Here is a 57,671-nt window from a genome sequence, read left to right on the forward strand (position 1 = left end):
TGACGAGTATTTATGACGAGTATTTAGTCTTCGTCGTTATACGCAGGCCCCGCATAGTTGTCAAAGCGCGACCACTGCCCATTAAACGTCAACCGCACCGTACCAATTGGCCCGTTACGCTGCTTACCTAAAATAATCTCCGCAACCCCTTTAAGCTCGCTGTTATCGTGGTAAACCTCGTCGCGGTAGATGAACATGATTAAGTCCGCATCCTGCTCAATAGACCCCGACTCACGTAAGTCGGAGTTAACGGGGCGTTTATCCGCACGTTGCTCAAGGCTACGGTTCAACTGTGATAATGCCACCACAGGCACATTAAGCTCTTTCGCTAAGGCTTTTAGCGAGCGAGAAATCTCGGCAATTTCAAGAGTACGGTTATCAGAAAGCGAAGGAACACGCATTAACTGAAGGTAGTCAATCATGATCAGGCTTAAACCACCATGTTCACGGTAAATACGCCTCGCACGGGAGCGTACCTCTGTAGGCGTCAAGCCAGATGAGTCATCAATGTACATGTTGCGCTTTTCCATCAAAATCCCCATCGTGCTGGAAATACGCGCCCAATCCTCATCGTCCAATTGGCCGGTACGAATACGCGTTTGGTCAACGCGAGAAAGTGACGCAAGCATACGCATCATGATCTGGTTACCTGGCATCTCCAAGCTGAAAATAAGCACTGGCTTTTCTTCTGTCATCGCCGCATTTTCACACAAGTTCATCGCAAAGGTAGTTTTACCCATCGATGGACGCGCTGCCACGATAATTAAATCTGAACCTTGTAACCCTGCAGTTTTCTTATCAAGGTCTTGATAACCTGTAGAAACCCCCGTTACCCCATCATGAGGTTGCTGGTAAAGCTGCTCAATTTTTTCGACGGTTTCGGACAAAATAGCTTCAATGCCTTTTGGCCCTTCATCTTTGTTCGCTCGGGATTCTGCGATTTGGAAAACTTTGCTTTCCGCTAAATCCAACAAATCTTCACTGCTACGCCCTTGTGGGTCGTAACCCGCATCTGCAATTTCATTGGCAACAGAAATCATGTCACGCACAACAGCACGTTCGCGAACGATGTCTGCATAAGCATTAATGTTCGCCGCACTTGGCGTATTTTTGGATAATTCAGCTAAGTAGGCAAAGCCCCCTACGCTATCAAGCTCACCTTCTTGCTCTAAGGATTCGGACAGGGTAATTAAGTCGATAGGCTTGCCCCGCTCTAGCAATAATTGCATCTGCGAGAAAATCGTGCGGTGAGGGCGGCTAAAAAAATCAGCGTGTGTGACCCGTTCAGAGACAGTATCCCAACGTTCGTTATCCAACATCAAACCGCCTAAAACAGATTGCTCCGCCTCAAGAGAGTGCGGTGGAAGTTTCAAACCTTCCATTTGGTGATCCCGAGGGGCATCTGTTTTAAAATTCGATGAGGGTTTTTTAGCCATACATTTGCATCCAAGTCTATAATTAACGAACAGCTTCTAGTATACGCCAATCTGATTTTTGTTGTGGCTTTCTTTACGCCCTCAGGCAAGAGAATTGCCTGCTAACGTTTTCAACAAAAAGCACAAACCAATAATTCTTCTGATTGAAACATGGCGTTATAGTAAAACGATTGATATTGTAAACAAAACTAAATGGTTCTTATTGGAGATTGTCATGGCAAAACGTATCGAGTTCGCGCAACATGGCGGCGCTGACGTTCTAAACTTTGTAGATTATTCCCCAACCGCACCTGCTGATAACGAAATTCAAATCGAAAACCGCGCAATCGGCATTAATTTTATCGACACCTACGTTCGCAGTGGCCTTTACCCTGTCGCTAAACTGCCAAGTGGTCTCGGAACTGAAGCCGCTGGTGTCGTCGTTAAAACAGGTGCCCACGTCATAGGTTTCAAACCTGGAGACCGCGTGGTGTACGCCCAAGGCCCGCTGGGTGCCTACAGCGAAGTGCACAATGTACCTGAACACGCTGTTGCTCATTTACCTGATGGCATTACCTTTGAACAAGCCGCAGCGAGTTCACTCAAAGGAATGACGGTATATTATTTATTCCATCAAACGTATCAACTTAAGCGTGATGAAGTGTTTTTATTCCATGCTGCCGCAGGTGGCGTAGGCCTAATTGCCTGCCAATGGGCAAAAGCACTGGGTGCCAAAATGATTGGTACCGTGGGCTCTGCGGATAAAGCACTGCGTGCAAAAGACGCGGGTGCATGGGAGGTGATTAACTACCAAACCGAAGACATCGCTGCACGCGTTAAAGCGATCACTCAGGGTGAAAAAGTCAGTGTGGCTTATGACTCTGTGGGGCAATCCACATGGCTTGCTTCTTTAGATTCACTGAAACGCCGCGGCTTGATGGTCAGCTTTGGTAATGCATCAGGCCCTGTAACTGGGGTGAATTTAGGGATTTTAAACCAAAAAGGAGGGTTATATGTCACACGTCCTTCTTTAGGGGTTTATGTCACTAACCGTGCTGAATTAGACCAAGCTAGCAATGCGTTATTTGAGATGATTTTAAGTGGAAAAGTGAATGTGGATGTTCCGCAATCGCAAATTTTTGCACTAAAAGATGCCCAAAAAGCGCATACTACGATTGAGTCGAGAAAAACCCAAGGGTCGAGTTTATTAATTCCGTAATAAGCCACCCAACATGCAAAAAGCGCCACTTGGCGCTTTTTTGGTGTTTACTCGCCAGTTATTCACCGCGAGTCACAAATTCCAGTGCTTGCTCGACAACCGCTAAGTCCGCCCCTTTCTTGTGGGCATTTTCACTTAAATGACGGCGCCACTGGCGTGCCCCGGGGATCCCTTGGAAAATCCCTAACATATGGCGAGTCATATGGCCCAAATAAGCGCCCTTCGACAACTCTTTTTCGATGTAAGGGTACATGGCTCTCACCGCATCAACACCATTTGTCACGGAAAAATGTTCACCAAACAGTTGGTTATCTACCGCCGTTAAAATTGATGGGTTCTGGTATGCTTCACGCCCCACCATAACACCATCTAAATGTTGCAGATGCTGTTTAGCTTCTTCCAACGTTTTGATGCCCCCATTAATTGCCATGGTCAAATGCGGAAAATCACGCTTTAACTGGTATACTCGCGGGTAATCTAAAGGTGGAATTTCACGGTTTTCTTTCGGGCTCAACCCTGACAACCATGCCTTACGTGCATGAATAATAAACATTTCACAGCCGCCCTTGGTAGAGACTGTTTCGATAAAATCACACAAAAATTCGTAGCTATCTTGCTCATCAATACCAATTCGAGTTTTGACCGTAACTGGGATGGATACCACGTCTTGCATCGCTTTTATACAATCCGCCACCAACTGCGCATCCCCCATCAGACAAGCTCCAAAACGGCCATTTTGTACACGGTCAGATGGGCAACCCACATTTAAGTTTATTTCATCATAACCGCGTTCTTCGGCCAATTTAGCACATTGGGCTAACGCTGCAGGGTCGCTACCACCTAGTTGCAACGAAACAGGGTGCTCTTCTTCACTAAACGCAAGGTAATTTCCTTTTCCGTAGATGATCGCCCCAGTTGTCACCATTTCAGTGTACAGCAAGGTATTTTTACTTAACAAACGATGGAAATAGCGACAATGACGATCAGTCCAATCGAGCATAGGCGCAACAGAAAAGCGGTTTAAATTTTGATAGCCTTGTTTTGGTGTATTTTGATGCATTATTTACTTGCTTTATAAAATCAATGGAATAGCTCAAAAATAAAGAGCTAAGAAAAAATAATGAGCGAGTATACCATAGCGGTCACTTTGTGTGATGGCTAACTATCGTTTTTGATGAGCAAAAAACCCTCAATACCGTTTTGGCACTGAGGGCTGATAAATTTATCATCAGGTTAAAATAAAGGCTATTTTTTCCCTGAAAGCAATGCATAGCTGGTCATCAGATTACGATAATCTGGGATATGGTTTGAGAATAGCGTTCCTAAACCTTCCACGTCATTACGCCAATCACGGTGTAATTCACAAGCAGCACCAAACCAGCTCATCAGTTGAGCACCTGCTTTTGACATTCTATCCCACGCGGCGTCACGTGTAATGGGGTTAAATGTACCTGAGGCATCAGTGATAACAAAAACTTCATAGCCTTCTTCCAGTGCAGATAGTGCAGGAAATGCCACGCACACTTCTGTCACAACACCCGCAATAATTAGCTGTTTTTTACCTGTGGCTTTGACAGCTTTTACGAACTCTTCGTTATCCCACGCGTTAATTTGGCCAGGGCGGGCAATAAAAGGGGCATTAGGAAAGGTTTCTTTTAATTCAGGGACTAACGGGCCATTAGGGCCATCTTCAAAAGATGTCGTCAAAATAGTTGGTAAGTTAAAATACTTTGCCAGATCGGCAAGTGCTAACACGCTATTCTTGAATTTATCTGGATCTTGGTCACGAACTAACGATAACAAACCCGTTTGATGATCAACAAGTAATACAGCTGCATTATCTTTATCTAGGCGGTTATATTTAAAACTCATCTCAACGACTCCTCAATTATCAGATAAAAAGTGGCATTGAATCTACTTACAGCCTCATAAACACCACTTTTCATCAAAAATATTTCAATAAGAGAAACTCACACAATTCATTATTTAGTTTCTGCGCTCATTGTGACAAAGTTACCCATACGCGCACTGGTAATTGTGTAGCTGTCTGCACCCGCTGCTTTGGCTTTAGCGGCAATCATCGCTTCGGTTGAAGCCAGTGTATCGCCTGTTGCAGTGATTGTTGCTGCTGATGCACCAAATGCGACCATAGATAATACTGAAGCTGCCATCAAAGTTTTTAATATGTTCATAATCTAATTCCTTCACTGTGTATACGATGAGACAACCCTTGTTGTCTGCGATGAAGGTATCATAGCGGTAATGACATTTAGGTTAAATCTAATAATATCGCTCGACTCATTCAAATTAATTGAATGTTTTGATTTATCTGAAACCCGCCTATGCAATAAAACCGAGAAACATAATCAAACGGCCTTGTGATATTCTTTCCCACTCGTTGGCTTACTTCCGGTGCAACCTTTATTAGGAACTGTATATGGCGCTCAATAACCGAACACTCCCTAAGTTTAAATACCATCCAAACCCAATTGAAACAGAAGCATTTCTGACAGATAAAACAGTAAACTGTGATTGCTGTCAGCAACCTACTGATATTTACTATGAAAGCCCGTTTTATTCTATTGATGATATTGAAGCACTTTGCCCATGGTGTATTGCTGATGGCTCTGCGAGTGCAAAATTTGACGGGGAATTTCAAGACGCGGCCAGTGTTGAAGGTATTGATTGTGAATATGATGACGACGGCGAGTTTTTACAAACCATAAACCCCTATCCGACTGAAAAGTTTGATGAGCTGATTAAACGAACACCGGGGTATCGTGGATGGCAGCAAGAAATTTGGCTCGCACACTGCCAAGAATCCTGTGAATTTATAGGCTATGTTTGTTGGGATGACATCAAAGATAGGCTGGATGAATTTGTTTCCCTTGAAAATGATATCGCTGAATATGGTTTTTCAATCTCAGAACTGGAAAATATTCTCCACCAAGATAGCGATGCCCAAGGTTACTTATTCCGTTGTTTACATTGCAAAAAGCTGCGTTTGCATTTTGATTTTAGCTAATTCACCACGATTAAACCGCGTGAGGATACTTATCTTCACGCGCTCATCTTCAACTATTCATCAATTCAATAATGTGTTCGGCCAATTCTGGTGTGGCGGTTGATAGCAAGCTCCCCGCAAACATGGCTTGCTGCCGTTTGCCATCTAGCGCACACACCTCACCGCCAGCCTCTCGGATACACGGAATCAGTGCCGCGCTATCCCATGGTTTCATGATGGTATCAATCGCAGCGTGAATACGCCCACTGGCCACCATGGCATGTTGATAAGCATCATTAGCAAAAATAAAGTCCCTCGCTTGGCTGACGACGGCATCAAGATGATAAATATGAGCCCCTTCTCGCGGGTTATAATTACTACTGTGAATACCAGATGCGCTTACCACTGCTTCTGATAATAATTTAGGCGATTGACTACCCAATTTCAGTTGCCTTGGTGCCTGCCCTGCGGTTTGCGTCCAGCAGCCTTCCCCTTGCGAAGCCCAGTAGAGAGTAGATATGGCAGGAAAGCTGATCACACTGAGTAATGGTTCCCCATTTTCCACATAAGCGATTAAGGTACTAAATAATGGCACACCATAAATAAAGGCACGGGTGCCATCGACCGGGTCAATCACCCAACCCGAGCTAAATTTTTGCTCACCGGCAAAGCCAAACTCTTCACCTAAAACAGCAATATTCGGGGTACGCTGGGCAAAAAGCGCTCTGATAGTTTCTTCAACGCGGATATCCGTTTCCGTGACCACAGAACGATCGGGTTTATAATCAAATTTGCCCGAACCTTGAAATGCCTCTACTGTCATGGTTTTGACTAAGTTAGCGGCTTCGAGTGCAATATCTAACATGCGCTGGCTCCTGACTGAAAAAACTGAGTATAACGGGTAGGTTATGGAAAAAAGAGGGCTAAAGTGCCTTATCAACCAACAGATAAAGCACCGAGTTAACCATTAAACTTGTTGCAGAGAAACGTTACCAAATGTCATGAAGATCAGCGTATGCCCCGCAATGCCACGGTATACCCCTTGCTGGTTGTTAAGCTCACAGGCCAGCGCGGTTAATTGCCATGCGTCATATTCTTCGATTTGGCTGACCCGCGCTGTTAATAATGCGTTGTCTTTGCGTTCACCATAGGCTTTCACCGCAATCGCATCTTGTGTTAATGCGCTGTCAATAGAACTGTTTGCCCAGCCCCACATCCAACTCCCTTGGCTTTGGTCATAGGTACCAACAATTTGTACCGGTGCGGTTGCCACTATATTGTCTGGCGCATGAAAAATAATGGTGCCTTCGTCTTGATTGACTGACCAGTCTGCCTCATCTAACTTCCACGTATCGCAATGGAATTGGTTTTTAGCTTGTAAGGCATTCATACTGCGTTCAATTAATGCCTCATAAGGCATTTGTTCCAAGTTATTACTCATTTATTACCCAATATTTTTCAATGCGTTGATAATCAGCTGCCAAAATTTATGGTGGTCTAGCTTCACGGCGACCTGTGTGTGGCAATCCGCTGGAGCAGGATGGCGGAAATCAGCAACGGTCATGCCAAGTGTGAGTGAACCAGTAAGTTCGATATCCACAGGGACTTTTTGCGTGGTCATTACTGAAGGGTCAATCACATAAGCGACTGCACAAGGGTCATGAACAGGTGGGGCATCAAAGTTTTGAGCTTGCTTATACATCTTGCCGAAAAAATCCAGTAGTTCAACGACAAATTGCGAACAATCGGTACCAATCGCAGCAATTTCGTTTACGATTTCAGGTGTTGCCAATGCTTGATGGGTCAAGTCTAGCCCAACCATCGTTAATGGCCATTTTTCATTAAAGACAATATGTGCCGCTTCAGGATCAATTTTGATATTAAACTCCGCCACCGCACTCCAATTACCGACATGGTAGCCACCTCCCATCAAAACCACCTCTTTCACCCGCTCAACAATACGTGGCTCAAGACGAGCAGCAAGGGCAATGTTTGTCAGCGCACCTGTCGGAACTAATGTGACGGTTTTCGGTGGTTGGGACATGATGGTGTCAATAATCAATAAAACAGCATGTCTTTCATCAAGCTGTAAAGTTGGCGTGGGTAATACAGGCCCATCAAGCCCTGAATCGCCGTGAATATCAGGTGCAACCTCAATGCCACGAACTAATGGGCGAATCGAACCCGCAGCAAATGGAATACCCGTGATCTTCGCCATTTCAGCGATTGCCAGTGCATTACGAGTCACTTTTTCAAGGGTTTGGTTACCTGCAACGGTTGTTACAGCCAATAAATCGATATCTGGGTTACCGTAAGCCAGTAATAATGCGATAGCATCATCATGACCAGGGTCACAATCAAGAATGATTTTTTTGCTCATACCTTACCTTATAAATTTGGAGTCAGAGATGGCTCTGACTCCAATGTAACGACCCGATAAGGCAAAATCTACGCTTAAAGTCTGAATACGAAGGAAATTATTTTAAAACATGCGCATAGACACGTTTTTTCTCGCCTTCATTTTTCGAAATATACACGCCTTGCAGCTCTGGTGCGAAGCCTGGTAACGCATTAATCCCCGCTTCAAGAGCTTTGAAATAACGCAGCACAGGGCCTGACCACACCTCCCCAGGCACAACACATAAGACGCCAGGTGGATATGGCAAAGCGCCCTCTACCGCAATGCGCCCTTCGAGTTCATCCAATGGCAATAGCTCACAATTGCCACGAATAAATTCTAAATGCGCTTGTTGTGGGTTCATTTTGACTTCAGGGAAATGCGCCTTGCGGAACATCTCTTTTTGCAACTGCTTGATATTGTCATTAACGCTCAATTGATGCATTTCTTGGCATAAACGACGCAATGTATAACCTTGATAATGCTCTTGGTAGCGCTGGTATACTGATGGAAGTACATCTTCTAATAACGCATCTTCATCCAATAATTGTTCAAAGCGTACTAAATGAGATACTAACAGTGCGAGTTTTTCCGTCGTTTCTGCAGGGGTTAATAAAAATAAAATCGAGTTTAAGTCACATTTTTCAGGGATCACACCGTGTTCACGTAAAAAATGCGCCAAAATAGTTGCAGGTACGCCAAACGACTCATATTCCCCACTTTCGACATCAATACCTGGCGTCGTTAGCATCAGCTTACAAGGGTCTACAAAGTATTGGGCCGCCGCATAGCCGTCAAAGGCATGCCAACGCTCTTGTGGTATAAAATTAAAGAACCGTTGCTCAGAGGCAATCTGTTCGGTGGGGTATTCATGCCATAACTTGCCATCTACGGTTTCAGGAACAAAAGGCTTAAAATAGCGGCAGTGCTGAAGGATCGATTTTCGCACTTCAACCCCCATTTTAACGCAGTCCATCCACATCATTTCACCCGCTGCACCTTGGTGAATGCGTGCATTAACATCTAACGAGGCAAATAAGGGATAAAATGGGCTAGTAGAGGCGTGCATCATAAAGGCATTATTCAGTTTCTTATGGGAAACAAAACGTTCTTGTCCTTTGATATGGTTATCTTTTTTATGAATTTGTGACGCTTGTGAAAACCCCGCCAGTTGCTTGTGCACTGACTGAGTGACCATAATGCCTGGGTCGCTTTCATTTAATTCAAGCAACAAAGGGGAACACTGGCGCATCATCGGGATGAACTGTTCATAACCCACCCACGCCGAGTCGAATAAAATATAGTCACATAAGTGGCCTATTTTATCGACCACTTGCCTTGCGTTATACACGGTGCCGTCGTAAGTACCGAGTTGGATCACCGCCAAGCGAAAAGGGCGCGTTTGTTGCGTTTTTTCAGGCATCACATCTTGGATTAACTCACGTAAATAACGCTCTTCAAAGCAATGGGCATCAATACCACCAATAAAGCCAAACGGGTTACGCGCCGTCTCTAAATAAACGGGGGTAGCACCCGCTTGAATTAATGCACCGTGGTGGTTGGATTTATGGTTGTTGCGATCGAATAACACCAAATCACCAGGTGTTAATAATGCATTTAGCACCACTTTATTGGAGGATGACGTGCCATTTAACACAAAATAGGTTTTATCCGCATTGAAGACTTTAGCGGCAAATTTTTGGGCTTCCTTGGCTGCCCCTTCATGGATCAGCAAATCCCCCATTGCCACATCCGCATTACATAAATCGGTACGAAACAGGTTTTCACCATAAAATTGGTAAAATTGCTCCCCCGTAGGGTGGCGACGGAAAAATTGCCCGCCTTGGTGCCCCGGACAGGCAAAAGTGACATTATGACCCGCAGCATAATCCATCATTCGGGCAAAAAATGGCGGTAATAACTGCTCAAGATACTGGTTTGCAGCATCAAGTAATTGGCGGCTATTTTCTTCGCGCTCCGATGGCGTTGGTGGTAATAATGCCGTGATGTATGGCGGTAAACTCTCATTTGTTGGTAGCTGTTTATCACTGATGATAAACAGCGGAATACTCAATTTACTCTGAGCTATCCTTTCCCACAGCCCTTGGTCAGCATCTTGTTCAGATAGCACTACCGCAGCAATATTGTTTAACTGTGCATCGCGAACATCTACCCACTGAAATTGGTTAGTGAAATAGATTGCAACCCCCTGGCTACATGCCACATTGATTTTGTTCATAGCAGTCTGGCTCTTAGTTAGCTGAGGAAAAGAGGCGGTCAATATACTTGATAGATCAGGGAATTGAAATGATTTGCACTGCGGTAAAAAAGCGGGAAATGAGTGGAGTCGAATGTTTTTTATAAGTCACTGGTTAATAGCATAAAAATATTCATGCTACTCGACACCTTAACCAAAATATAAAATCAGATAAATTAAAATTTATAGATAAAATGACCAACTAATAGCAGAAATCTATGAAATCAGTCGGTCAATTTATCCTGTATGGGACGTTAGTGGTTTTTTTCCACATACAATGTTTGTGATGGGAAGGCGAAGTCTGCACCGTGGCGCTTAACAATCTCAATGATCTTTAAATAGACGTCCTGTTGCGCCGCTAACCACTCTGCCCAAACCGTGGTTTTGGTAAAGCAGTACACCATAATATTTAACGACGAATCCGCAAACGCATCAAAATACACCAGCAGCGTTTGGCTGGTATCAATGTTTTCATCTTGCTGTAGCATTGTGCGAATATCGTCGACGATCGCACCAATTTTATCGGAATCTTCGTAACGTAAGCCGATTTCCGTTTTGATCCGCCGGTTGGTCATGCGCCCAGGGTTTTCCACACTAATGGACGAAAATACCGAGTTGGGGATATACAATGGCCGATGGTCAAAGGTGATGATCTTGGTGATCCGCCAACCAATTTCCACTACCGTACCTTCAATATTTCTATCGGGTGAACTCACCCAATCCCCAATATTAAATGGGCGGTCAAAATACAGCATCAACCCTGAGAAAAAATTACTCAGGATATCCTTACCCGCCATACCGATGGCAATACCACCGATGCCACCAAAGGCCATCAGCCCTGATAGGCTCATACCAAAGTGTTCACCAAACAACAGTACCATAACGACAAATACCGTGGTTTTAAACACCCGGGCCACAATACGAGCCGAAGTTGGATCACTGCCCTTTTTGATTTGTGTCTTCTCTAACCGATTGGCAAGTTGAAACAATTTTCGCATTAAAATCAAAGCAATTAATGCGATCGTGATAAAATTGACCAGCGGTGTGGAAATAAAATTCAAATCAAAATCAGCCGCGGCCATATCCACATATTGTGCCGCCACGATCACAATGCCACAAAGCACAATGGTTTGAATAACATGGATCAGGATGCTTTTATGTTTATGTTTGTGTTTACGCCGCTTATGAAAAACCTCAAAAGCTAAATAGACGGCAAGACACACCGCAATCAATGTCATCCCAATGGCGTACTTTTCAAGTAATGCTTCTATCATTTCTAACCGCCCTAAAATTTACCTGATAGATATTATTTTTATGTGTTTTACTGTGTATGATGTTAAGTTATCTTGTTATTAAGATAACAATTATAAATATAATTTTCCCACTAATTATCAATTACCTTTTAGATTATCCAATCATGAATAACAACTCATTTTCCCCTAATGATAAAGAAATACAAAATGTTCATGCCCTTGGCCCATACCAAAAGTACCGCTATTTTGTCGGTAAGGTCGCTGACTGGGAACAAGTATGGACAGTAAGTGATGGGCAAAACTTCGTCACCCTCAGGGATCAGGAAAACGGGATTGCTGTTGCGTTGTGGCCGGCTAAAGCTTATGTCGAGCTATGTTTAGTGCATCAGTGGGCGCATTTTACGCCAATGCAACTGACCCTTGAGCAACTCATGACAGAGCTCCTTCCTGATATGCATGAGGCGAATATTAAAGCTGCCATCATGATGAAACCCAATGGGGCCAATGCACCATATTATGATGCTTATGATGCCTCAATGTTACTTGCTGATTTAGCAGAAGAGTGCCAGCAGTACGAATGAGGCAGTTAACCACTGCCTCTGGTGTCGTCAAAAAATCACGATTTTTCCACGCCGGTGGTAACCGTAAACTGGCGCGTTTCCCCTGCCGCTAACCAAATTAAGGTTTGGTTATTTTTTGCGGCTAAAAAGCCTTCTGGGCGGCAAGTGGCGGGTAATACAAACGCCCCCACTTTTTGGTCGCCATTATATAAAATCCAACGCGTCGCATAATTCAATTCGCTGGACTTAAATTGCGTAACAAAGGTATCTCCTGCGGGTGAAGTCATTCTAAACTCAGGGTTTTCTGTATATTGGCTCAGGTTATCCATAAAGAACACAATTTCAGGGTCACACATTTGTGGCTGATTAAGCTGATTTAGCTTTACGGCTCCCGATTTCAATGCCTCGTTAAATTCAAGCCATTTTTCCGTTGGGTGAACATGCCCAGGTATCGATTCACGTAGTTTAATTGCGTTATCAGGCACGTTTTGTGTCAATGTTGCATTATCCACATAGGCATAATTCATATGGCACATATATTGAAGTGGCATAGGAACCGATGCTAAATTGGTGACTGACATTTGAATATCAAACAGTGCGCTATTTGCCTTTAACTCTACAGAAGGTGTTGCGCGGTAATGGTGGCCAAACCCCATCACATACTCATATTCGCCGCAAATTTTTAAACCGTTTTCGGTCAATTCTAGCCATGCGCTGTCCATCGGTGCGCAAGGCATTTCGCCATGCAATGGGTGGTTATCCTCTGGTGAAGGGCAGCCATTACTGATTAATCCTGAGTGAAAAGCAAAACAACCATAGGTTTCAATGACTGTAGGAACCGATTTAGGCGCTGAAAACATATTTTCCATTTTCAGATTTTGGCCACAAAATTCGGCATCCCAAACCATTTGCCCTAAAAAAGGTAAAATCGTTAGATAACCTTGTTGATTTTCAATACGTAAACCTTCCACGCCAGTGTGATAACGAAATGCAGTGGCGGTGAATTGGTCATTTTTAAGAATAAGCGTCGGGTTTTCCGTAAATACGCTTTTGTGAAGAGGAATTTGTGTATTCATTTTCATACTCACGGTTAATAAAGGAAATTGGGTAGCTTTCACTACCCAAACTAGAGATTATTTGTCTTCTTGCTTCGCTTTAAAGCGGCGTTCTCCAACAAAATAAATACCGACATACACAAAGCACAGCATTGAAACTAAGAAAGAGAGTTGTAGGGAATGTAATACGTCGGCCACGTAACCTTGAACGGCAGGCACCACAGCAGCACCGACAATTGCCATCACAATCACCGCCCCTGCCATTTCAGTGTGTTCGTTATCTACTGTATCCAATGTGCCTGCATAAATTGTTGCCCAGCAAGGCCCAAACAGAATACTCACCATCACGGCGGCATAGACCGCGGTGAAGCTAGGAATAAATGCAACATAAATTAAGAACAGTGCACCAATCACCGAGTAAATAATCAGGACTTTTTCGGCATTAAAGCGAGTCATTAAGATATTGGCGATAAACTTACCAATAAAGAAACACGCAAAGCTGTACACCATGAAATTCGAGGCATCACGTTCGTTAATATCGCCCATTTCCAGCGCTAAACGGATAGTGAATGACCAAACCGCAACTTGCATACCCACATATAAAAACTGGGCAATGATCCCTTTTCTAAAGCGGCTATTTTTTGCTAAATATCTTAAGGTTTCTAATGCGGTTGGGCGTTTATGATCTTGGGTTTCTGCCACTTTACATTTCGGGAACTTAGTAATGAGGAAGAGGATCATCACCACCACCAATACCATAATCATATAACGGTAAGGTTCGAGGGTGTTTTCCAACATCGCTAAGCGAAATTCATGAATTTGTTCTGCATTCATGCCTGCCATCTGGCTTTGTAAGCTATCCCCTTCGGAGAAGACTAAATATTTACCCAGTAAGATCCCGCCCGCAGCACCAATTGGGTAGAATGTTTGGCTGATATTTAAGCGTAATGTGGCGTATTGTTTAGGGCCAATCATTGAGCTGTAAGTGTTCGCTGCAGTTTCAAGGAAGCTTAAACCAATCGCAATGGCGAAGATTGCCGCCAAGAACATAGTATAAGTTGCCATATGGGACGCAGGGAAAAACATACTGCAACCTGCGATATAGAGAATTAACCCCACCATAATCGCATATTTATAACTGGTTTTTTTGATCACTAAAGAGGCTGGGATCGCAATTAAAAAGTACCCGCCATAGAATGCACTTTGTACTAAAGCTGATGCGAAGTTACTGAGTTCAAAGACACTTTTGAACTGGGTAATTAAAATATCATTTAATGCTGCGGCGCATCCCCACAAAGGGAATAAGCACGATAGTAGGATAAATTGGAATAGAGGAGTCCGACTCAGGTACCCATCAGGTAACTGAGTGATGTTCTTAATGTTCATAGTAACCCTTATATTTTTATAATTTATACCCTAGGAGTTCCTATTCCGCTCTAATGGCGAATTAATACGTCAAAGGGTATACAGCTACGTTGAGTTTTATTATTTAGCTATGCGTTTGAGGTGTTGATTTGCACAAATTCATTGAATTGCTCAACACTTGGATAAGAAGATTGAGTCCCTTTCCCTGTCACACTAAATGCAGAAAACATCACTGCTTTTTTCAGTGCTTCTTCAATATTCCCCGTGTGTACATAATAATGAGAGAAACAACCAATAAAGGCATCTCCCGCACCACTTGTATCGATGGCATTCACTTTGATTGCCGGTATGTATAACTCGCTATCGCGGGTCATCCACAAAGCGCCTTTTTCCCCTAAGGTCACAATGAGGTTTTTTAACCCTTTATCCAGCAGAGATTGTGCTGCTCGGCGGACGTTATCCATCGTGTCGACTGGCATATTGGTTAAAATTTCTAATTCCGTTTCATTCGGCACAAAGAAATCACAACGACAAGCAAAATCCAGATCAAGCGAGCGCTGTGCAGGAGCTGGGTTAAGCAGGACAGGGATCCCATGTGTGTTACCAAATGAAATCGCGTGATAAACTGTTTCTAACTGCACTTCTAATTGCAGAACGATCAACTTACATTTCTTCAGATCTTCCGCTGCACGGTCGATATCTTCAGGTGATAAGAACTTGTTGGCGCCTTTGACGATCAGAATACTGTTTGATGAGTTTTGATTAACAAAAATCGGCGCAACACCGCTTGATGTACAAGGCACTTTTTCAACATAACGGGTGTTAATACCGTAAGATTCAAGGTTACGAATGGTATTATCTGCGAAAATGTCATCTCCAACTTTGGTTAACATAATCACTTTTGAATTTAATTTAGCAGCGGCAACCGCCTGATTCGCACCTTTACCACCACAACCTATTTTGAACGCGGGCGCTTCTAACGTTTCGCCTTCTTTTGGCATTTGATCAATGTAAGTGATCAAATCAACCATGTTTGAACCAATAACTGCTATATCCATGATGCCCCTCGTGTTAAATAAATCACATAATGATATGATAGTAACATTATCATGTTGCAAAAATATCATTTGTGATTAGGATCTCGAATAACGAATGATCAAGTGTTACATCTACCACATTTCCTCATTCTTTGTTGTCTATCCCACATTTATATAGGAAAGTTGAAAATGCAAGACTTAGCAAAATATATTGATCACACTTTACTTGCTGCTAACGCAACTGTCAGCGATATCACAAAATTGTGTGCAGAAGCGGCTGAACACCACTTTGCTTCCGTATGTGTAAATACAGGCTATGTTCCTTTAGCCAATGAACTTTTAAAAAACAGCGATGTAAAAGTTTGCTGTGTGGTAGGCTTCCCATTAGGTGCTTGCTTAACAGAAGCAAAAGCTTTTGAAGCAGCTGAAGCTGTGCGCCGCGGTGCGGATGAAGTGGATATGGTGATTAATGTTGGCATGTTAAAAAGTGGCGATTTAGACTTTGTCCGTAAAGATATTGAAGCCGTATTTGCTGCCTGCGGTAATGCAACATTAAAAGTCATTTTAGAAAATTGCCTGTTAACTGATGAAGAAATTACACAAGTTTGTGAAATTTGCCGCACAATTAACGTCGGTTTTGTGAAAACTTCAACAGGTTTCAGTACAATGGGGGCGACTGAGCACCATGTTGCGTTAATGCGTAAAGTCGTTGGCAGCGAAATCGGTGTCAAAGCCTCTGGTGGCGTGCGTGACCGTGAAACTGCGATTAAAATGATTGAAGCGGGCGCAAACCGAGTTGGTGCGAGTGCCAGTGTTGCGATTGTCACAGGAACGGCAACAAAGCCGAGTGACTACTAAGTGATGGGGCGCGGTTTAACCGCGCCAATTTTGTATATCATAAAAGGATTGTAGGGTGATAGAAACTAAACAAAAAGAACGCCTTCGCCGCTTAAGTGAATGTTTGAAACGTTCAGGACGCATTCATCTTAAAGAAGCCGCTAGGATACTCGAAGTCTCTGAAATGACCATCCGCCGAGACCTTAACGCTGATGCAGAAGGCCCTATTCCGATGTCACTGCTTGGTGGCTACATTGTTTCTGTTACCCAACCTGTAAATTTAGTTGCCCAGGAGCAGCAAGCCGATGTTTTCACGCCAGATCAAACCGAAGAACTCTATATTCCTAATCTCGCGGCGAGTATGGTCACAGAAGATGACGTTATTTTCTTCGATAATGGCATTGAGATGGCGACCTTGATTTCCCTTATCCCAGAAGAAATCAGTTTCACGGGAATTTGTTATTCCCATAACGTTTTTCTCGCCCTTAGCCAGAAAAAAAACGCCACCGCCTTATTATGCGGTGGTGAATACCGCCCTAAAAGCGACTCGTTTTACAACCCTTCTCTCCCTTCCTTGCTTGACTCCATTAACCCCAAAAAGGCCTTTATTTCTGCCGCAGGCGTCCACAGCACATATGGCGTAACCTGTTATAATATTGACGATTTACCAATGAAGAAAAAAGCGATGGAAAAATCCATCCGTAAAATTTTATTGGCACCTTATAACTTGTTTGATGAAGTGGCGACCGCCAATATGGGGGAATTATCACAATTTGATGTGATAGTCACAAACAGGCAGCTTTCCGATGAGTATGAGACTTACTGTCGTAATGGATTTGTGAAAGTAATTTACTGAGTCAAAAATAGGTGGCGGGCTTATCATTGCCCGCTAAATCAAATCTTCACCGTCAAATAATCTTCGGCAATTTGAGTCTCCGCGAATTCAGCTTGGCACTCCATTAATAACCTTGGAATATCTTCGCTCATATAACGCCCACTCAAGTGAGTGGCAATAAAACGCTTTACCCCTGCTTCACGGGCTAATTGTGCCGCTTGCACTGTTGTTGAGTGCCCACGCTCATTCGCTTTTTCTGTAAAAGCTGCTTCCAACGTGGTTTCATGCACCATCACATCCGCATTTCTAGCAAGTTCAAACGCCTGTGGCGTCGGTTGTGTATCTCCAAAAATAGCGATAACTTTACCAGGGATAGGTTCACCAAGGTAATCTGCACCATTAACCACACGACCATCTTCAAGGGTTATGGTCTCACCCGCTTTAAGCGCTTGCATCCATGGGCCACGGGGAATGTTATCACTCGCCAATTTGTTCGCATCTAACGGCCCACTTTTGGCGTGTTCTTCAATACGATAACCATAACATTCTACACGGTGATCAAGAGAGTAAGCCGTCACAATCAACTCGCCATCATCAAATAACTGCCCCGCATCAATTTCAATAATTTCAATTGGATAAGTCATATAAGACACACTAAGAGACAACACCGTTTCAATATATTGCTTGAGCCCTTTTGGCCCATACAGTGTCAATGGCTCCGTTGCCCCGCCCATTGAACGGCTGCACAAAAGCCCTGGTAAGCCAAAAATATGGTCGCCGTGCAAATGGGTAATAAATATTTTCTCAATTTTTGGTGCTTTAAATGGGCTATTAAGGATACGGTGCTGTGTCCCTTCGCCACAGTCAAACAGCCAATAACTTTTTCGAATGCCGACCAAATTTAATATCATACTGGTGACATTGCGTTCTTTTGTCGGCACCCCTGCACTGGTTCCTAAAAATGTAAGTTCCATACTTCCTCTATCTATTTATTTGTTCTTATTAAAGTAAGATTTTTTCCAAACAATAAAATATCAGCTTGTTCTAATTATTATTCGATATGCTCGCGGATGTTAATCAACGTCACCAATTCCAAACATTTCCAGCGTACAAAATTCCTTTCCGTATTAATCCAATTAATTCCCAAGCGTTTCCAGTCGCTCATATTCCAAAATAATAGTAATGAATATCCAGACTAGGAATAGATTTAATGTTTTGCTCTAAAAATAAATTTCCCACCCTTTGTGCCTTATTGATGGCGGTCGGGCCATTAGCTATGGTACCAATATTACCCAGCTATGCAAAAATGCTAACACCAGATGAGCTTCCAATTTTAGGCAGCCCTAACCAAATGGCAGAAAATAACGATGGCGAGCGCAATTTAGCTCAATACAGTAAAACTGCAGCAACATTGATCGACTCACAAAAAAGTGGCCATGAAATCTCACAAATGGCGCAAAGTTATTTCAGTAATCAAGCCGCTAATGCCGCGATAGAAGAGATTACCCGTTGGCTGTCAAAGGCTGGTAATGTGAAAGTTGGCCTGAATTTCGATCAACAATTATCCCTTAAAAACAGCCATTTTGATTGGCTGATCCCTTGGTACCAGCAAACTAATATGTTGTTGTTTACCCAGCATAGTATTCACAATACAGATGGGCGATTACAAAGCAACAATGGGGTTGGTCTACGTCATTTCAATGATAAGAGCACTGTGGGTATCAATGCATTCTTTGACCATGACCTTTCACATTACCATTCCAGATTAGGCCTTGGCGCTGAATACTGGCAAAATTACTTAAAGCTAAGTGCGAATACTTATTTCCCTGTTTCTTCATGGCGTAGCTCATCTGAGCTACCCCAATCTTATAATGCACGCCCTGCTCGTGGGTGGGATTTACAAGCACAAGGTTGGCTACCCGCTTACCCTCAACTCGGTGGAAGCCTTAAGTTTGAACAGTATGTCGGTCATAATGTGGCTTTAATGGGGAAAAATAAACTGCAAAAAGATCCCATGGCAGCCACTCTCGGCGTAAGTTGGACTCCTTTTACTCTTGTCACCTTTAGTGCAGATCACAAAATAAGCAGTGGATTACAAGATACCAGTGCCAAAGTACAATTTACTTGGGCATTTGATAAGAATTTCATTGAGCAAATAGACCCATCTAAAGTCGGTGAATCACGGCATGTTTCGAATAATCGCTTTGACTTCGTCAATCGCAATAACAATATTGTTCTTGATTATCAAAAGAAAACTGAAATTCAATTGAAACTCGTAGCAAAAGTTCAAGGGGAGGCAGGACAAGAGTTACCACTCGTACAATCAATAACAACTCAATATCCACTTAAAAAGATTGTCTGGAATGCACCTGAACTACTCGCTGCGGGCGGTGTTATTCATGCTTCTGGCCAAAATACTACCGTAAAGTTACCGCCTTATAAAACCGCATCAACCCCTTCAGAAAGTAAAAAATTGAATCGTTATCATTTAAGTGCTATTGCCTATGATATTAACGGAAATGCCTCATCAACAAGTAACACTCTGATTGAAGTCACTAATATCAGTACCGTAACAACTAGCCAGGCGCGTATTCATAGTTTCACTATCGACCAAACAGGCGCTCTCTCCGATGGGAAGTCAGCGAATATGGTCTCAGCTTATATTACCGATGCTAAGGGCAACCCTATAGCAGGTGAAACCGTCAATTTTACCGCTACTTTAGGGGATATTGCGGCTCAAGGTATTACTAATAAAGCGGGGATCATTAAAATGCCTTTGACGAGTATGAAAAGCGGAACAAGTGAAGTTACCGCAACTATCAATGGCCAAAAAGAAACCATTGCCGTTTATTTTATCAGTGGAACTTTGAAAAAAATTGAGATCCTGAATACTCAGTCAACCTATGCAGGGAAAGAGATAACGATGTCACTCAAATTAACCGATGTGAATGGCAATCCAGTATCTGGTGCGGATGGGATCATAATGGTCAACATTGGCAATAAACAAATTCCCGTCAAGATCGAAGAAAGTTTAGTTAATCTAGGTGAGTATTATGGGTTACTTTCAGGACAAATGGCTGGTGATTACACCATTTCCGTTTCTTTAAATGGAAAAACATCACCTAAACATACGTTAACTGTGAATCCACCACTAACTATCAATGCGATTAATTCTGATGGTAGCGGTCCTAAAGGCCAGTTAGGTGTCGTCGAAAACATTGAACTATCAACATCGTCCACTCATCATGTCACCGTTGGTGGTGATGTACTCATTACGGTCACTCTCAGCGATGCCTTTGGAAACACACTTGAAGGTGTAAACCCAAACAATATCGACCTTGGCCACCATAACGCCAATATATTAGACTGGAATGAAGAAAGCGATGGAGATTATTCTACCTACTTAACACTATTACCATCTGGTGACACTAACATTATTGCTTCAATCAATGGGCATTCAAGCCCTAAGCTTACCGTGTCAGTAACACCTTAGCGTCTTAGACACTCCCCCCTCTACTTTAGAGCGGGGAGTAAAAAAACTTTATTAATCAAAAGATAGCAACGCACATTTCGAACGATTCCACAACACGAATACCCTTTTCCGTTTAAATCCAATCAATTCACAAGCACAGACCACTATTTGCCCTGAAAATAACAGTATTAATATTGATATCAGGATATATGTTCGATGAATTCCCCTTCGTCAAAATTGAACTCAAAACTACCGAGCAGTTTAATACTCTCTACGGTAATTTGGTTCACGGCTATTGGGCTAATAGTGCCAAGTTATGCCCAAATCGCCTATTTAGACGATTTACCTACGCTAGGTAGCAATGCCTTTCAATTTGAGGGAACCCAACCAGGAGATAGCACTGAACGTTTTTTAGCAGAATATGGGCAAAATGCAGCAAACTTTGTATCTGAAGAAAAAAAACAAAAAAAACTTGCAGATATGGCACAAGATTACGCTCGCCATAAAGCCGCAAATATCGCTACTGATGAAATAACACATTGGTTATCTAAAGCAGGTAATACTAGGCTAAATATTAACCTTAATGAAAAGTTATCAATTAAAACCTCTCAATTAGATTGGCTAGTACCTTGGTATGACCAACATGACTTTTTACTATTTTCTCAGCACAGTATTCATCGTACTGATGGTCGTCTGCAAAGTAATAATGGTATTGGATTACGTCATTTTCATCAAAATAGCATGGTCGGGATAAATGCTTTCTTTGACCATGATTTATCCCATTACCATTCGCGCTTAGGACTTGGTTTGGAGTATGCTCAAGATTACGCTAGGGTGAGTACGAATAGCTATTTAGGGCTATCGACTTGGCGTAGTGCATCCGAATTAGCCTATGATTATTATGCACGCCCAGCCAACGGCTGGGATATTCAACTTGAAGGTTGGCTACCCGCTTATTCTAATTTAGGTGCTAACCTAAAACTTGAACAATATTACGGTGATGACGTAGCTTTATTTGGTACAAATGAACGCCAGAAAAACCCAATGGCTGCTACCGTCGGTGTCAACTGGTCTCCATTCCCCCTCCTTGCTCTAAATGTAGAACATAGAATAGGTAATAATGGAGCAAATGAAACAGGTGCAAAAATTGCGTTCAACTGGTTGTTAGGGAGAAGCTTAGAGCAGCACCTTGATACTTCAGTAATAGAGGCTAATCGTCATATTCCCAACAATCGCTATGACTTTGTTAATCGTAATAACAATATTGTGTTGGAGTACCAGAAGAAAACCTTAATTTCGTTATCATTACCGAAAGTTATTCAGGGCGTGACAGGAGAAGAACGCTCTATTATCCGCAACTTAACCACTAAATATCCTCTAGAAAAAATAGTTGTAGATGCCCCTGAATTAATAGCGGCTGGGGGAAGACTCCACCTTAATGGAATAGATAGTTCAGTAAAATTGCCGTCTTACAAAATTACCAACAACGCATTAAAAAACCAACAGCTCAACCTCTATCGCTTAACCGTGACGGTTTATGACACGAAAGGCAATGTTTCACCACAAGTGGAAACGTTAATTGAAGTAACTGGCACAGGCGCGCTCACTATCACTCATGAAAATACCAAGAAAAGAAATAATGGTATCGCTGATGGTAAGGACGCAAATACATTCGCCATCGTAATTAAAGATCCTCTTGGTCACCCTGTCCCCAATGCGAAAGTCAACTTCGTATTGCCTGCAAATCTTAGATCTATTGACCAAAAAAATACGGGATATTATTCATTACTTAATCATTTTATGTGGAAAGCCAAAGCTAAAAAAGCGGTTTCTGAGCAAAAATATAACATTATCGCCAATGATAAAGGCGAGGCATCTATACAATTTACTACTTTTATATCAGGAAGTTATGTAGTAAAAGCAAACACTGAGTATGGCCCAGAAATTAATGAAATGTATCACTTTAAACCCGATATTAGTCAGTCATTTATTAGTAGTATTGATATCATTCGAAACAATGTAGCGGCAGATGGGATCAGTAAAAACAAAATCAAACTGCGTATTATAAATAATAGCCGACAAAGCATTGCTGGTGCACTTGTTCACTTTGAAGCCTCAAATGGCATTATCTCACCAGCTAACCTGACTGATGAGTATGGAAATACGGAATTAGAGATCAGCAGCTTAGTTGAAGGTTCTATAGATATCATTGCTACCTTGAATGGCGATAGTAGAACAATACAAGTGAATTTTCTAAAGTATGCACCTACCTCATATATTCAACCAAGCACAGAGAGTCTTTTCAAGCCCTCAATAAATGAGCAAAACAGACATACATCGTTAAGTTTATTAAGGGAACTATTTCAAAAAATTGGATAACACTACTTGCGATAAAATAAGTTTAATTTATTTGCTCTCTCAGAGGCAAAATTTGGTTCTTAACATTTTTTAATTCAACTCGCCAGTTGATGGATTTATTGGATATATGCACAGTATTGTTTCTTTTAACATTGCCAGTAAAAGCCTTCCACTCCACGTCTTTCCATTTTGGAAATTCCTCTTCTGTTTAAGTCAGAGTAATTCACAAGCTCTTACCTATATAAAAATTCAACAATAACTGAGTTAATATAAAACTAGGAATAAATTGAATGAACCCCGCTACGTCAACGATAAAATCCACACTGAGACACAAGATTTCAAATGGTTTTGTCCTCTTTACGACAATATGGTCTTCAGCCATCATACTCGTTATGGCTAGCCATGCAAAAATGCTAACTTCTGATGACCTGTTAACACTGGTGAATATTCCCGTACTAACAGATGATAACAAGGTAGGGCAGTTTATTACTGAATATAGCCAAAGCGATGCAATAGATGATGTCCATGCGAGTGCAAGTGGTATTGCATCAATCAAGAAAAGCGCACTGATTGAGCAGCCACTGAATAACTCAAACGAAATGGGTCAACAAGGCAGGAAAGGCGTTATTGACAAAGTGGCTATCACGCTTGATCACAGTCACCGTTTTCAATCTGGTAATCCTCTTGATATCACGGTAACGGTGACTGATACCTTTGGTAATGGCTTAGCGGGCTTAAATACAGAGAATATCGATATCGGTAAACACAAAGGTAATACCTTAAACTGGATGGATAATAACGATGGGTCTTACACCACTACTTTGACATTAACAGACGTTGGGAGCAATGATTTAACGACCTTCATCAATAGTACCCGTAGCCCTCTCACTGCAGTACAGGTTAATAACGCAGCAGGAACATCCCATGTTGATAAGGTGAAAATCACTAACATAGAAAAGCGGGTGTCTGGCACAGATAGCATTGCGATTATCGAGCTAATCGATAAATATGGCAATTTGGTGACCAGTGAAACTGAAATTACCGTCAATATTGATGGGCAAGCCTATACACGTCCGGCGAAAGAAGGAAAAACGGGTATTTATCATGTGACATTACCTGAGCTAAAAGCAGGCAATCACAATATTAACGCGAGTGTGAATGGTAAATACTCAACTGACACAACCTTAGTCGTCAGTCCTATCCAATCAAGTCGAAAAAATCAAACTGAACAGGTAGAAAAAATAAAAAAAGCATTATGGGCCATATTGTCATAACAGCGGTGATCAATTTGAGAGGGCTCAAAAACTTTAATCTCGGCAATTAATGGCTATCTCCCTGAAAAACCATTTCAGGGAGCCTCAGGTTAGAAAGTAACGAACACAACAAACCGTATCTACCAAACCATAAATCTCAGCCTCAGCGGGGATATTTATTTCTGCAATTTAGCAATATAAAGCCTCTTAACCGTCAGCTTTCACACTATCCCAATCTAACCCAAATTTCGCCAAATATTTTCGTAGTCTATCTGCATCATTGGGTTGTTTTTTCTGTTGCCGAGATACCGCAAATAGTGCACGCCCCGCCTCTGAAAGGGATGAAGAACGGCGGCACACATCCAGTACTGTGGCTAACTGTTGTTGGTCGAATAAATCAATTTCACCCACGTGTTTAGGTAATGGATTGCTTGATTTAACTTGCCACTGGGATTGCAAACGCTCAATTTCCTCTTCAGCTATCGACTTGGTGACCCGCCCTTTTTCAGCAAATGTTGCCATTCGGCTAATCGATGCCCCCAGTTCGCGGAAGTTACCGCGCCATAACGCCTGTTCTGAGCACGCAAATTTCACATACACTTTGCGCGCTTCGCTATCAAAACGGATTTGGTTTTGCGCATCTTGGCTGAACTTCACAAGCTCATAATCGATATTCGGCTCAATATCTTCACGGCGATCGCGCAAACCAGGTAAAGCAAACGTCCACATATTGATGCGGGCGAATAAATCTTCACGAAATTTCCCCTCTTCAACCTGTTGCACCAAGTTGCGATGGGTTCCCGCAATCAATTGAAAATCACTGTGAATTTCTTCATCGGCACCATAAGGGAAAAAACGTTTTTCTTCGATGGCTTTAAGCAGCATCGCTTGCTCATCAAGGCCGAGCTCAGCGATTTCATCGAGAAATAAAATGCCGCTATCCGCTTCTTTTAACAACCCTTTTCGGGAGTTTAACGCCCCCGTAAATGCCCCTTTCACATGGCCAAACAACGTCGACATGGCATTATCACCGCGTAACGTGGCGCAATTCACTTCCACAAACCGCCCTTTCACTTGGTGACGGCTTTCACGCAATTGGTAAATTCGTCGAGCCAGAAATGATTTCCCCGCACCTGTCGGGCCATTCAATAAAATAGGGGCTTTTGAGCGTAGCGCCACCCGTTCAATTTGCTCAATCATGGTATTAAACGCGCTGTTACGCGTGGCAATACCTGATTTTAAAAACGAAACTTGCTGCTGTTGCTCTTTTTGGAAGCGACTAGTGATATGGGTGTAACGGCTTAAATCAAGGTCAATCACCGTGTGAATACCCATCGGGTCTTTTTCCCTGCCCTTTTCACTGGGTGATGTTTGAATAAGTTTAGCGGGCAAATAATGCGCTTCAGTTAATAAAAACCAACAAATTTGTACCACGTGCGTCCCTGTAGTGATGTGCACAAGGTACTCTTCGTTATCCGTATCAAAGGGGTAACTCGCAGAAAAATCGAGCAGCGAGGTATACACCTCCTCGAAATCCCACGGATCTGCAATATCCACCTCATGCAATACGACCTCCGTTTGCGGTGAGGCTTGCTCGATATCCTCTTTAACACGCTGCGCCATCGAGTAGTCATTGACCTGATGAATCAATTCAAAGCGACCAATATTGATATTCGGCTGTTGGCATAGCCCCACAGTTGGACGCCATTTGGTCCAGCGATTGGCTTTTTTACCTCGCCTGTCTAATACCGTGCCAAGCACACCTATCACAACCTTGCGTTTCTCGCTCATGATTTATATAAATTTATAAAATACGATATAAAAAGATAATAAATAGCCTAATTCATTTTCTCTCTCATTGTAAGCAACATTTAGCAAAAAAATAATTAATCTTTATTTTTCATTAAGATAAAAATATTTTTCACCTCATTTAAAAAGTTGGCACGCTTCTGGCAATTATAAATTTATCCACTGCCGGAAAATGTCTGAACTTCGCGTTCAACCGGTGCAGACATGGTGGCTGTTGTCACTACATGGTCTGTATGCCGCCGTCGGTAAGATACCTTGGTAATAGCCTAGCTATCAGGTTCGACTCCTGAACTTAAAATACGATTCCAAACGTAAATAAAACCTAGCTGAAGTTTAGCTAACAACTGGCACTCGAGAGCCTCACCGAGTGATGAGCAGAAATTTAGACAGCCGATCTGGCGCTCTTTCTTTCCCCTCATAACTTCGTTTTGTTCTTCAGCGCCAGACACATAAATAAAAGGAAAAATAATGAAAAAAATAAATGTTGCTCAAGGACTTATTGCACTAACGTCAAAAAATGGTGATTTCAAACAACTGTTAGTGGCAGGCGAGCACCGCGTACAAGATTGGTTTAATAAACTGACGGTTTCATTTTTCACATTAAACAATGAACCGATTGAAGAAAAACTGGCAAATCATTTGCGCCAATTCCATATGGATTGGGTAAATACGTATTGTGTTGATATTAATTTATCCGATGATGAAGTCGCTTTTTTATACTTACATCATCATTTAGTTGAAATTATCGCGCCACAAACACGCCGTTTATACTGGAAAACCAACGATGATTTACGTATCGAAAAACATAACGTGACCCAATTAGCCATGACCAATGAATTAACGGATCATTTAGTGCACAAAAAAGGGGTTAAAGGCCGTGATTTATGTGTAATGGCGCAAATTTTTGCGGGGCAAATTGGCCTGCTCAAAGTGGATGGTGAAATAAAAAGCCTGTTAGAAGCGGGAAATTACGGTTTTTGGTCAGTTAAACAGAAGCCTGAGATTCAAATCATTGATGTTTGCTCACAGTCCATTGATAAACCAATTGATTCTGTGCTTGCTGAGCAAATTCGCCAATATCACCCAAATTGGGTAGCCTCCTATGGCGTTGATATTGATTTATTAGATGATGAGATTGGTTTTTTATATTCACACAATAACTTGGTTGAAATTTTATCGCCAGCAACGCGCCGTCTGTACTGGAAATCTGGCAATACACTGCGCGTCGAAAAACAAAAAGTGGGGCATTTAGTGTTACCAGAAGCCTTAACACAGCGCTTAGCCGCGAAAAAACGTATCAAAGGCAGCGAGCTATGCCTTGTCGCTCAAATACCCGCTTGGCATATTGGCGTGTTAAAAATTGATGGTGAAATCACGGGTTTACTTGAAGCAGGTACGCACGGTTACTGGCGTGTAGAACACACGCCTGAAATTGACATTATTGATACGCGTTTACAATCACTGGAAGTCAGCGGGCAAGAAATCTTAACCAAAGATAAAGTGACGTTGCGCATTAATTTATCGGCTAACTGGCGCTATGCCGATGTGCTACATGCATTTTCTCAATTGAGTCAGCCAGTAGAACATTTATACCGTGAATTACAGTTTTCATTAAGGGAGATCGTGGGCACCCGCACACTGGATGAACTATTAGAAAACAAGCAGTTAATCGATGAACTCATGCTAATGCAAGTGGTGCAAAGTATTGCGGAGTTTGGCTTAGAGGTCGACAGCATTGGTGTAAAAGACATTATTTTACCGGGCGAAATGCGCACTATATTGTCCCAAGTGGTTGAAGCTGAAAAATCAGCACAAGCTAACGTGATCCGCCGCCGCGAAGAAACGGCCGCCACGCGTTCGCTGTTAAATACTGCCAAAGTGATGGAAAACAACCCTGTTGCGCTGCGCTTAAAAGAGCTCGAAACCTTAGAAAGCATCGCACATCGAATCGACCAAATTTCCGTTTACGGTGGATTAGACCAAGTATTAAACGGATTGGTAAAAATTAAGGAATAACAATGAGTCATAATAATTTCAATCAATTAATTCAAGAAACTGGCGTACCTGTAAAAATGTGGACTAACGGCGTTCCTGTTGATCCGAAAGCGGTAACACAATTGCAAAATACCGCCAAGATGCCCTTTATTTTTAAACACTTAGCAGTAATGCCAGATGTACACGTAGGGAAAGGATCAACCATCGGGAGTGTGATCCCAACCAAAGGGGCGATTATCCCTGCCGCAGTGGGAGTCGATATCGGTTGTGGAATGATTGCAGTGCGTACATCCCTAACCGCGTCTGATTTGCCTGATAGCTTACAGAATATTCGTTTTGCTATCGAAGCCGCTGTGCCGCACGGACGAACGACTCATCGACACGGACGTGATAAAGGAGCATGGCACCGTACACCAGATATTGTGGATACCCATTGGGCGCATTTGGATGAGGACTTTAAACGTATTTGCGATAAGTACCCAAAACTACGTGGGACTAACCATTATAACCACTTAGGAACGCTGGGAACGGGGAACCACTTTATTGAACTGTGTTTGGATGAGCAAAATCGTGTATGGGTGATGTTACATAGCGGGTCACGCGGAGTAGGAAATGCGATAGGTAACCTATTCATTTCATTGGCACAAAAGGATATGCAGCAACATATCGCTAATTTGCCAGATAGGGATTTAGCGTACTTTGAAGAAGGCAGCGTGCATTTTAATGACTATATGGAAGCCGTGGGTTGGGCGCAGGATTTCGCCCGCCATAACCGCGAAGTGATGATGCACCGTGTGTTGGAAGCACTTTCACGTGAAATTCCAAAACCGTTTACCACCCAACAAGAAGCGGTAAATTGCCACCATAATTATGTGCAAAAAGAGCAACATTTTGGTGAAGAAATTTTGGTGACACGAAAAGGCGCAGTGTCTGCTCGAAAAGGCCAAATGGGGATCATTCCAGGGTCAATGGGAGCGAAAAGCTTTATTGTGCGCGGACTGGGCGATGAAGAAAGTTTTTGCTCTTGCAGTCACGGTGCAGGCCGTGTGATGAGCCGAACTGAGGCTAAAAAGCGTTTTTCAGTCAGCGACCAAAAAATGGCAACTGCGCACGTTGAGTGCCGAAAAGATAGCGATGTGATTGATGAAATTCCAATGGCATATAAAGACATTGATGCCGTAATGGCAGCGCAATCATCATTAGTTGAAATCGTGCATACCCTACGCCAAGTGGTGTGTGTGAAAGGTTAAAAAAGGAGAAAGCATGGAAACCAACCGTGGAAGCGTATCCGTGCTAATGAAAGAACGGATATACCGTACCTTAAAAGACATAGAAGAAAGTCACCACGTTAAAGTTCTTTTTGCTTGTGAATCAGGCAGTCGCGGTTGGGGCTTTGCCTCCCGCGACAGCGACTATGATGTGCGATTTATCTATGTTCATAAATTAGACTGGTACTTAACGCTAGACCCCAAGCGGGATGTCATAGAGAAACCGATAGATGATGAGCTGGACGTTTCTGGCTGGGAATTATCCAAGGCTTTAAAATTAATGCGTAATTCAAACCCCGCATTAATAGAATGGCTACATTCCCCTATTGTCTACTTTAAAGACAATGATTTTTTTGCTGAGCTAGAGCAACTTGCTGCAAGATTTTATTCACCATTAAAGTCTAGATATCATTATTTATCAATTAGTAAGCGTAACTTACATACGGATTTTAAAGGTAAAGAAGTCAAACTTAAAAAGTATTTTTATCTGCTTAGAGCCGTTTTAGCACTGCGTTGGATAGAAATGCATAAAAGTATGCCACCGATGGCTTTTTCAGAATTAGTGACTGCAACCGTTACCAATAAATCTGTGTTGGCAGAAATTGAAGCACTGTTAGTAATAAAGTCGAATGTCGACGAAAGCCATTATGGTGCAAGGCGCCCTGCGATAGATGCACTAGTGATGGAGACCGTTGAACGCGCTGAGCGTTTGGATTTTCCTGAACCTGCATGTCGAGACAGCAGCTTGTTAGACCTATTTTTCCGCGAAACTGTGTTGAAAAATGACTAATTCAACAGGTTATTGTTCAAAAAAGAAGACCATCAGAAAATCTTGATGGTCTTCTTTCAAAAGCAATATCAAATACCTAATGAAAATTGACTTATCGCAAAAACGAATTTTTATAAATGAGAATGGGGATCTTGCGTATGATGTAATACTGCCAGCACCTCAATACCTTCAGGCGCTTTTCGATAATAAATAATATGACTTTCGACAGGGAAGCTGAAAATCCCCAAATACAAATCTTCACTGCGATCACGCCCAAGAGATGGCTGGCTCGCGAGTATGTCGGTCATTGTCACTCGTAATGAGTTAGCATAAGCCTCTGCAACATTAGCCCCCCATCTACGCATAGAATAAAGCCTAATTGAGCGGATATGGCCTTTCGCTTTCTGAGTAAACCTAACGCTCATCCTTAAGCCTTATTATCAAGTTCATCCCTAGTTAATGGAGCAAATACATCATCAATACTATGAAATTCCCCGCGCTCTGCTTGCGAAATAGATTCAGCCAAAACCGCTTTTAAGTTCTGTAATTTTAACTGCATTAACTGGTCATATTCATCAGAAGAGATAACAACAGCAACACGCTTCCCATGTTTACTTATTTCAACAGGCGCACGTTGAACTTTCATCAATAAATCACCAAATTGATTTTTAGCAACTTGTGCGGAGATCGTTTCCATACATCACCTACAGGATAAAATGGCTTGTTTAGTCATTATAGCTAAAATGGCTTAAATTACCAATAATGCAAAAGTATCGCTCACCTTGAATTCCCAGTACGTTAGACAAAAAATAAGACCATCAGAAAATCTTGATGGTCTTTTCTCAAAGCAATGTCAAAACACTTAACTAAAATTTATTTATCGCCAGCATGCATTGCGCATCACTGAAAATCGTCCTGAGCCCATAAATGCCAATGCAATGGCACTTAAGAAGAAATACACAATACTTTCAATCGCCCATGCCCCTGTTTTATCCAGAACGAAGGTTTTATCTAAACCAATCATCAGCCATGCAACAACCATGGTAAACGCCACTAACAATGCAGATGGACGAGTTAATATCCCTAAAATAATAAAAATAGGGGCAACGACTTCGCCTAGAATAGTGCCGTAAGCGATAAATTCAGGTAGACCGTAAGAAGCCAGTAACGCCTTGATACCACTAGCACCTGTCATTAACTTGCTCATTCCATGGAACAGCATTAGCCCGCCCACAGAAAGACGTAACAGTAATTTTCCCGCATCTTCATGGGACAACAGCCGATTAAATAGATTGACCACTTTATACCCCCTTCGCTGTAAATACCTATCATTAAGTAGTATGACGTAAAAATGTATTATGGCTTAGAAAATTAAAGTGGGAATCATTTTAATTTGCATTTCTTATAACTAAATCAATTTTCATTTAATTATAAATTGTTAACTATTTCCTCATTCAAATATTACGTTTAATTAACCATTTAACATTCAAATATACTGAATTAAAAGTCACATTGATAAAAGACTAGCGGCATGATTTAACTGTGACTAGCGCTAACTCAGTTAATGGCGAATAAAAAGAATTTGGCATTGTTCTATTTAGTTGATGGTAAAACTGTGGTAACCAACTTTCCAAATGGTCAACAAGTAATTCTTTTAATGCACGCTCTCTCACCTCTGACGCTAATACCGCTGCCTGAAATAACATTAAACCAACATGGTCTGAAGGTTCTGGGTAACGTGTTTGCACTTTTAACCGCTCGCGTTGTAAAAATGCACTTAACGCTTGCGTTGAAGAACCTTGCAATACCCCCTCAGGGTCGAGATACACCGAGCCCCAAGGTGGAGCGGGTAATGTATTGGGGCCAATAAACAAATCAGCCCATTGCTTATGTAATTGTTGCCGTTCAATATTTAAAAACTGCGTGATTTGATGGCTCAATTGAGGACTTATTTTACAAGGCCATTGTTCAGAAAAATCATCCAATTTAAAAAAGCTTAATGCATAGTGACTTGCATCATCATTGGGCGAAAACAAATAGCAAGTCCCCAAAATATTAAAAGCCGCTGCGTAATGTGAAAAGTGGATCATAATGACCAAGACTTCCTAAAAAATGAATCACAATTGCCTTAAATATGAATAGAGTAAAAGCAATAACGCAGCATAAACTCAGCAACAATCGCACAGGTACACCCCAGCACTAAATAGCCCTGACCGTTTGAAGTTAATACCTCACTTGACGCTGTGCGCATACGACGGAATATACCAACGCCTAAAACTATCACCGCTAACATTCCTACCACCCAGCTGGTCATACGTAATGACCAAATCGCTTGATAAGCATGAATAGAATCGATAGGAAAGGTTATCGACTCATTGTTATAACTCGTGTGGACAAGGTAACTTTCATAAGCGGGTTGATAAACCAGGCGAATAAATAAGCTCACCCCTATAACTGCCCATAATATCCACAGCCCGCGGGTCGGAATTTGTACCCCAGCGCTACCTGCTTTAAAACGCAGTAATAAACTGATTAATAAATAATAACCCGCAGCGCCAGCCGTTAGCATCGTGCCGTAGAACATCAGATAAGTATTATCATTCATCCACGTTAACATTGATGTATAACGATAGATTGACGCCATAGCATATACATCACACAGCCCTGCAATAATCGCCATCCCCAGTAGCAGATAAGACAATTCTTTTTTAAACCAAAGCCATAAAAAAGTGAGTCCTAAAAATGTAAAGTAGGTGGCAGTAAGAACCACTTCTCGACTTAGCCAAGAGGAAAAAAGATTTAGCAACGAATTAGGTGCATTGAGTGGCACACCTAAGTGGGTAATCGAAGATAATAATCCTACCCCCGCAAAGACACAGGCCACAAATAAATACCACAAGAAAAATTGCGAATTAATTTTACCTGCAAACACCGAAGACAGTTTCTTTGCAGAAACGCCTAACATAATGCTTAACCCAATAGATAACTGCATCAAAAAGGTGAATAACAATAATGGCCATTCGTTCATTTGGTTTCTCCTTGTGTGTCTTGAGACTGACGACCAGAACCTTGGTGTGGGTGAATAACAAGGTTAGGGTGTGTAATCGAGGAATCTGGTAACCCTCGTACATCCGCCAATTCACCATAACGTTTTCTGAGCTCGTCAATTGAGCCAAACTGAATTGCACCTAATGGGCAGGTTGCCACACAAACGGGTTGCTCACCTTTGAGCTGCAGGTCAATGCAAAAATCGCATTTTGACATTTGTTGTGTCTCTGGGTTCATCTGCGGCGCGCCATACGGACAAGACCATGCACAGGTGCCGCATCCAACGCACTTGTCCGTATTAACCATCACAATGCCGTCACCTTCGCGCTTATGCATCGCGGTGGTCGGGCAATTTTTGACACACATAGGGTCGGCACAGTGGTTGCATGAAATAGATAACGTATAGGCAAAGACATTATTCACCAGCCCCCCTGTGCCGTTTTCGATAAACTCACCGCCAGTTACTTCGTAAACACGGCGGTATTTGCGCCCGACGTCGAGGTTGTTTTTATCTTTACAGGACACCTGACACGCTTTACAGCCAGAGCAGCGTGCCGAATCGATATAAAACCCGAGTTGTTTGTCACTAACTGCGGGATAAACGTGGAATTTACTCATGCTTTTGTTACCTCCACCAATAATGTTTGATGGGCATTTCCGTGAGCCATTGCCGTGCTACGCGCTGATGTTAATACGTTGGCGCACCCACCTTGGTCAATACCATTTTCATCAGGCTGCCACCATGCACCTGCTTGCAGTGCAACGACCCCTGGCATAATGCGCTGAGTGATTTTTACTGGCACTTGCGTTACCCCACGGTCATTGTTCACTTTGGCATAATCACCTTCAACAATGTTTCGGCGCTTAGCATCAATTGGATTAATCCATAGCTCTTGGCGCTGGACTTCTTGCAGCCATGGGTTAGCAAATTGCGTTGAGTTGGCGCGATTTCGGCCTTTCCACGTAATAAGCTGCAGCGGGAAACGTGTCGTTAATGCATCTTCTGGCCCTTCAATCGCTGGGACATAATGAGATAACGCAGGAATATCAACATCATGACGCTCATACAAACGCTTCGAGAAAATCTCAATTTTCCCAGATGGCGTTTCAAATGGGTGTTTTTCAATATCATTAATGTTTTTTTCAAACGCCACATGCCCGATATGCGGTTTGTGTTTCAGTAAATGACGACGTTTTACCAACAGCTCATCAAAGGTAGGAATTCCATCCTCAGGGCGTTTTTGGTGGGCATCGTTAACGAGATGTTCAATCCACTGTTTTTCTGTACGGCCTTCACTAAATTTCTCGCCAACACCGAGCTTTTCAGCTACTTCACACAACCATTCATAATCACTGCGGCGTTCAAACTCTGGCTCAATGACTTTTTCAGATAAAATAATGTAGTTACCCGTTCCCCAAGTTCCCCCCACATTCCAGCGCTCTAAAAAACTGGTTTCGGGCAATAAAATATCGGCATATTTGGCACTCGGTGTCATATATAAGTCGCTATAGACGATAAATTCCACCTTACTTTCATCCTCCAGTACTTTGGCGGCGTGCAATATATCGGGATTTTGGTTGGTCATATAATTACCCGCTAACGAGAAAATCATTTTTATCTCGGTATCGAGCTTTTCGGCATTTTTCAGGCCGTTATTTGGTGTGACAAGGCTTTTATCTTCACAGGCTTGAACCCAATTGGTAATGTTGATTTTCGCCTTAACTGGGTTTTCGAATAAGCTTGGGCCCGCCAACGTTTTGCGTAAATCTGGGGTAACGGCCATACCATACCCCGCAGCCCAACCCCCTTTCACACCTACATTACCCGTGATAGTCGCTAATAACGTTGCACCACGCGCTGAGCGCTCGCCGCAAATATGGCGTTGAGGCCCCCAACCTTGCATCAATGCTGCAGGTTTAGTACCTGCATATTCACGTGCTAACTGGCGGATGGTATCTGCGGGAACTTTGGTTATGGGTTCCGCCCATTCAGGGGTTTTCACTACCCCATCTTTTTTGCCCATTAAATAAGCCACCAATGACTCATTTTCAGGCACACCATCAGGCATCTGGTGCTCATCAAAACCGACTGTATATTTATCAATAAAGGCTTGGTCATGGCGATTTTCACTGATGATCACATACATCATCGCGTCCATCATCGCGTTATCCGTAGTTGGTAAAATGGGGATCCATTGGTCAGCTAATGACGACGCAGTATCAGAATAGCGTGGGTCGACAACAATAAATTTGGTGCCATTTTTCTTCATTTTTTGGAAATAATGATTGGAATGCCCAAAAATGGTTTCATTGGGGTTATGCCCCCATAAAATCACCAATGGAGTATTTTCCAACGTATCCAAAGTACTGCCACTCGCGGAAGTTCCATAGGTATAAGGTGTTACCGCCATGGTGTTGCCATTACTGACCGAGTGGTAATTCTCTAAAAAACCGCCTGTGATATTGAATAAACGGCGTAACATGTTCGCACCAGAAAAAATCCCCCCAGTAACCCCAGTACTTAAGCTAACAAAGCGTGAAGCGGGGCCATATTGTTCATTGATTCGTTGCATGTTACTTGCGATCAGCGTGGTGGCTTCCTCCCAACTGATCCGCTCAAAACGCCCTTCTCCACGTTTACCAACACGTTTCATTGGGTATTTCAGCCGGTTAGGGTGGTAAACAAATTTCCGATAACTACGACCACGCACGCATGCACGCATGATTGGCATCTCTTCATCAAGATCAGCATCAGGTCGAGTGCTAATACGCGTGACAACACCTTCTTTAACATGCGCACGAATATCGCATTTCCCACCACAGTCAAAACTACTGCAAGTGGAAACGACGCGTTCCCCTTCATTATTAATCGTTTTTGTTGGAATGATATCTGGGTTTTCTGGCGTTGAAGCAACCGTATTTGCGGCTAAAAAAGGGACAGCCATGAGTGCAGAGCTGCCCTGAATAAACCGACGACGGGTTAAAGGTTCAATCAGGCCGACTTGCTCATCATTCTGATTGTTGTAATTTTCCATGATAACTCTACCTCAGGCATACATTGGGTTTCCGCGCTAGGGTAATCATTTTCCGTTTTACCAACTTTCGAAAAACAGCCAAAGAGATCGGAATTTCAGCCAACCATGGAAAACATGTGGTTATATCAATAAAAATTGCCTATATTCGAAAAAAAAATCATTATGTTTGTATTTCAGCCAAGAGGAATTTCCATGAGAAATATCCCCCTTAAAACCGTTGATTCGGTTCCACGTGATGTTCTCGCGATCGGAACTGATTACTTACCGAATGTGTTACTGGACTCTCATGTTCACCGCCGCGCACAATTTTTATATGGTGCAACAGGTTTGATTGAAGTGAGCACAGATGATGGCGAGTGGGTTATTCCTCCAGATAGCGGTGTGTGGATCCCCTGCAATACGCCCCATGAAACCCGCATGCTAAATGTGAGTACGCGCAGCTTGTATATCGAACCCGCAGCGGCACCACGCAAAGGGAATAAATGCGAAGTGCTCCGCGTTTCACCATTACTTCGCCAGTTATTACTGGAAGCTGTCGATACGCCTATCGAATATGACCTTCATGGCCGTGATGGCGCCATGATCCAATTGATCTTGCACGAAATTGAGCGTGCGGAGCCTTTACCATTTTATGCGCCGATCCCACGGGATGAGCACCTCGCCCATATGTGTCGTGAATTTTTAAAGGCGCCTCAGATCACCTCTCTTCCCCAAGAGTGGGCAGCGAAACTCCATAAAAGTGAGCGTTCTTTTAGCCGCTTTTTCGGAGCACAAACGGGATTGTCTTTCTCAGATTGGCGCCAACAAGCTTGCTTGCTCAGTGCCATCACTCATATTTCCGCAGGAAAATCGATTACCGAAGTGGCTTTTGACTTGGGTTACAGCAGTGTCGGGTCTTTTTCCACCATGTTTAAAAAGTGGCTGGGACAAAGCCCTTCTAGTTTTATCCAGCGCATTGGTGAGTAATATCAGCCTATTATTCACTCATTGCTATCCGCTGACTGCTAACTTTATGCGTTCATTGCATTTTTCATTTTTTAACCTTACGCCAGCCCCTATTATCCGTTAGGATAAAACAAAAAAGGAGCTTGCAATGACAACCAAATTCTATAGTTATCAACCAACTAAAGGGCATGGTCTTCCCCATGATCCTATTCCATCTTTAATCGGCCCACGTCCTATTGGTTGGATCTCAACCTGTGACAGCCAAGGCCGAACCAACCTTGCTCCTTATAGCTTTTTCAATATTTTTAACTATTCCCCCCCCATTTTGGCCTTTTCCAGCGTGGGTAAAAAAGACTCTGTCACCAATGCCATCGAAACAGGGGAATTTGTCTATAACCTTGCGACACTAAGCCTTGGTGAGCAAGTTAATATGAGCAGTGCCACCCTTGAGCGAGGGGAAAGTGAGTTTGCTTTAACACAACTTTCCACCCTACCTTCAACATTGATTTCGCCACCACGCATAGCACAAACTCCCGTCTCGATGGAATGTGTGGTCACTCAGTATCAGCAACTTAAACGCGCTGATGGCCAATTACTGGATACGTGGATGGTCATGGGAGAGGTTGTCATGGTGCATATTGATGAATCCACCTTAACTGATGGGCTTTATGATTGTGCAGTGCAAAAACCGTTGCTACGTGCAGGTGGCCCCGCAGATTACTATTGGATTGAACAACAACAAAATGTGAAGATGTACCGTCCAAAATAATCAATATTTTCAGCAGTCTGCGAACAAGTTAGACCGCTGAAAATATCACCTATTCAGGATAAAACTGGCAATTTAATTGTTCATCTGGCGCAGGGTAAGAAAAATGTGCGGTGATTAAATCAAACTGTGTGTCTGAGGTGTGAAAAGGGTTTTCACCTGTTAAATTACGCGCTGCAAGGCGTGCTTTGCACTCATCATTATCAACCTGTAAAACGTGAAAAACATACGGTACATTCGATAATTGGGCGAGTGACTTTAGCCATTGTCGCTGATTCGGCGTATTCGCGGGGAAGTCCATCACAACCGTATTACCTGCATCCATCAATTGTTTGATATGCTTTTCTAACACCTTTTTCACCAACGTACTTTTGGCGATATAGTGGGTGAGCTCAGTGACTTCATTAGGGTACAACGTCGAAAGCCATTCATCTTCACTCAATAAAACCGTTCGAGGCTGCTTAGCTAACTGTTTGGCGAGAGTTGACTTCCCAGACGCAATTTTCCCACAGAGAAAATGCAAACGAACTTTGTTATCAGAGAGTTGTGGTGTTCCAGTTAAATTCATATATGTTTCCTTGCTGATGATTTGACCAGACAAGAACAAAAAACCCGCCTTGCCTGGCGGGTTTCGGTTGTCGCTTATCCCCACCACTAAGTGATGGTAATAATCATGCTTAAACGTGCGACAACCTGTGACATATTTTTTTCCTAAATAGAGTTAACGCTAACTTATCAGCCATCAATACGATTAGTCAAATACGGTTTTCACTCTCATTTATATTGTTCAGAAAAAGGCCTGAATAAATTCAGGCCTCAGACTGCTGACAAACCGATTAGGTTTGGCTGCAGGTTGGATAGTTTTGAAAATAAACGAGGAAAATCAATTTATTGATTTTCGGCTGATAACACAAAGCAGGAAAAACCACGCTTTTATCCTGCTTTGTCAACAACCTCAGGCCTGAATAAATTCAGGCCTTTAATTTCATAAACTAGTGTTTACCATTTTTATGGTGATTCAGCGTTTCTTCTTTCAGATCCAATTCATCGCGTAAACGGTGATAAACCCGCTCATTAATGTTTTTATTTTTCCGCATGAGATATAGCGCTTCACGTTTTGCTTTCAATGCAGAGTTAGACATTTGACGTTCCATCTCAATCATTCGATGTAAATCATATACATCAGATTCTGTTTCATCGGTGTTATCGAGTCGTCTGCCATAAATTTCTAACAATTGTGCCCCAACCTCGGTACGCATAGCGATTTCATCCATATCCTCTGAAGGGTGGTTCATTAGCTCACGTAAGTGGGCCATAGCCGCTTCATTTAGCGCTAACCGAGCACGAATTTCATCATTGTCATATGGCAAGTCTTGGACTAAACCTTTTGTTAAAATCGGTAATGCAATACTGGCTATCAATAATGAACACAGGATAACGCCCATTGCCAAGAAAATCGCCACATCACGATTTGGGAATAGAGAACCGTCTGGCATCAATAATGGCAGTGTTAAAATACCTGCCAATGTAATTGCACCTCGTACACCTGCCGTCGCCATAATCGCCATCATACGAATATGCACCACATCCGCTTCTTTACCACGGCGACGGTTATGGAATACGGTCAAGGTCATTGAGATCCAAACCCAACTAAAACGTAAGATTGCCAGCGCCACCGTAATAATTGCAACGTAAACAAATAACATCCAAGGATGGCTTGCCCCTGCGGCGGCCGCAACTTCTGGCATGTTTGTCCACATACCTGGTAATTGCTCACCCAACAAAATAAAGATCATCCCATTCAATGCCGTTTGAACAGTGTCCCAAACGGCTTTACTTTGCATCCGTGTCGCTGCCTGCATACGCCCTGCAATTTTCTCATAGTGCATAGCAATACCCGCAACAACCGCGGCTAAAATACCAGACACATGCAAGTGCTCTGCAAGTAAATAAGCCGTAAACGGCATTAGCAGGCTGATCATGATTTGGATAGCAGGTTCCTCACCTGTACGCTTAACCAAAAATTGGTTTAACCAACCAATTGCCCAAGCGACCACTAAGCCAATTAAAATTCCACCGAATGCGACAAAGACGAATTCTCCCGCCGCTGAAGCAAGGGAAAATGTCCCCGTTAACGCGGCCACTACGGCAAAACTAAAGCAGACTAAACCTGTTGCATCGTTGAGCAGTGACTCGCCTTCCAGTATGTGCGCCATCCTCGATGGTAATGGAGAGTTTACTGTCATCGCAGAAACTGAAACGGGGTCGGTCGGCGACAAAATCGCGGCAAGCGCAAAGGCAACGGCCAATGAAATGGCAGGAATTAACCAATGAATAAAGAACCCCATGCCAATAACAGTAACCACAACAAGGCCTATCGCTAATGACATAATCGGTTTAATTTCTTGGAATAAGGCTTCTTTTGGAATACGCCAGCCATCAAGAAACAGCAATGGTGGAATAAATAAGAAGAGGAATAAATGAGGCTCAAATTCAACCGTAAAACCATACAGAGACAGCCCAGCTCCCAGCGCTATCTGAATAAGGGGTAATGGAATAATATCTTTGAGCAATCGCGAGATAAATACACTCACAATAACCGCAAGTAAAAAAACGAGTACAAGTGTCACAACTGACATTGATTGCTCCATATTTAGCTAATCATTAATTATCAGTAATGAAGTTAATAGATAAATTGAATCAATGTAAAGTAGCAATTAATTAACAGATACAAAAAAAACAAAATTCAGAAATTACCTATCTATCATTAGGTTATCATTTACCCCAATAGTGTCACCAAGTGTGAGAAAGTTACCTATCAACTTGATAATTAACAATAAAAACATCCGTAATACACAAATCATTCATCTAAGATAAGATAGCTCTCTAAGTTATCATTAATTGATTATTCAATTAAATTTTTAGTGTTATTTTTATTTTTTAATTGTTTTTTGCTGGTTGCTTTTTTCTCAGTGTTTCCTGTCTCACTTACGTTCTCTAAGCTATGGCGCTCAATTAACTCCTGTAAGACTTCTTTAAGCATCTTACTCTTACGCAGACCTAGTGGAGCGAGTACCACCTCTTCATGTTGTTGTGCTTCAACTAATAGCCCATCGACTAATGCCATCCCACTGGAGGTAACACTCACCAATGTAATTCGCTTATCACTCCCACTATGATTATTGTGACGGAGCACATGCCCTTGCTGTTCTAAGCGTTGTAAAACACGAGTAATTGTCGGTTGTTTACTAACTGTTTTTTGCGATAGTTCAGTGATCCCCATCGAGCCATTACCCGCTAATGTTGATAGCACCCGCCACTCCAATACCGATAACCCTTTTTTTTCAACAATTGCATGAAATTCAGATGAAACTAACATCCATGCCTGCCCTAATAGGGCAGGCAAGTAATTATCAACAAAAACCTTTGAGTCTGACATCTGTCCCTCTCGATACGCGCTATGCATAATTGCATTTAATCTAGCCCCTCAAGAGTAGCAGAAGGAGACGATAATTCAGCTAAAACTTTCCACTGAGTAAAGACCCAAATCCATCAGCCCGTGTCTCTAAGCCAAGCTTTTTCAACATCATATAGGTTGTCGCCACCGAAGAAGACAGCACAGGTAAACCCACTCGGTCTTCAATTAATTGCACCGATGGCAATGATGGCATTTGCACGCAAGCCGATGCGACTATCGCATCCACGTTGGAGTTGAGTCTCTTAGTGATTTCCACTGGCGCCAGCGGGTCTTGCCTACCCACTGCTAAGTTATCAGGGATTTCCAACGAAATGCTGTCCACCACTTCAATACCTTCGCTTTCAATATACTCAATCACTAATTGCGTCAACGGCTTCATGTATGGCGTCAAAATAGACACTTTTTTTGCACCAATGGCATGTAGCCCATCCACTAACGCCCCCGCACTGGTCACAATCGGTGCGGGGTGGCCGTTATCCACCGTACGTTGATGTAAACGGCTTTCCGATACGCGGTGGTAACCTTTCCCCATGCTCATGATGGCAACCAAGCAGGCATACCCCAGGACATCCACCGCCGCATCCGATAGCTCAAGAGCGCAGCGGTCGCTGTCAGAATCCATTTGAGCCAGCTCCTCTTTGGTCACTTTTTTCATCCGCATACGACTGGAATGAAAGGTAAAACGCTCCGCAAACTGCGCTTCCCGTGCTCGTAAAATAGCGGGAATTTCCGTTTCCATAGTGGTGTTCGAGGACGGAACAATCTGCCCAATCCGAAATGTGCGTGCCAGACTCATCATTTTTTCTCTCCAAACGGTTCATCGCTATCAGTCATGGGATTTAATTCATCCACACTTTGCCCCTCGCCATAAAAGCGGGCAGCACTCAATGGACGGCGATTTACCTGTAAATCGAAGATATCAAAGCGGTTATAGTGCCCCGTGATATCGTGCATTTGCCGCGGTTGAATACAGCGGTTTAAATCAATATCACCGTACACAATCCCTTCTTTATCAATCAGTGGTTCCCCCACCACACGACCATCGGGGCCGATAATGCCCGAAAATGCACTGTTTGGGCGAGCCAACAAATCACGCGCTTCAGGGTGGCTCGCTGACATCGCATCGATAATCTCCGTCGACACCGTCGAGCAGGAAACGATGGTGAACACTTTTCCCTCAAAACAATGTGCCGACGCACGCAGGCGGATGGCCTCAGCCATGTCATAATCTTTCGGAGCCACAGGCAGTGCAATATAGCTGGCAATGTGCACTAATTCCCCTTGTGCCAATAACGCAAAGCGCGCCAAGGTATTGGTATTTTCCCCGCACGCCAAGGCACCCAGTGGCCCGACGCTGGTTTGGTGCACTTTTAACGAGGACGCATCGCCATTTGCCCATGTCAGTTTTTCCGCCCATGTCGGCACCAATTTGCGGTGACGTCCCAGAATTTTACCCTCATCAGAAATGGTCACTAACGTGTTATACAAGGTAGCAATACCGTGCGGGTTACGCTCATTGACGCCAATCACCACATTGATACGGTGACGTGCCGCAGCTTGAGCGATTTTTTGGATTTCTGGCCCTGGGACTTCAATGGCCGATTTGCACAGTTTTTCAAACCACGGGCTGCCGTCAATCGGGTTCATCACCCAACTCCAATACGGGTAACCCGATATAAACACTTCAGGAAACGCCACTAATTTGGCACCGTTATCCGCCGCCTCTTCAATCAGCCGACAGGCTTTATCCACAGTGGCATTCGTGTCCAAAAACACGGGGGCCGCTTGCACCGCTGCGGCTTTAAATTGCGCTAAGTTCAACATGCTTTGGCTCCTTTTTTACACCGCCACTACAGGATGGCGCAGCTCACCAATGCCTTGTACATATGCCTCAATCACATCCCCTGGCCACACCCACTCTTGCGGTGAGCGTCCTGCCCCCACACCTTCAGGGGTACCCGTGGCAATAATGTCCCCTGGCTCAAGAGTAATCCCCTTGCTGATATCTTCAATTAACGCGTTCACGTTAAACAACATATGACGAGTGTTGGATGATTGCTTGGTCACGCCATTAACTTTTAAGCTTAAGTCCAAAGTGTGTGGGTCTGGAATTTCATCCGCAGTAACAATACATGGGCCAAATGGTGCGTAGGTATCTTGCCCTTTTGAGTAAATCCATTGCCCAGCGCGACGGCAATCACGGGCGCTCATGTCAATCATTAGGCTATAACCAAACACATAATTCAGCGCATCTTTCGCTGCCACCCCTTTGGCTCGCGTACCCATAATTACCGCCAGTTCCACTTCCCAATCCAGTTGTTGGGTAATTTGAGCGTTATGTTCAATTGCATCTCCTGGGCCAATCACTGTGGTCGGTGGCTTAGAGAAAATCACGGGCTCTTTAGGAAGCTCTTTCGATGTGTCTAAGGTACGACTGGATTCCGCCACGTGCTCAACATAATTGAGCCCAATCCCAAAGATGTTTTTGCGGGGACGTGGGATCGGTGCCAAGATTTTCACGTTTTGCACTGGCCAAGCCGTTCCTACAGGAAATTTCCCTTGGTATGTGTTCAGCAACTCGGTCCCCACACGTATCCCTTGCGGGCCTAAATCAATAAAGTCCAGCATGTTATCGGGTAAGTACAGCCCTTGCTCTTCTGCCAAGCACGCCAAGTCGACGACTTGGTGGTCAACAATCGCACCCAAACGGGCCGCAGCAGTGATATCAGAACGGTAAGTAATTAAGCGCATGGTGTTTTCTCCTCAGCATACGGCGTTTCGCCATCTGCCTATTTCAGGTAAAATCGGTTAATCAAATATAAATAAAAAATAAACTAACAAAATCAATTGAATAAATAATTTCATCGAGGTTAGGACGTGAATCTTGCCCCTTACTCCACCACCTAGCCCGTCATTTTTTGATGGCCATCGTTGTCCACTAATGCCTCTTCGTAATACAACCCCAATGACTGCATCACGGGTAAGTCGTTAAAACAGAACAGGCACGCATCATCAGTCTGTGAGGTGTTCACATGCTCATGGAACATCCACGATGGCACACAGAAAATATCCCGTTCTTGCCAATCAAAGCGCTGTCCATTAATAATCGAATACCCCTGGCCTTTCGCCACTTGGTAAATGAAGCTCCCCGTGTGACGATGGGCTTTGCCAACAAACCCTGGGCGCAGCAATTGCATACTCGCACCGATGGTGGGCATCACGTGACCACCCGTTACAGGGTTGGTGTAATGCATTAGCACATCATCAAATAGCGAACCGTCGGCCACGTTTGCGGCTCGGCACAGTGCCTCATAGGTTGGCCCCCATTGATATTTAAATAATGGCGAATAGGGTTTATCCCAGCCGATATCGTGTGGGCGTAAGGCAGTACCGCCCCACATCCCCACAGGGTAATCAATAGGGCGCGTGTGTGCTTGGTGTAAGTCTGGATGGACTTTGTAAAAACCCGCTTCCATCGCATTGACCAGCGGAATGTCCAGTCCATCCTGCCAAATGCACGGCAAGCCATCTTCCGCGACACCGTGTTCGTGCCACGTCCCATTCGGGGTTAGTACAAAATCATTCGCTTCAAGCATCATCTTTTGCCCTTCCACGATGGTGTACGCTCCGCGCCCTTCCATAATAAAACGTAGTGCTGAAGAGGAGTGGGCATGGGCAGATGCTGCTTCCCCTGGGTGCATCACTTGCAAGCCAGAGTACAACCAGCCCACGGCTGCCGCCACGTCTTGACGACCTGGGTTATTGAGATAAACCACTCGCCTCCCCGCTTTTTCAGGGGTCACCAGCTCCACTGAGCGCAATACATGTTCACGCAAATCACGGTAACGCCATAACACAGGGACTGACGACGACTGCGGCTGCCATGGCTCAATCTTGTTTGCTACCGTCCACAAGGCCCCCGTTTTCAGGTCGGCTAACTCTTGGTAATACGCTACAAGCTCAGGGGTATCTGCTACATCTGCGCGGCCTGCCACGCTTTCACGGTATTGGTCATGGGATTTCATGTTCATCGGCTCGTTCTCCTCATTCACGGGGCGATTAACGCCCGTTGGATTTGACTTGCTGCAACAGCTGTTGACGCCCATATTCATACGGCGCAGGCCACGTGACCTCCCAACCGTGACGGGCACATTCGTGCAGCAGCCACGCAGGGTTCGATAATAACGGGCGTGATAGAGCACAAAGGTCAGCACGCCCCGCGGCAATAATGCTGTTGACTTGGTCAGCATCTGTAATTGCCCCCACCGCTATCACAGGGACTCCCGCCTCATTGCGCACGCGGTCTGCCATCGGTGTTTGGAACATACGCCCGTATACGGGTTTTTGTTCAGGGGACACTTCCCCTGATGAACAATCGATAAGGTCAGCACCCACTTGTTTCATCGCCTTGGCCATCAATACGGCCTCGTCCACGGTGGTACCACCCTCAACCCAATCGGTGGTCGAAATACGTACCGCCAACGGTTTCCCCCACACGTGGCGTACCGCCTGGATCACCGCCAGTGGGAAACGCAGGCGGTTTTCAAGGTTACCCCCGAAGTTATCAGTGCGCTTATTCGTCAGTGGCGATAAGAAGCTCGACAATAAATAGCCGTGCCCTGCTTGTAACTCTAACCAATCAAACCCCGCATGGTCTGCCCGTTTAGCTGCTGCTACAAATTGGTCAATCACCGTCGCCATTTGCGCTTCTGTTAAAGCCGCTGGCGTTTGGGACACGTTCGGTAAATACGGCAAGGCAGAAGCAGATACGAGCGGCCAATTCCCGCTCTGCAATGGGTAGTTTTCCTGCTCCCACCCCCGCTGGGTTGAGCCACGGCGCCCTGCATGCCCCAACTGAATGCCGATTTTGGCCGTACTGTGTTGATGCACAAATTTTGTCACACGTTGCCACGCCACCGCCTGCTCATCATTCCATAACCCTGGGCATCCCAATGTCATACGAGCATCTGGGGCAATAGCCGTCATTTCGGTCATCACTAATCCCACACCACCTAGGGCACGGCTTCCCAAATGCACTGTGTGAAAATCACCCACCACACCATCAGTGGCGCTGTATAACAAAGTCGGCGAGGCCACAACGCGGTTGTTCAACGTAATATCTCGCACCTGAAATGGTGTAAGCATTGGAGGAACATGCCCTGTTGCGCCTGCTTGCGTAGCAAACCACTGCTCATAGTTATCCAGCCACGCCGCATCGCGAACGCGTAAATTTTCATGGGAGATGCGCTGAGAACGTGTTAGCAGTGAGTAGGCAAACTGCTCAGGGGCAAGGTTTTCATAGCGACGAACATTTTCAAACCACTCAGTCGAGTTACGCGCTGCATTTTGAATTTTTAGCACTTCCACGCTGCGTACCGCTTGGTAATGTTCAAGTCCTTTACGCAAATCCCCTTCTGTGGTTTTCAAGCTTTCACACAGTTCAATCGCATCTTCTAAAGCCAGTTTGGTGCCTGACCCAATAGAGAAGTGGGCGGTGTGCGCCGCGTCCCCCATCAGCACCACAGGTACGTCTTTACCTGGTGAAGGCTGTGTCCAATGCACCCAGTTATCACAAATCACCCGTGGGAAACGGATCCAAATTGCTGCACCGCGCAAATGCGCTGCATTGGCAATCAATTTCTCCCCATCTAACCACGGGGCAAACAGTTTTTCACAATACGCAATGCCATCTTCTTGGGACATCTGATCGATACCCGCTTTGAGCCATGTTTCTTCGGTGGTTTCAACGATAAAGGTCGATAACCCCTCTTGGAACTGGTACGCGTGAACTTGGAACCAACCGTGTTCATTTTTGGCAAATAGGAAGGTAAAGGCATCGAAAATCTTTTTGGTGCCTAACCAGACAAAGCGGCAACGACGCGGGTCTATGTCGGGCTTAAAGACATTTTCATAGCGGGTACGTACCGCGCTGTTAATCCCGTCAGAGGCAATCAATAAGTCCGCGTTGTACTCACGTGCAATGGCTTGGTCATCCGTTACTTGGGTTTCAAATACCAGCTCCACCCCCAGCTCAAGACAACGATCTTGTAAGATATTCAATAGCTTTTTACGGCCAATCCCAATAAACCCGTGCCCACCGCTGCGATTACAGGCACCATTAAAGTGAATGTCGATATCGTCCCAGTGACTAAACTCTGCAGAAATGGTCTGCGCAGACACGGGGTCAGCGTGACGCAAATTGTTGAGCGTCGCATCAGAGAACACGACACCCCAACCAAACGTGTCAAACGGGCGATTGCGCTCAACGACCACTACGCGGTTCTGTGGGTTTTGCAGTTTCATCAGTAGCCCAAAGTACAGCCCAGCGGGTCCCCCGCCAATACACACTATATTCATGAAAGTACCCCTTTGTTTATACCGCTGACTGAGCCGTGAGTGCCTGATGTAAGGCCTCTGGAATAGGAATGGCTTGGTGTGTAATCAACGAAGTTGTAACGTAGGTTTGTGTCACTTGCATACGCAGCTCCCCCGTCACACTGATACAGCGTTGGCGCAGCGTGAGTGACTTGCGCCCAATTCGCTCAACTATCAGCTCTAAGATGACGTCATCCCCCATGCGACTAATGGCTTTAAACTCAGCCTCTAGGTGCACAGTAGGTAACCCGAAACGTTGTTCGAGGATGTATCCAGCAAACCCTTGGGGGATCAGCGCATCAATCCAACGTTCAAGGAGGTTATTGAACATCACGAAATATTGTGGATAAAACACGATCCCTGCAGGATCACACTCAGAGAAATGGATCTTATAGGGTTTAGTAAATTTCAATAAACTCATGATGTTATCCTTAATCCATAGCCAAACGTTGGCGACATTTCTTTAATTCATGGCCATATTCATCAGCAAGCGCAGCTTCACGTAATTCGCGTAAGCTAATCGGCGCTAATTTGCTACCTTGCCGCGTCACGATGTCCATCAAAACCTGAAAATTACGCAAACCTCTCGCATGAGTATCGCTATACCCTTTTACTACCCGCTGGCATTGCGCAATTTCAGTTGCCAAAGCGGGGTTTGTCCGTGCGGCATCAACCACTGCTGTGAGCCATTTTTCAATTCGCTGATTTTCTAATTGATAGCGTAAAGTTGAGCGTCTACCTTTTCTCCAAGCGGCGAGCACATATAACTGTAAAAACCCCCACAAAGAACTGGTAGTGATTGTTCGCCCTCGTTGCGTAAGTTTGCGAAGCGCTTTGTGAAACCAATGTGGCTTCATCAACCAATTACCTAAATTCTTGGGAAGCGTTTCGCAAATCTCTTCAATACGTGGATGCATAAATTCATTGATATCCAATAATTGGTCATCTTTAGCGTGAACTTCATTACGTACTCGAGTGAATCGGCTATCACGAATTTTGAGGTCAGCCACGCGAATGGTGTCTTCATAAGACATCCATAATGCTAAGTGGCGAACAAGTGCTCGTTGTAAACGCTCATCTTGGCCACCTTCTTGCGCAAATAGGTTGTTAAGGCGGTCTAAATACAACGCAGCATAAGCAGGGTCTTGGTAATCAATTAACCGGCGAACACCTTCTGTCACTAAATAATGAACATGAGGAGCAAATTCATGATCAATACGCGCTAATAGCGCAGAAATTTGTTTATTTTTAGGGGGTAACGAAACTGTTTGAGCTGATTGAGCTTGGTATGCCTCTTCGGGTTGCGCGGCTTTTTCAGCACCAAGCGCAAATGCACGCAGGCTGGGTTTTACCCCGACACCACCGCGCACGATGGTTTCTTCAAATTGTGTGCGGCTAAAAGGTAAAACGCCTGAACCAAATAAAGCGCCAAATAATACTGCGCTGATCACGCTACCGCTTTCTTGAGCGGCTTGCGCCATATCAAAGTGAATGAATTGACGAGCTGCAAGCCCCGCGTGGCGGATCAATGCTTGGCTATCAACCCGACCGTCACCCATGGCTGATTTCTCAGCAATAGAGTAAACACGGTGTGTAGAGCTAATTAACGTCGTGCGTTCTGGCGTAACAAAACCACGTTGAACAGAGCGACCGGCCTCCATAAGTTCAGAGGCAAGGACAACATCCACATCGCCTGGCATTGGCATCAATGCCAAAACAGGTGCTGGCGTTTCTGGGTTATCCGCGCCAGGAAACAATTCAACGTAATAAATCGTTGCTCCTGTACGTTGAGCAACGCCTGGTACAGAGGTGGTTTGTGCAAAATAACCGTTTTCTTCGCCTAAATTAACAATCCAGTCCGCGAGGACGCCGCCGCCCTCACCCCCCATGGCTAAAATGGCGATTTTAATGGGCTGTAATGCGATTGATGATGGAGATGAAAGCATTTATTCCCCCTTAGAAACTGAGTTCTTCACGACGACGTGCATCACGACGTTGTAAATAGCCAATAAACCAACCGCGGACACGGTGGCGTAATTTGTCCCAGCGATTTGGATTGGTAATAATTTGTGCTTTAAAAAACGAAGGGCATAGAACGGCAGCGTGTGAAACCTCGCCGCATAAACCACATCCCACACAACTGTCCATCACTGTCGCCACAGGATCTGTTCTTAATGGATCTGGATTTGGTTTTATCGATAACGATGGGCAACCCGAAAGGCGAATACAGGAGTGGTCCCCCGTACAGGTGTCAGGGTCAACACCAAAGCGCTCACGGACAACGCGTTTTCCTGCAGCAACATCACTACGAACTTTTTTCTTTTCGCGACGCTGTAGATTTAACATGCATTCACTTTGCGCAATCAGTACTTTAGGGCCTTTCTCATCGGTAGTCAGTGCTTCACGCAATGTATTAGTCATTGTTTTTAAGTCATAAGTGCGCTTGATGGTTTTCACCCAATTCACACCAACCCCTTTAACTGCTTTTTCGATTTCATGGCCTGTGCTGCGGGTTGGGTTAAGTGCTGTTGATGACAAGATGTCTTGCCCACCTGTTGCTGATGTATAACTGTTATCAATAACAATGGTTAAGTTATCACTACGGTTAAATACGCTATTAGCGATACCACTGGTTAAGCCGTTATGCCAAAAACCGCCATCCCCCATGACTGAAATCGCGCGTTTCCCTGCTTTGGCATTTAATGCCGCTGCTCCTGCACCACCCAAGCCATACCCCATTGTTGTATTACCGAGGTTGAATGGTGGAAGAATAGAGAATAAATGGCAGCCGATATCAGCACTGACATGGTGCTCGCCAAGTTCACGCTCAACCAGTTTCATTGCTGTAAAAATAGGTCTTTCAGGGCAACCTGTACAAAACCCTGGTGGGCGCGCATGCACAGTGTCATCGAGTGTTGGCTCTGCTGCATTGACATATTCAGGCAATAATTCTTCGGTTTGCCCAGCAGCAATGTTAATTGTTGGAATACGAATTTGTTTCGCAGCCGCTTTGACTTGAGGTTCTATTTTTCCGTATCGTTCAAAAAAAGAACGCAGACCTGCAAGTACCGTCGCGGTGTTATACTCTCCCGCCATTGGCAGCATATCTTTACCATGTAATTCAATATCGATGTTTCGCTGACGTAAAATGCTAGCAACATTCTGCTCAACAAAATTCGGTTGTCCTTCTTCCAACACTAAAATCGCTTTTTTATTACGACAAAAACGTTCAAACTCTTCATCAATTAATGGGTAAGCAACATTCATGACATATAATGGAATTTTGCTATTACCAAACACATCGGCTAAACCAATTTGGTTGAGCGCGCGGATCAATGTGTTATAGCACCCCCCTTGTAACGCGATGCCAACATCATCAGCATCCTCAGCAAAAAACTCATTTAATTCACGTTGTTGAATAAACTTAACAGCTGCTGGCCAACGTGCTTCGATTTTCTCTTTTTCATGCAAAAAGCTCGCAGGAGGCAACACAATGCGGCTCACATCGCGAGTTGGGTTTTCAAGTGCATCTTTAACTGTAAATTTTGGATGTTGGTTATCTGCACAAACAAATTGCCCATGCACATGACATGAACGAATACGCATTTGCAGCATAACGGGTGTATTACTGGCCTCAGATAAATCAAAACCATCTTTAACAGCTTGAACAATCGAAGGTAAATTTGGACGAGGGTCAAGTAACCACATTTGTGATTTCATCGCAAATGCATGACTGCGCTCCTGCATAATTGAGGAACCTTCGCCATAATCTTCCCCAACAATAATCAGTGCGCCACCTAATACACCGCCTGACGCAAGGTTTGCCAGAGCATCGGAAGCAACGTTTGTTCCAACAGTTGCTTTAAATGTTACCGCGCCGCGCAAAGGATAATTAACAGAAGCCGCTAACGTTGCAGCAGCAGTCGCTTCGCTTGCACTATTTTCGAAACGAATACCATATTCAGACAGAATATCCTGTGCATCTGCCAGAACATCCATGAGATGTGAAATTGGCGCCCCCTGATACCCTGCAACATAGGAAACACCAGATTCTAATAAGGCTTTTGTCACTGCAAGAATGCCTTCACCACTGAAAACATCACCTTGCCCTTGTCGTAACTTTTGAACTTCTTGAACAAACGAGCGCTCAGCCATTTTAACCTCACCAGTCAACGTCAGAACGTTTTTTATCTTTTTTGTGTTTCTTAGTTGTATCTCTTTTGTTAATTAAAGGTCAATCCATGATTAATCATGTAAATTGAATTTATGCAGAGAGTGGATAAGCCCTGCAGATAAGGGACAGATCACCTTTAAAAACAAGAGAAAAAGAGAGATTTACGACAAGAAATAGCCCATAAAGAAGAACAAAAGATAATGTATAAAAAAGGCGTTAAATCATTAAGCAACAGTCAATTACCCCTACAATAAAAAAGGTTTTGGCATTTTAAACCACTAAAAAATTGATTTTCAGATAATGAAACCAATAAAAAGTTAAATTAAAATACAAATAGAACGAACAATATGATTAATCATGTATATTTTACTAAAACAAAATAAAAATAACTTTATTTTTTATATTGTTATGGCTATCACAATAACCACACTGTTTCTGATTTCTTGCACTTTCTGGATAGTTTTTGCACATATTTAGCTAGGTAAGAAAAATTGTTTATGATATGTTCAACTGACAATTGGTTAAAAATATTTTAACGGAATGTTAATAAAAAAAGATTAATCATCATAATAAATAAAATAAAGTATGTTGAATAAAAAACCTAAAGCACTTTTGCCTTAAATAAAGTAATTAATTGAATTCATTGAGAAAACCTATAATAAGCAAAAATAGCCAAGCCACTACTTAAGTCAGTCAATGGGGGGTTGGCGACTCATTTTGGAGGTACCTTCGATGTTGAGCAACTCGTGGTCCCATTCATCTGCGCCTCAGATTGAAAATCAGATCTGTTCGTCAGAACGTTTGTTATTTACATCTGCTGATCCTGAAGAAATAAAATCAATGGTGGGTCGAGTGATGAAACCGCACCAATTTCATCAACTCAATCCCCATCAACGCCTTGATGCACGTATGCATTATATTCCTATGGGTGATATTTCCTTAAGCCGCTTACGCTATGGTGCGGATGTGACAATTGCACCAGGAAAATTAGAGGATTTTTTTCTTTTACAAATGCCACTTGCAGGCAGTGCTATCATTGAAAGTGGTGGAAAACGTCTAGAATCTACACCGCAAATGGCTTCTTTATTAAGCCCTGAAGAGTCAACAATCATGCGTTGGAATAGTGATAACGACCAATGCATGTTAAGAATTTCTCGATCATTATTAGAGAGATCATTAGTAGGCCAACTTGGCCATACGCTGGATAAACCACTCGTGTTTGAATTAGGCTTTGCATGGCAATCTTGTATTGAATGGCGCACGTTGATGAATTACCTGATTGAATGCGCTACAAGAACCCCTGATCTTCTGCAACATAAGTTAATTGCCACGCAAGTGGAGCAATTAGTCTCTGTTACGCTACTTTCTACACACGCCCATAACTATACTGAAGATTCGGGCTTACGCCGAGCGACAATCCGTCCCCGTCATGTTCGCCGCGTGCAGGAATACTTAGAAGCTCATGCCCATGAGCCAATTACAGTGGAGCAATTAGCACATATTGCAGGTGTCAGTTTACGTAGCTTATATGCAGGGTTTAAAGAGTTTTTAGATATTAGCCCCATGCAATATTTACGTGATTTGCGTATGGAGCGCGTACGTGCAGAATTGTTATCAGGTGAAGCCACCAATGTCACTGGGGTTGCACTGCGTTGGGGATTTGCACATATGGGCCGTTTTAGTGCTGAATATAAACAACGCTATGGTGAATCACCAAGTCAAAGTATAAAAAAAGCTTAATAACAATAATTATTATATTTATTAAGCTATTGTATATAATATGATATTAAAATATAAGAAAAAAAACCCCTCTTTACTCTAAAGTATAGAGGGGTATCTAATATAGAGACAAAAATGAAAAATACGTTATTCAGATTTTCAATTAATTTTTAACTCACACATAAAAATTCAAAAATAAGACCATAAAGCATTCATATAAATTTTTACGTTAAAGCAAAAATGTTATATTTTTAAATGATTAAAACACTAAAAAATAAATAAAAATCAATGCAATAAGAATATCTTAATATAGAAATTTAATGCTAGTTTATATTACAACTAAAAACCGAGCGAAATAATATACACTTAAAACATTAAGTCAACTCTATTTTCAATATTAAGGATAAATTAGTTAATTTAACTTACACCAATAAAATGGAAGTTAAAATCCATTAAACCTTCATTTAAATATAAAGATACATTTTTATCTTTTTATTCACAAAGAATATCATTTATATATTTACAGTATAAATAAAAAAGCACAGCATGGTTTTTATTATGCTGTGCATTCAAATCAATAAAATTAAATAGTTAGAAAGGAATAGAGGCTTTTAAATAAATTTGATAACCTTCTGGGCGGTTTCTGACTTCAAAATCTTTTTCCCATTTAGCAGTAAACAACCAGCCTTGTGGATTCGCGTAGCGAATTGAAGGGCCGATGGAGTAAGCACGCGCTTTTCCTTGGGCCGAATTCGGGCCACTGTCATCTGTTGTTTGCCAAAAAGCATAGCCGCCAATCCCTGCTACCCACCCATTACCAAATCCCCAACCTAAACCATAATCTGCATGAAAGGCTTGCCCTGAGCGAGTTTTCGTATCGTTATTGCGAAAATTGAAGTCATACATCATTTTTAAATCCGCATTCACGCCCACAGGGGGAATATAGCTAATTGCCCACACGGGTTGTAACGCCCAATAATTTTTACCTAAACTAGAAGGGTCTGTTTTACTGTATTTTCCTGTCGGTGCATAGGCATCTAACCCAACCACATAATGTAAATCTGCCGAAGGGTGGAAGCCCAGTGCAGGTCCAAACGTTACATCGCCTAGCCCACGACTCGTCTCTTTTTTACCTGCCGCTTTTGCAGTCACATCCAATAATGGCACGATGGTATGGAAGGCTAAGTCACCACCCAGTATTTTTTGATCCGTTACCCAAATTAAGCGAGGAGCCAATACATTCACATTCACGCTAAAACCTGGCACAGGAATTTTATCCCCTTTATTATCGCGAATACTGTCATAATGGGCATTTCCACCATACATCAGCACATGTACACCTTGCGGAGGTAATGCACCTGACATAAAGTTTTCGAGACCATCGGGATAGATCCCTAGCCCACCCCCTTCCGTCGCGAGGGTACCAAACGAAAGTATGCTGAGACACGAACCTGCAACAAGCTGACTGATTATTTTTTTATTCATCATGTTTCCTGCCATAGTGGGTTTTCTTACTGTGTGTGCTTTGCCTGTTATCTCGCAGTTCCCTTGCGTTTTATTTATGTCCTATTTTTTCGTCAATTTTTGCGCTACAAGGTAACCTGAACCACCGCTAAGACCAGGGCCTGGATGTGTTGATGCGCCAATATGAAAAAGGTTTTTAACCGCTGTTTTGTGTGTTTTTGTTTGACCTGATGCTGCAAAAGGCCGTAACCAGAAAAATTGGTCGGGGGAACAAGTACCTGAATAGGGATCGCCACCGACAAGATTGCAGTTATAACTTTCTAAATCTGCAGGAGAAATTGCGTGGCGCCCCACGATCAACGAAGAAAAACCAGGCATGACTAACTCTAAACGTTGCTGAATTCTATCCGCGACCGCCTCTCGTACCTCTTCATTCCACCGCCCATCTTCAGGGATGCGAATTTCTCCTGCGGAATCACCTTTTAGGCGCCTTGGCAATTCTTGCATTTGGATCCATAAAATCCATCCGCCATCTGGCGCACGGCTGGGATCTAACGTAGTAGGTTGCCCAATGCCAAACGTTGGTTTTTCAGGTAGATAACCATTATTAGCTTGAGTGACCGACAAACAGACTTGCTCCATACTTTCGGTGAAATGAACAAGTGGCACATTTAATAATTCGGGATTACACCAAGGTGGTGGCGCACTTAATGCAAAATGAATTTGCATACCTGCACGGCCATAGCGGTAGCCTTTTGCCCTTTCCATCACCTGAGGCGATACATTATCGAGTAATGAGCCATATAGCTGCGTTGGGGTCACGTTGCACACCACACTTTCGGTAGCTTGGATCATTTGTCCATTGACGATAACACCCGTCGCACGGCTATTTTTCCCCTCACCTTGAGTCACTATTTTCTCAACGTGCATTCCCGTTTTAAGCTCGCCACCATGGGCTTCAATCACTTTCGCAAATGCCTCAACGATGCGATAACTGCCGCCTTTGACGACAGGCATCCCACCAGCAACAACGGCAGCGAAGGTTAATTTACCAATTAGCGCCGAACTCGATTCATCAGGCCCTAACCCTGTGTGAAGTACCCATGGCGCCATCAATGTGCGGCTAAAATCGTGTTGTAATTCACGTTCTGACCAACGACGAAAGCTTTCCACACCTGATTTAGCAAAATCCAACAACCCATCGACACCCCGTTTACGCCATTCAGAAAACAACAGCTTTAACATACCGCCGCTATAAGGGTTTTGCCCTAATAAACCAAATGTGAGCGCCGCATCTTGGGTGAATAATTTGTCTGCCATTTTACGAAATGCTAGCCCATCACCAGGCGCAATGAGATCGAGCTGTTTCGCGGCCTCAGCAACATCCCGCTTCAGTGCAATAGACTTCCCATCGGGTTGGACTAACCCTGTTGAATAGTCGCATTGGGCAAACTCTAATCCATACTTTTTCAGATGGGGTTCTAATTCTTGATAGCCGGGGCTACCAACAAACAGTGAATACCAACAAGAAAGCAGATCATGGGTATACCCTTCAAATAAATTTTCAGTCCGAATACAACCGCCTAAGCGATCGTTTCGTTCTAACACCAACACCGATTTTCCGCGCACCGCCAGCAAAGCCGCGCACATCAAGGAATTCATCCCGCTACCAACGACGATCACTTGTGGGTTAGAAAGTGTTGCCATACCTCACCCCACTAGTGCCAAGACGCGTAATGGGCTACCTGATCCCCCTTCGATTTTCAGCGGAGCCGCAACAATTACCACGCCTGTTGGCGGTAATTTATCGAGGTTTTTCAAGCACTGTAGGCCATATTTATTATTGCCATGCATTAAGGTGTGGCATGGGTAAGGTACAGGCCAACTGTAGGACTGCCCTGCATCAGTATTGATGGTCTCAACACCAAACCCTTTTACGTCACGCTCGTGAATGAGCCATTCAACCGCTTCTTGGGAAGGCCCTGGTGTGTGAGCCCCATCTTCACGCATACTCACATAAGCCGCAGGATCATCCGCTTTTTTCGACCAATCCGTTCTAAAAAGTACCCAAGCCGCTTTGGGAATTTTGCCATGCTTTTCTTCCCATTTTTGCAAAAACTCGACCGTTAACACCCAGTCTGAATTTTCAGCCACTTCTTTGCTTGCATCAACCACCACGGCAGGGGCAACAAAATTTTCAACAGGGATGGTATCGACCGTGTTATTCGCTTGGTCTTTACCACTGATCCAGTGAATAGGTGCATCAAAGTGCGTGCCTGTATGTTCGCCACAACTAAAGTTATTCCAATACCAAGCAGGGCCATTATCATCGTAACGGGAGATTTGCTCCATACTGAACGACCACACCTGCCCAAACTGCTCAGGTAATTGCAGTGCAGGGAATGATGGCGATAAGGTTTGTGTTAGATCGACAACCTGAATATTGCCTTGCTGTAATTCTTTAGCGAATGTCATCAATGCTTGCTGATTCATGGTGTTTCTCCTACG

At 43.5% G+C, this 57,671-nt stretch carries 50 protein-coding genes (1 of these 50 running past the window's edge); 14 read left to right on the top strand and 36 right to left on the bottom strand.

What is annotated here, in order from left to right; all coding sequences use genetic code 11:
- Positions 1-23 precede the first annotated feature (23 nt).
- Entirely contained in the window at positions 24-1,436 is a 1,413-nt protein-coding gene (gene dnaB / locus AABS66_RS17675; RefSeq protein WP_206086317.1) for a replicative DNA helicase, read from the bottom strand.
- 214 nt (positions 1,437-1,650) lie between these two features.
- Here dnaB and AABS66_RS17680 point away from each other — a divergent pair, with 214 nt between their 5' ends.
- Positions 1,651-2,634, top strand: coding sequence for a quinone oxidoreductase (locus AABS66_RS17680; protein WP_430225230.1), 984 nt, complete (start codon positions 1,651-1,653; stop codon positions 2,632-2,634).
- Between the two features lie 58 nt (positions 2,635-2,692).
- Here AABS66_RS17680 and dusA read toward each other — a convergent pair whose 3' ends face one another.
- From dusA to AABS66_RS17695, 3 genes are all read right to left on the bottom strand, one after another.
- Positions 2,693-3,694 (bottom strand): tRNA dihydrouridine(20/20a) synthase DusA, encoded by a 1,002-nt coding sequence (dusA, locus tag AABS66_RS17685; RefSeq protein ID WP_430225231.1) that lies wholly within the window; start codon positions 3,692-3,694, stop codon positions 2,693-2,695.
- A 185-nt stretch (positions 3,695-3,879) separates the two neighbouring features.
- Positions 3,880-4,506 (bottom strand): isochorismate family cysteine hydrolase YcaC, encoded by a 627-nt coding sequence (ycaC, locus tag AABS66_RS17690; protein ID WP_375083940.1) that lies wholly within the window; start codon positions 4,504-4,506, stop codon positions 3,880-3,882.
- Positions 4,507-4,616: 110 nt separating this feature from the next.
- Positions 4,617-4,826 (bottom strand): YdgH/BhsA/McbA-like domain containing protein, encoded by a 210-nt coding sequence (locus AABS66_RS17695; protein WP_206086313.1) that lies wholly within the window; start codon positions 4,824-4,826, stop codon positions 4,617-4,619.
- Between the two features lie 245 nt (positions 4,827-5,071).
- Here AABS66_RS17695 and cbrC point away from each other — a divergent pair, with 245 nt between their 5' ends.
- Positions 5,072-5,659: a PF03691 family colicin E2 tolerance protein CbrC gene (cbrC, locus tag AABS66_RS17700; RefSeq protein ID WP_430225232.1), complete on the top strand. Its 588-nt coding sequence runs from the start codon at positions 5,072-5,074 to the stop codon at positions 5,657-5,659.
- Positions 5,660-5,708: 49 nt separating this feature from the next.
- Here the strand turns inward: cbrC and AABS66_RS17705 are convergent, their stop codons facing one another.
- The 5 genes from AABS66_RS17705 to AABS66_RS17725 form a co-directional block, all read right to left on the bottom strand.
- On the bottom strand, positions 5,709-6,503 hold the full coding sequence (locus AABS66_RS17705; protein ID WP_430225233.1) for an inositol monophosphatase family protein: 795 nt from the start codon (positions 6,501-6,503) through the stop codon (positions 5,709-5,711).
- Positions 6,504-6,605: 102 nt separating this feature from the next.
- On the bottom strand, positions 6,606-7,079 hold the full coding sequence (locus AABS66_RS17710; protein WP_272574139.1) for a DUF6882 domain-containing protein: 474 nt from the start codon (positions 7,077-7,079) through the stop codon (positions 6,606-6,608).
- Between the two features lie 3 nt (positions 7,080-7,082).
- A complete protein-coding gene (locus tag AABS66_RS17715; protein ID WP_430225234.1) occupies positions 7,083-8,018 on the bottom strand; it encodes a nucleoside hydrolase in 936 nt (311 codons plus the stop codon).
- A 97-nt stretch (positions 8,019-8,115) separates the two neighbouring features.
- Positions 8,116-10,275 carry an ornithine decarboxylase gene (locus AABS66_RS17720; protein ID WP_430225235.1) on the bottom strand — a complete coding sequence of 720 codons (2,160 nt, stop codon included), beginning with the start codon at positions 10,273-10,275 and terminating at the stop codon, positions 8,116-8,118.
- Positions 10,276-10,547: 272 nt separating this feature from the next.
- Positions 10,548-11,567: a mechanosensitive ion channel family protein gene (locus AABS66_RS17725; protein ID WP_430225236.1), complete on the bottom strand. Its 1,020-nt coding sequence runs from the start codon at positions 11,565-11,567 to the stop codon at positions 10,548-10,550.
- 143 nt (positions 11,568-11,710) lie between these two features.
- Between AABS66_RS17725 and AABS66_RS17730 the strand changes: the two genes are divergently transcribed.
- A complete protein-coding gene (locus AABS66_RS17730) occupies positions 11,711-12,127 on the top strand; it encodes a DUF2750 domain-containing protein (protein ID WP_206086306.1) in 417 nt (138 codons plus the stop codon).
- A 35-nt stretch (positions 12,128-12,162) separates the two neighbouring features.
- Here AABS66_RS17730 and AABS66_RS17735 read toward each other — a convergent pair whose 3' ends face one another.
- The 3 genes from AABS66_RS17735 to rbsK form a co-directional block, all read right to left on the bottom strand.
- Positions 12,163-13,182, bottom strand: a complete 1,020-nt coding sequence (locus AABS66_RS17735; protein WP_430225237.1) for an aldose 1-epimerase family protein — start codon at positions 13,180-13,182, stop codon at positions 12,163-12,165.
- A 57-nt stretch (positions 13,183-13,239) separates the two neighbouring features.
- The gene (gene fucP / locus AABS66_RS17740; protein WP_430225238.1) at positions 13,240-14,547 is read right to left on the bottom strand and encodes an L-fucose:H+ symporter permease; all 1,308 of its coding nucleotides are present in this window, start codon (positions 14,545-14,547) and stop codon (positions 13,240-13,242) included.
- 107 nt (positions 14,548-14,654) lie between these two features.
- Positions 14,655-15,584, bottom strand: coding sequence for a ribokinase (gene rbsK, locus AABS66_RS17745; protein ID WP_430225239.1), 930 nt, complete (start codon positions 15,582-15,584; stop codon positions 14,655-14,657).
- Positions 15,585-15,752: 168 nt separating this feature from the next.
- On the opposite strand from rbsK, the gene deoC reads away from it, so the two are divergent.
- Together deoC and deoR are read left to right on the top strand one after the other, a co-directional pair.
- Positions 15,753-16,421 carry a deoxyribose-phosphate aldolase gene (deoC, locus tag AABS66_RS17750; protein ID WP_206086302.1) on the top strand — a complete coding sequence of 223 codons (669 nt, stop codon included), beginning with the start codon at positions 15,753-15,755 and terminating at the stop codon, positions 16,419-16,421.
- Between the two features lie 55 nt (positions 16,422-16,476).
- Positions 16,477-17,256, top strand: a complete 780-nt coding sequence (deoR, locus tag AABS66_RS17755; RefSeq protein ID WP_272539583.1) for a DNA-binding transcriptional repressor DeoR — start codon at positions 16,477-16,479, stop codon at positions 17,254-17,256.
- A 38-nt stretch (positions 17,257-17,294) separates the two neighbouring features.
- On the opposite strand, the gene rnz is transcribed toward deoR, so the two are convergent.
- Positions 17,295-18,209 (bottom strand): ribonuclease Z, encoded by a 915-nt coding sequence (gene rnz / locus AABS66_RS17760; protein WP_430225240.1) that lies wholly within the window; start codon positions 18,207-18,209, stop codon positions 17,295-17,297.
- 236 nt (positions 18,210-18,445) lie between these two features.
- On the opposite strand from rnz, the gene AABS66_RS17765 reads away from it, so the two are divergent.
- From AABS66_RS17765 to AABS66_RS17775, 3 genes are all read left to right on the top strand, one after another.
- Complete coding sequence (locus tag AABS66_RS17765) at positions 18,446-20,728, top strand: inverse autotransporter beta domain-containing protein (RefSeq protein ID WP_430225241.1); 2,283 nt, start codon at positions 18,446-18,448, stop codon at positions 20,726-20,728.
- A 285-nt stretch (positions 20,729-21,013) separates the two neighbouring features.
- Positions 21,014-23,086 (top strand): inverse autotransporter beta domain-containing protein, encoded by a 2,073-nt coding sequence (locus tag AABS66_RS17770; RefSeq protein ID WP_430225242.1) that lies wholly within the window; start codon positions 21,014-21,016, stop codon positions 23,084-23,086.
- 269 nt (positions 23,087-23,355) lie between these two features.
- On the top strand, positions 23,356-24,339 hold the full coding sequence (locus AABS66_RS17775) for a hypothetical protein (protein WP_272539587.1): 984 nt from the start codon (positions 23,356-23,358) through the stop codon (positions 24,337-24,339).
- Positions 24,340-24,525: 186 nt separating this feature from the next.
- Here AABS66_RS17775 and rtcR read toward each other — a convergent pair whose 3' ends face one another.
- Positions 24,526-26,109 carry an RNA repair transcriptional activator RtcR gene (gene rtcR / locus AABS66_RS17780; protein WP_430225243.1) on the bottom strand — a complete coding sequence of 528 codons (1,584 nt, stop codon included), beginning with the start codon at positions 26,107-26,109 and terminating at the stop codon, positions 24,526-24,528.
- 909 nt (positions 26,110-27,018) lie between these two features.
- Here rtcR and AABS66_RS17785 point away from each other — a divergent pair.
- The 3 genes from AABS66_RS17785 to AABS66_RS17795 are packed head-to-tail and all read left to right on the top strand — an operon-like array spanning position 27,019 to position 30,180.
- A complete protein-coding gene (locus AABS66_RS17785; RefSeq protein ID WP_206086367.1) occupies positions 27,019-28,143 on the top strand; it encodes a slipin family protein in 1,125 nt (374 codons plus the stop codon).
- 2 nt (positions 28,144-28,145) lie between these two features.
- Positions 28,146-29,372: an RtcB family protein gene (locus tag AABS66_RS17790; RefSeq protein ID WP_206086295.1), complete on the top strand. Its 1,227-nt coding sequence runs from the start codon at positions 28,146-28,148 to the stop codon at positions 29,370-29,372.
- A 13-nt stretch (positions 29,373-29,385) separates the two neighbouring features.
- Entirely contained in the window at positions 29,386-30,180 is a 795-nt protein-coding gene (locus tag AABS66_RS17795) for a nucleotidyltransferase domain-containing protein (protein WP_206086294.1), read from the top strand.
- A 110-nt stretch (positions 30,181-30,290) separates the two neighbouring features.
- On the opposite strand, the gene AABS66_RS17800 is transcribed toward AABS66_RS17795, so the two are convergent.
- The 7 genes from AABS66_RS17800 to AABS66_RS17830 form a co-directional block, all read right to left on the bottom strand.
- Positions 30,291-30,584 (bottom strand): type II toxin-antitoxin system RelE/ParE family toxin, encoded by a 294-nt coding sequence (locus tag AABS66_RS17800; protein WP_206086293.1) that lies wholly within the window; start codon positions 30,582-30,584, stop codon positions 30,291-30,293.
- Positions 30,585-30,586: 2 nt separating this feature from the next.
- Positions 30,587-30,856 (bottom strand): type II toxin-antitoxin system Phd/YefM family antitoxin, encoded by a 270-nt coding sequence (locus AABS66_RS17805; RefSeq protein WP_206086292.1) that lies wholly within the window; start codon positions 30,854-30,856, stop codon positions 30,587-30,589.
- Between the two features lie 180 nt (positions 30,857-31,036).
- Positions 31,037-31,459, bottom strand: coding sequence for a DoxX family protein (locus AABS66_RS17810; RefSeq protein WP_206086291.1), 423 nt, complete (start codon positions 31,457-31,459; stop codon positions 31,037-31,039).
- A 223-nt stretch (positions 31,460-31,682) separates the two neighbouring features.
- A complete protein-coding gene (locus AABS66_RS17815) occupies positions 31,683-32,249 on the bottom strand; it encodes a molecular chaperone TorD family protein (RefSeq protein WP_206086290.1) in 567 nt (188 codons plus the stop codon).
- 38 nt (positions 32,250-32,287) lie between these two features.
- The gene (locus AABS66_RS17820; RefSeq protein ID WP_206086289.1) at positions 32,288-33,187 is read right to left on the bottom strand and encodes a dimethyl sulfoxide reductase anchor subunit family protein; all 900 of its coding nucleotides are present in this window, start codon (positions 33,185-33,187) and stop codon (positions 32,288-32,290) included.
- Complete coding sequence (locus AABS66_RS17825) at positions 33,184-33,825, bottom strand: DMSO/selenate family reductase complex B subunit (RefSeq protein WP_206086288.1); 642 nt, start codon at positions 33,823-33,825, stop codon at positions 33,184-33,186. Before AABS66_RS17825 ends, AABS66_RS17820 begins: the two co-directional genes overlap by 4 nt.
- The gene (locus tag AABS66_RS17830; protein ID WP_206086287.1) at positions 33,822-36,242 is read right to left on the bottom strand and encodes a DMSO/selenate family reductase complex A subunit; all 2,421 of its coding nucleotides are present in this window, start codon (positions 36,240-36,242) and stop codon (positions 33,822-33,824) included. The genes AABS66_RS17825 and AABS66_RS17830 overlap by 4 nt, the downstream gene beginning before the upstream one ends.
- A gap of 192 nt (positions 36,243-36,434) precedes the next feature.
- On the opposite strand from AABS66_RS17830, the gene AABS66_RS17835 reads away from it, so the two are divergent.
- Positions 36,435-37,208: an AraC family transcriptional regulator gene (locus AABS66_RS17835; RefSeq protein WP_272539594.1), complete on the top strand. Its 774-nt coding sequence runs from the start codon at positions 36,435-36,437 to the stop codon at positions 37,206-37,208.
- A gap of 127 nt (positions 37,209-37,335) precedes the next feature.
- Positions 37,336-37,956, top strand: a complete 621-nt coding sequence (locus AABS66_RS17840) for a flavin reductase family protein (protein ID WP_206086285.1) — start codon at positions 37,336-37,338, stop codon at positions 37,954-37,956.
- A 49-nt stretch (positions 37,957-38,005) separates the two neighbouring features.
- Here the strand turns inward: AABS66_RS17840 and AABS66_RS17845 are convergent, their stop codons facing one another.
- The 11 genes from AABS66_RS17845 to AABS66_RS17895 all read right to left on the bottom strand — a co-directional run bounded on the left by AABS66_RS17845 (position 38,006) and on the right by AABS66_RS17895 (position 51,961).
- Positions 38,006-38,521 (bottom strand): AAA family ATPase, encoded by a 516-nt coding sequence (locus AABS66_RS17845; protein WP_206086284.1) that lies wholly within the window; start codon positions 38,519-38,521, stop codon positions 38,006-38,008.
- A 424-nt stretch (positions 38,522-38,945) separates the two neighbouring features.
- A complete protein-coding gene (locus AABS66_RS17850) occupies positions 38,946-40,592 on the bottom strand; it encodes a Na+/H+ antiporter (protein WP_206086283.1) in 1,647 nt (548 codons plus the stop codon).
- 266 nt (positions 40,593-40,858) lie between these two features.
- Entirely contained in the window at positions 40,859-41,392 is a 534-nt protein-coding gene (locus AABS66_RS17855) for a MarR family winged helix-turn-helix transcriptional regulator (RefSeq protein WP_241016898.1), read from the bottom strand.
- 79 nt (positions 41,393-41,471) lie between these two features.
- Entirely contained in the window at positions 41,472-42,227 is a 756-nt protein-coding gene (locus AABS66_RS17860; protein WP_272516347.1) for a maleate cis-trans isomerase family protein, read from the bottom strand.
- Positions 42,227-43,255 carry a carbon-nitrogen hydrolase family protein gene (locus tag AABS66_RS17865; RefSeq protein ID WP_272539597.1) on the bottom strand — a complete coding sequence of 343 codons (1,029 nt, stop codon included), beginning with the start codon at positions 43,253-43,255 and terminating at the stop codon, positions 42,227-42,229. The genes AABS66_RS17860 and AABS66_RS17865 overlap by 1 nt, the downstream gene beginning before the upstream one ends.
- A 15-nt stretch (positions 43,256-43,270) precedes the next feature.
- The gene (locus tag AABS66_RS17870) at positions 43,271-44,182 is read right to left on the bottom strand and encodes a fumarylacetoacetate hydrolase family protein (RefSeq protein ID WP_206086281.1); all 912 of its coding nucleotides are present in this window, start codon (positions 44,180-44,182) and stop codon (positions 43,271-43,273) included.
- Between the two features lie 152 nt (positions 44,183-44,334).
- Complete coding sequence (locus AABS66_RS17875) at positions 44,335-45,462, bottom strand: cupin domain-containing protein (protein WP_206086280.1); 1,128 nt, start codon at positions 45,460-45,462, stop codon at positions 44,335-44,337.
- A gap of 28 nt (positions 45,463-45,490) precedes the next feature.
- Positions 45,491-47,788, bottom strand: a complete 2,298-nt coding sequence (locus AABS66_RS17880) for a bifunctional salicylyl-CoA 5-hydroxylase/oxidoreductase (protein ID WP_272539600.1) — start codon at positions 47,786-47,788, stop codon at positions 45,491-45,493.
- 16 nt (positions 47,789-47,804) lie between these two features.
- On the bottom strand, positions 47,805-48,227 hold the full coding sequence (locus tag AABS66_RS17885; RefSeq protein ID WP_272681645.1) for an acyl-CoA thioesterase: 423 nt from the start codon (positions 48,225-48,227) through the stop codon (positions 47,805-47,807).
- Between the two features lie 10 nt (positions 48,228-48,237).
- On the bottom strand, positions 48,238-49,752 hold the full coding sequence (locus AABS66_RS17890) for an indolepyruvate oxidoreductase subunit beta family protein (protein ID WP_206086277.1): 1,515 nt from the start codon (positions 49,750-49,752) through the stop codon (positions 48,238-48,240).
- A gap of 10 nt (positions 49,753-49,762) precedes the next feature.
- Positions 49,763-51,961 (bottom strand): indolepyruvate ferredoxin oxidoreductase subunit alpha, encoded by a 2,199-nt coding sequence (locus AABS66_RS17895; RefSeq protein WP_206086276.1) that lies wholly within the window; start codon positions 51,959-51,961, stop codon positions 49,763-49,765.
- Positions 51,962-52,712: 751 nt separating this feature from the next.
- Between AABS66_RS17895 and AABS66_RS17900 the strand changes: the two genes are divergently transcribed.
- Positions 52,713-53,720 carry an AraC family transcriptional regulator gene (locus AABS66_RS17900; protein ID WP_430225244.1) on the top strand — a complete coding sequence of 336 codons (1,008 nt, stop codon included), beginning with the start codon at positions 52,713-52,715 and terminating at the stop codon, positions 53,718-53,720.
- A 570-nt stretch (positions 53,721-54,290) separates the two neighbouring features.
- Here the strand turns inward: AABS66_RS17900 and AABS66_RS17905 are convergent.
- The 4 genes from AABS66_RS17905 to AABS66_RS17920 form a co-directional block, all read right to left on the bottom strand.
- The gene (locus AABS66_RS17905) at positions 54,291-55,184 is read right to left on the bottom strand and encodes a SphA family protein (protein WP_430225245.1); all 894 of its coding nucleotides are present in this window, start codon (positions 55,182-55,184) and stop codon (positions 54,291-54,293) included.
- Positions 55,185-55,265: 81 nt separating this feature from the next.
- Positions 55,266-56,870: a phytoene desaturase family protein gene (locus tag AABS66_RS17910; RefSeq protein ID WP_430225246.1), complete on the bottom strand. Its 1,605-nt coding sequence runs from the start codon at positions 56,868-56,870 to the stop codon at positions 55,266-55,268.
- A 3-nt stretch (positions 56,871-56,873) separates the two neighbouring features.
- Positions 56,874-57,656, bottom strand: a complete 783-nt coding sequence (locus AABS66_RS17915; protein WP_206086273.1) for a cyclase family protein — start codon at positions 57,654-57,656, stop codon at positions 56,874-56,876.
- Positions 57,657-57,666: 10 nt separating this feature from the next.
- Positions 57,667-57,671: the 3' end of a flavin reductase family protein gene (locus tag AABS66_RS17920; RefSeq protein ID WP_241016896.1), read on the bottom strand. Its footprint extends 538 nt past the window's final position; the window shows 5 of its 543 coding nt (coding positions 539-543); the start codon falls outside the window, past its right edge; it ends in the stop codon at positions 57,667-57,669.

The organism is Providencia sp. SP181 (assembly GCF_050446505.1).
Classification (GTDB): domain Bacteria; phylum Pseudomonadota; class Gammaproteobacteria; order Enterobacterales; family Enterobacteriaceae; genus Providencia; species Providencia vermicola.

What these genes read in the sequence shown, in the direction of transcription:
- AABS66_RS17860 (WP_272516347.1), bottom strand. Translation starts at nt 42,227, where the DNA reads ATGAGTCTGGCACGCACATTTCGGATTGGGCAGATTGTTCCGTCCTCG.
- AABS66_RS17800 (WP_206086293.1), bottom strand. Translation starts at nt 30,584, where the DNA reads ATGAGCGTTAGGTTTACTCAGAAAGCGAAAGGCCATATCCGCTCAATT.
- dnaB (WP_206086317.1), bottom strand. Translation starts at nt 1,436, where the DNA reads ATGGCTAAAAAACCCTCATCGAATTTTAAAACAGATGCCCCTCGGGAT.
- AABS66_RS17900 (WP_430225244.1), top strand. Translation starts at nt 52,713, where the DNA reads ATGTTGAGCAACTCGTGGTCCCATTCATCTGCGCCTCAGATTGAAAAT.
- deoC (WP_206086302.1), top strand. Translation starts at nt 15,753, where the DNA reads ATGCAAGACTTAGCAAAATATATTGATCACACTTTACTTGCTGCTAAC.
- AABS66_RS17680 (WP_430225230.1), top strand. Translation starts at nt 1,651, where the DNA reads ATGGCAAAACGTATCGAGTTCGCGCAACATGGCGGCGCTGACGTTCTA.
- rbsK (WP_430225239.1), bottom strand. Translation starts at nt 15,584, where the DNA reads ATGGATATAGCAGTTATTGGTTCAAACATGGTTGATTTGATCACTTAC.
- AABS66_RS17775 (WP_272539587.1), top strand. Translation starts at nt 23,356, where the DNA reads ATGAACCCCGCTACGTCAACGATAAAATCCACACTGAGACACAAGATT.
- AABS66_RS17875 (WP_206086280.1), bottom strand. Translation starts at nt 45,462, where the DNA reads ATGAACATGAAATCCCATGACCAATACCGTGAAAGCGTGGCAGGCCGC.
- AABS66_RS17730 (WP_206086306.1), top strand. Translation starts at nt 11,711, where the DNA reads ATGAATAACAACTCATTTTCCCCTAATGATAAAGAAATACAAAATGTT.
- AABS66_RS17705 (WP_430225233.1), bottom strand. Translation starts at nt 6,503, where the DNA reads ATGTTAGATATTGCACTCGAAGCCGCTAACTTAGTCAAAACCATGACA.
- AABS66_RS17735 (WP_430225237.1), bottom strand. Translation starts at nt 13,182, where the DNA reads ATGAATACACAAATTCCTCTTCACAAAAGCGTATTTACGGAAAACCCG.
- cbrC (WP_430225232.1), top strand. Translation starts at nt 5,072, where the DNA reads ATGGCGCTCAATAACCGAACACTCCCTAAGTTTAAATACCATCCAAAC.
- AABS66_RS17850 (WP_206086283.1), bottom strand. Translation starts at nt 40,592, where the DNA reads ATGTCAGTTGTGACACTTGTACTCGTTTTTTTACTTGCGGTTATTGTG.
- AABS66_RS17825 (WP_206086288.1), bottom strand. Translation starts at nt 33,825, where the DNA reads ATGAGTAAATTCCACGTTTATCCCGCAGTTAGTGACAAACAACTCGGG.
- rtcR (WP_430225243.1), bottom strand. Translation starts at nt 26,109, where the DNA reads ATGAGCGAGAAACGCAAGGTTGTGATAGGTGTGCTTGGCACGGTATTA.
- AABS66_RS17785 (WP_206086367.1), top strand. Translation starts at nt 27,019, where the DNA reads ATGGCGCAAATTTTTGCGGGGCAAATTGGCCTGCTCAAAGTGGATGGT.
- AABS66_RS17845 (WP_206086284.1), bottom strand. Translation starts at nt 38,521, where the DNA reads ATGAATTTAACTGGAACACCACAACTCTCTGATAACAAAGTTCGTTTG.
- AABS66_RS17815 (WP_206086290.1), bottom strand. Translation starts at nt 32,249, where the DNA reads ATGATCCACTTTTCACATTACGCAGCGGCTTTTAATATTTTGGGGACT.
- AABS66_RS17910 (WP_430225246.1), bottom strand. Translation starts at nt 56,870, where the DNA reads ATGGCAACACTTTCTAACCCACAAGTGATCGTCGTTGGTAGCGGGATG.
- AABS66_RS17890 (WP_206086277.1), bottom strand. Translation starts at nt 49,752, where the DNA reads ATGCTTTCATCTCCATCATCAATCGCATTACAGCCCATTAAAATCGCC.
- AABS66_RS17805 (WP_206086292.1), bottom strand. Translation starts at nt 30,856, where the DNA reads ATGGAAACGATCTCCGCACAAGTTGCTAAAAATCAATTTGGTGATTTA.
- AABS66_RS17855 (WP_241016898.1), bottom strand. Translation starts at nt 41,392, where the DNA reads ATGTCAGACTCAAAGGTTTTTGTTGATAATTACTTGCCTGCCCTATTA.
- fucP (WP_430225238.1), bottom strand. Translation starts at nt 14,547, where the DNA reads ATGAACATTAAGAACATCACTCAGTTACCTGATGGGTACCTGAGTCGG.
- AABS66_RS17765 (WP_430225241.1), top strand. Translation starts at nt 18,446, where the DNA reads ATGTTTTGCTCTAAAAATAAATTTCCCACCCTTTGTGCCTTATTGATG.
- AABS66_RS17795 (WP_206086294.1), top strand. Translation starts at nt 29,386, where the DNA reads ATGGAAACCAACCGTGGAAGCGTATCCGTGCTAATGAAAGAACGGATA.
- AABS66_RS17725 (WP_430225236.1), bottom strand. Translation starts at nt 11,567, where the DNA reads ATGATAGAAGCATTACTTGAAAAGTACGCCATTGGGATGACATTGATT.
- AABS66_RS17820 (WP_206086289.1), bottom strand. Translation starts at nt 33,187, where the DNA reads ATGAACGAATGGCCATTATTGTTATTCACCTTTTTGATGCAGTTATCT.
- AABS66_RS17880 (WP_272539600.1), bottom strand. Translation starts at nt 47,788, where the DNA reads ATGAATATAGTGTGTATTGGCGGGGGACCCGCTGGGCTGTACTTTGGG.
- AABS66_RS17715 (WP_430225234.1), bottom strand. Translation starts at nt 8,018, where the DNA reads ATGAGCAAAAAAATCATTCTTGATTGTGACCCTGGTCATGATGATGCT.
- AABS66_RS17915 (WP_206086273.1), bottom strand. Translation starts at nt 57,656, where the DNA reads ATGAATCAGCAAGCATTGATGACATTCGCTAAAGAATTACAGCAAGGC.
- dusA (WP_430225231.1), bottom strand. Translation starts at nt 3,694, where the DNA reads ATGCATCAAAATACACCAAAACAAGGCTATCAAAATTTAAACCGCTTT.
- AABS66_RS17790 (WP_206086295.1), top strand. Translation starts at nt 28,146, where the DNA reads ATGAGTCATAATAATTTCAATCAATTAATTCAAGAAACTGGCGTACCT.
- AABS66_RS17865 (WP_272539597.1), bottom strand. Translation starts at nt 43,255, where the DNA reads ATGTTGAACTTAGCGCAATTTAAAGCCGCAGCGGTGCAAGCGGCCCCC.
- AABS66_RS17840 (WP_206086285.1), top strand. Translation starts at nt 37,336, where the DNA reads ATGACAACCAAATTCTATAGTTATCAACCAACTAAAGGGCATGGTCTT.
- AABS66_RS17710 (WP_272574139.1), bottom strand. Translation starts at nt 7,079, where the DNA reads ATGAGTAATAACTTGGAACAAATGCCTTATGAGGCATTAATTGAACGC.
- AABS66_RS17870 (WP_206086281.1), bottom strand. Translation starts at nt 44,182, where the DNA reads ATGCGCTTAATTACTTACCGTTCTGATATCACTGCTGCGGCCCGTTTG.
- AABS66_RS17835 (WP_272539594.1), top strand. Translation starts at nt 36,435, where the DNA reads ATGAGAAATATCCCCCTTAAAACCGTTGATTCGGTTCCACGTGATGTT.
- AABS66_RS17720 (WP_430225235.1), bottom strand. Translation starts at nt 10,275, where the DNA reads ATGAACAAAATCAATGTGGCATGTAGCCAGGGGGTTGCAATCTATTTC.
- AABS66_RS17695 (WP_206086313.1), bottom strand. Translation starts at nt 4,826, where the DNA reads ATGAACATATTAAAAACTTTGATGGCAGCTTCAGTATTATCTATGGTC.
- rnz (WP_430225240.1), bottom strand. Translation starts at nt 18,209, where the DNA reads ATGGAACTTACATTTTTAGGAACCAGTGCAGGGGTGCCGACAAAAGAA.
- AABS66_RS17905 (WP_430225245.1), bottom strand. Translation starts at nt 55,184, where the DNA reads ATGAATAAAAAAATAATCAGTCAGCTTGTTGCAGGTTCGTGTCTCAGC.
- AABS66_RS17885 (WP_272681645.1), bottom strand. Translation starts at nt 48,227, where the DNA reads ATGAGTTTATTGAAATTTACTAAACCCTATAAGATCCATTTCTCTGAG.
- ycaC (WP_375083940.1), bottom strand. Translation starts at nt 4,506, where the DNA reads ATGAGTTTTAAATATAACCGCCTAGATAAAGATAATGCAGCTGTATTA.
- AABS66_RS17895 (WP_206086276.1), bottom strand. Translation starts at nt 51,961, where the DNA reads ATGGCTGAGCGCTCGTTTGTTCAAGAAGTTCAAAAGTTACGACAAGGG.
- AABS66_RS17830 (WP_206086287.1), bottom strand. Translation starts at nt 36,242, where the DNA reads ATGGAAAATTACAACAATCAGAATGATGAGCAAGTCGGCCTGATTGAA.